General features: G+C 51.6%; 52 protein-coding genes and 1 tRNA gene (2 of these 53 cut by a window edge). 33 read left to right on the plus strand and 20 right to left on the minus strand.

The window, feature by feature from the left end:
- Positions 1-712, plus strand: the final stretch of a protein-coding gene (gene bioC / locus FIU95_RS01695; protein ID WP_152450918.1) for a malonyl-ACP O-methyltransferase BioC. The gene continues 848 nt to the left of window position 1, outside the view; 712 of the gene's 1,560 nt are visible here — the last part of the coding sequence; its start codon lies beyond the left edge, outside the window; its stop codon occupies positions 710-712.
- Here the strand turns inward: bioC and FIU95_RS01700 are convergent.
- Positions 703-1,191 (minus strand): murein L,D-transpeptidase family protein, encoded by a 489-nt coding sequence (locus FIU95_RS01700; protein WP_152450920.1) that lies wholly within the window; start codon positions 1,189-1,191, stop codon positions 703-705. The two genes, bioC and FIU95_RS01700, sit on opposite strands and share 10 nt — an antisense overlap.
- 228 nt (positions 1,192-1,419) lie before the next feature.
- Between FIU95_RS01700 and bioD the strand changes: the two genes are divergently transcribed.
- The 7 genes from bioD (at position 1,420) to creD (ending at position 8,678) form a co-directional block, all read left to right on the plus strand.
- Positions 1,420-2,112 carry a dethiobiotin synthase gene (bioD, locus tag FIU95_RS01705; RefSeq protein WP_152450922.1) on the plus strand — a complete coding sequence of 231 codons (693 nt, stop codon included), beginning with the start codon at positions 1,420-1,422 and terminating at the stop codon, positions 2,110-2,112.
- A 118-nt stretch (positions 2,113-2,230) separates the two neighbouring features.
- Entirely contained in the window at positions 2,231-4,012 is a 1,782-nt protein-coding gene (locus FIU95_RS01710) for an acyl-CoA dehydrogenase C-terminal domain-containing protein (RefSeq protein ID WP_152450925.1), read from the plus strand.
- Between the two features lie 126 nt (positions 4,013-4,138).
- A complete protein-coding gene (locus FIU95_RS01715; protein WP_152450928.1) occupies positions 4,139-4,330 on the plus strand; it encodes a DUF3094 family protein in 192 nt (63 codons plus the stop codon).
- Positions 4,331-4,340: 10 nt separating this feature from the next.
- Entirely contained in the window at positions 4,341-5,009 is a 669-nt protein-coding gene (locus tag FIU95_RS01720) for a nitroreductase family protein (RefSeq protein WP_152450931.1), read from the plus strand.
- Between the two features lie 59 nt (positions 5,010-5,068).
- Complete coding sequence (gene creB, locus FIU95_RS01725; protein WP_152450933.1) at positions 5,069-5,755, plus strand: two-component system response regulator CreB; 687 nt, start codon at positions 5,069-5,071, stop codon at positions 5,753-5,755.
- Position 5,756: 1 nt separating this feature from the next.
- Positions 5,757-7,181, plus strand: a complete 1,425-nt coding sequence (creC, locus tag FIU95_RS01730) for a two-component system sensor histidine kinase CreC (protein ID WP_152450935.1) — start codon at positions 5,757-5,759, stop codon at positions 7,179-7,181.
- 123 nt (positions 7,182-7,304) lie between these two features.
- Positions 7,305-8,678 carry a cell envelope integrity protein CreD gene (gene creD / locus FIU95_RS01735; protein WP_152450938.1) on the plus strand — a complete coding sequence of 458 codons (1,374 nt, stop codon included), beginning with the start codon at positions 7,305-7,307 and terminating at the stop codon, positions 8,676-8,678.
- A 47-nt stretch (positions 8,679-8,725) separates the two neighbouring features.
- Here the strand turns inward: creD and FIU95_RS01740 are convergent, their stop codons facing one another.
- Positions 8,726-9,184 (minus strand): EVE domain-containing protein, encoded by a 459-nt coding sequence (locus tag FIU95_RS01740; RefSeq protein WP_152450940.1) that lies wholly within the window; start codon positions 9,182-9,184, stop codon positions 8,726-8,728.
- A 120-nt stretch (positions 9,185-9,304) separates the two neighbouring features.
- Between FIU95_RS01740 and FIU95_RS01745 the strand changes: the two genes are divergently transcribed.
- The 10 genes from FIU95_RS01745 to FIU95_RS01785 all read left to right on the plus strand — a co-directional run bounded on the left by FIU95_RS01745 (position 9,305) and on the right by FIU95_RS01785 (position 21,413).
- A complete protein-coding gene (locus tag FIU95_RS01745; protein WP_152450942.1) occupies positions 9,305-10,393 on the plus strand; it encodes a sensor histidine kinase in 1,089 nt (362 codons plus the stop codon).
- Between the two features lie 4 nt (positions 10,394-10,397).
- The gene (locus FIU95_RS01750; RefSeq protein ID WP_152450944.1) at positions 10,398-11,213 is read left to right on the plus strand and encodes a LytTR family DNA-binding domain-containing protein; all 816 of its coding nucleotides are present in this window, start codon (positions 10,398-10,400) and stop codon (positions 11,211-11,213) included.
- Between the two features lie 374 nt (positions 11,214-11,587).
- Positions 11,588-14,683 (plus strand): efflux RND transporter permease subunit, encoded by a 3,096-nt coding sequence (locus FIU95_RS01755; RefSeq protein WP_152450946.1) that lies wholly within the window; start codon positions 11,588-11,590, stop codon positions 14,681-14,683.
- Complete coding sequence (locus tag FIU95_RS01760) at positions 14,680-15,804, plus strand: efflux RND transporter periplasmic adaptor subunit (protein WP_152450948.1); 1,125 nt, start codon at positions 14,680-14,682, stop codon at positions 15,802-15,804. Before FIU95_RS01755 ends, FIU95_RS01760 begins: the two co-directional genes overlap by 4 nt.
- 96 nt (positions 15,805-15,900) lie before the next feature.
- The gene (locus FIU95_RS01765) at positions 15,901-16,590 is read left to right on the plus strand and encodes a DUF6515 family protein (protein WP_152450950.1); all 690 of its coding nucleotides are present in this window, start codon (positions 15,901-15,903) and stop codon (positions 16,588-16,590) included.
- 117 nt (positions 16,591-16,707) lie between these two features.
- Positions 16,708-18,909, plus strand: coding sequence for a mechanosensitive ion channel domain-containing protein (locus FIU95_RS01770; protein ID WP_152456046.1), 2,202 nt, complete (start codon positions 16,708-16,710; stop codon positions 18,907-18,909).
- Positions 18,910-19,057: 148 nt separating this feature from the next.
- Positions 19,058-20,470, plus strand: coding sequence for a rhomboid family intramembrane serine protease (locus FIU95_RS01775; RefSeq protein ID WP_152450952.1), 1,413 nt, complete (start codon positions 19,058-19,060; stop codon positions 20,468-20,470).
- Between the two features lie 86 nt (positions 20,471-20,556).
- Entirely contained in the window at positions 20,557-20,721 is a 165-nt protein-coding gene (locus FIU95_RS21395; protein WP_253869155.1) for a hypothetical protein, read from the plus strand.
- The gene (locus FIU95_RS01780) at positions 20,699-21,025 is read left to right on the plus strand and encodes a cupin domain-containing protein (protein WP_371416958.1); all 327 of its coding nucleotides are present in this window, start codon (positions 20,699-20,701) and stop codon (positions 21,023-21,025) included. Before FIU95_RS21395 ends, FIU95_RS01780 begins: the two co-directional genes overlap by 23 nt.
- Positions 21,026-21,047: 22 nt before the next feature.
- On the plus strand, positions 21,048-21,413 hold the full coding sequence (locus FIU95_RS01785) for a DUF393 domain-containing protein (RefSeq protein ID WP_152450954.1): 366 nt from the start codon (positions 21,048-21,050) through the stop codon (positions 21,411-21,413).
- A gap of 110 nt (positions 21,414-21,523) precedes the next feature.
- On the opposite strand, the gene FIU95_RS01790 is transcribed toward FIU95_RS01785, so the two are convergent.
- Entirely contained in the window at positions 21,524-22,936 is a 1,413-nt protein-coding gene (locus FIU95_RS01790) for a hypothetical protein (RefSeq protein ID WP_152450956.1), read from the minus strand.
- 165 nt (positions 22,937-23,101) lie between these two features.
- Between FIU95_RS01790 and pepB the strand changes: the two genes are divergently transcribed.
- The 4 genes from pepB (at position 23,102) to FIU95_RS01810 (ending at position 28,263) form a co-directional block, all read left to right on the plus strand.
- Complete coding sequence (gene pepB, locus FIU95_RS01795; protein ID WP_152450958.1) at positions 23,102-24,391, plus strand: aminopeptidase PepB; 1,290 nt, start codon at positions 23,102-23,104, stop codon at positions 24,389-24,391.
- 240 nt (positions 24,392-24,631) lie between these two features.
- Complete coding sequence (locus tag FIU95_RS01800) at positions 24,632-25,786, plus strand: DUF3667 domain-containing protein (RefSeq protein ID WP_152450960.1); 1,155 nt, start codon at positions 24,632-24,634, stop codon at positions 25,784-25,786.
- Between the two features lie 188 nt (positions 25,787-25,974).
- On the plus strand, positions 25,975-27,117 hold the full coding sequence (locus tag FIU95_RS01805) for a DUF3667 domain-containing protein (RefSeq protein WP_152450962.1): 1,143 nt from the start codon (positions 25,975-25,977) through the stop codon (positions 27,115-27,117).
- 78 nt (positions 27,118-27,195) lie between these two features.
- Positions 27,196-28,263: a DUF3667 domain-containing protein gene (locus FIU95_RS01810; protein ID WP_152450964.1), complete on the plus strand. Its 1,068-nt coding sequence runs from the start codon at positions 27,196-27,198 to the stop codon at positions 28,261-28,263.
- 158 nt (positions 28,264-28,421) lie between these two features.
- Here FIU95_RS01810 and FIU95_RS01815 read toward each other — a convergent pair whose 3' ends face one another.
- A complete protein-coding gene (locus FIU95_RS01815; RefSeq protein ID WP_152450966.1) occupies positions 28,422-28,697 on the minus strand; it encodes a hypothetical protein in 276 nt (91 codons plus the stop codon).
- Positions 28,698-29,177: 480 nt separating this feature from the next.
- Between FIU95_RS01815 and FIU95_RS01820 the strand changes: the two genes are divergently transcribed.
- Together FIU95_RS01820 and FIU95_RS01825 are read left to right on the plus strand one after the other, a co-directional pair.
- Positions 29,178-30,125 (plus strand): GlxA family transcriptional regulator, encoded by a 948-nt coding sequence (locus tag FIU95_RS01820; protein ID WP_152450968.1) that lies wholly within the window; start codon positions 29,178-29,180, stop codon positions 30,123-30,125.
- 203 nt (positions 30,126-30,328) lie between these two features.
- Positions 30,329-31,384: a peptidase S41 gene (locus FIU95_RS01825; RefSeq protein ID WP_152450970.1), complete on the plus strand. Its 1,056-nt coding sequence runs from the start codon at positions 30,329-30,331 to the stop codon at positions 31,382-31,384.
- A 149-nt stretch (positions 31,385-31,533) separates the two neighbouring features.
- On the opposite strand, the gene FIU95_RS01830 is transcribed toward FIU95_RS01825, so the two are convergent.
- Positions 31,534-32,547: an NAD(P)-dependent alcohol dehydrogenase gene (locus FIU95_RS01830; RefSeq protein ID WP_152450972.1), complete on the minus strand. Its 1,014-nt coding sequence runs from the start codon at positions 32,545-32,547 to the stop codon at positions 31,534-31,536.
- Positions 32,548-32,966: 419 nt separating this feature from the next.
- Between FIU95_RS01830 and FIU95_RS01835 the strand changes: the two genes are divergently transcribed.
- From FIU95_RS01835 to FIU95_RS01845, 3 genes are all read left to right on the plus strand, one after another.
- On the plus strand, positions 32,967-33,914 hold the full coding sequence (locus FIU95_RS01835) for an IS30 family transposase (RefSeq protein WP_152450975.1): 948 nt from the start codon (positions 32,967-32,969) through the stop codon (positions 33,912-33,914).
- A gap of 37 nt (positions 33,915-33,951) precedes the next feature.
- Complete coding sequence (locus tag FIU95_RS01840) at positions 33,952-34,455, plus strand: hypothetical protein (protein ID WP_216646293.1); 504 nt, start codon at positions 33,952-33,954, stop codon at positions 34,453-34,455.
- A 396-nt stretch (positions 34,456-34,851) separates the two neighbouring features.
- A complete protein-coding gene (locus FIU95_RS01845; protein WP_152450977.1) occupies positions 34,852-35,412 on the plus strand; it encodes a hypothetical protein in 561 nt (186 codons plus the stop codon).
- Positions 35,413-35,951: 539 nt separating this feature from the next.
- On the opposite strand, the gene FIU95_RS01850 is transcribed toward FIU95_RS01845, so the two are convergent.
- The 6 genes from FIU95_RS01850 to rpsU form a co-directional block, all read right to left on the minus strand.
- A tRNA-Ile gene (locus FIU95_RS01850) sits at positions 35,952-36,028 on the minus strand.
- Between the two features lie 307 nt (positions 36,029-36,335).
- Entirely contained in the window at positions 36,336-36,755 is a 420-nt protein-coding gene (locus tag FIU95_RS01855; protein WP_152450979.1) for a diacylglycerol kinase, read from the minus strand.
- A 90-nt stretch (positions 36,756-36,845) separates the two neighbouring features.
- On the minus strand, positions 36,846-38,723 hold the full coding sequence (rpoD, locus tag FIU95_RS01860) for an RNA polymerase sigma factor RpoD (protein ID WP_152450981.1): 1,878 nt from the start codon (positions 38,721-38,723) through the stop codon (positions 36,846-36,848).
- Positions 38,724-38,918: 195 nt separating this feature from the next.
- A complete protein-coding gene (gene dnaG / locus FIU95_RS01865) occupies positions 38,919-40,892 on the minus strand; it encodes a DNA primase (RefSeq protein WP_152450983.1) in 1,974 nt (657 codons plus the stop codon).
- Positions 40,893-40,916: 24 nt separating this feature from the next.
- A complete protein-coding gene (locus FIU95_RS01870; RefSeq protein WP_152450985.1) occupies positions 40,917-41,363 on the minus strand; it encodes a GatB/YqeY domain-containing protein in 447 nt (148 codons plus the stop codon).
- 200 nt (positions 41,364-41,563) lie between these two features.
- Positions 41,564-41,779, minus strand: a complete 216-nt coding sequence (rpsU, locus tag FIU95_RS01875) for a 30S ribosomal protein S21 (protein ID WP_020411530.1) — start codon at positions 41,777-41,779, stop codon at positions 41,564-41,566.
- 173 nt (positions 41,780-41,952) lie between these two features.
- Here rpsU and tsaD point away from each other — a divergent pair, with 173 nt between their 5' ends.
- Genes tsaD through folK form a run of 3 tightly spaced genes read left to right on the plus strand, consistent with a single transcriptional unit; the run spans position 41,953 to position 43,914 of the window.
- Complete coding sequence (gene tsaD, locus FIU95_RS01880) at positions 41,953-42,987, plus strand: tRNA (adenosine(37)-N6)-threonylcarbamoyltransferase complex transferase subunit TsaD (protein ID WP_152450987.1); 1,035 nt, start codon at positions 41,953-41,955, stop codon at positions 42,985-42,987.
- 43 nt (positions 42,988-43,030) lie between these two features.
- A complete protein-coding gene (gene folB, locus FIU95_RS01885; RefSeq protein WP_152450989.1) occupies positions 43,031-43,420 on the plus strand; it encodes a dihydroneopterin aldolase in 390 nt (129 codons plus the stop codon).
- A gap of 2 nt (positions 43,421-43,422) precedes the next feature.
- Positions 43,423-43,914: a 2-amino-4-hydroxy-6-hydroxymethyldihydropteridine diphosphokinase gene (gene folK, locus FIU95_RS01890; protein ID WP_152450991.1), complete on the plus strand. Its 492-nt coding sequence runs from the start codon at positions 43,423-43,425 to the stop codon at positions 43,912-43,914.
- Positions 43,915-43,982: 68 nt separating this feature from the next.
- Here folK and FIU95_RS01895 read toward each other — a convergent pair whose 3' ends face one another.
- Positions 43,983-45,095: an NADH:flavin oxidoreductase gene (locus tag FIU95_RS01895; RefSeq protein WP_152450993.1), complete on the minus strand. Its 1,113-nt coding sequence runs from the start codon at positions 45,093-45,095 to the stop codon at positions 43,983-43,985.
- A 148-nt stretch (positions 45,096-45,243) separates the two neighbouring features.
- On the opposite strand from FIU95_RS01895, the gene FIU95_RS01900 reads away from it, so the two are divergent.
- Positions 45,244-45,705 carry a helix-turn-helix domain-containing protein gene (locus FIU95_RS01900; RefSeq protein WP_152450995.1) on the plus strand — a complete coding sequence of 154 codons (462 nt, stop codon included), beginning with the start codon at positions 45,244-45,246 and terminating at the stop codon, positions 45,703-45,705.
- Between the two features lie 20 nt (positions 45,706-45,725).
- Here the strand turns inward: FIU95_RS01900 and FIU95_RS01905 are convergent, their stop codons facing one another.
- The 5 genes from FIU95_RS01905 to FIU95_RS01925 form a co-directional block, all read right to left on the minus strand.
- Positions 45,726-46,784: a type 1 glutamine amidotransferase domain-containing protein gene (locus tag FIU95_RS01905; RefSeq protein ID WP_152450997.1), complete on the minus strand. Its 1,059-nt coding sequence runs from the start codon at positions 46,782-46,784 to the stop codon at positions 45,726-45,728.
- Positions 46,785-46,986: 202 nt separating this feature from the next.
- Positions 46,987-48,234, minus strand: coding sequence for a sensor histidine kinase KdpD (locus FIU95_RS01910; RefSeq protein ID WP_152450999.1), 1,248 nt, complete (start codon positions 48,232-48,234; stop codon positions 46,987-46,989).
- The gene (locus FIU95_RS01915) at positions 48,218-48,913 is read right to left on the minus strand and encodes a response regulator transcription factor (protein WP_152451001.1); all 696 of its coding nucleotides are present in this window, start codon (positions 48,911-48,913) and stop codon (positions 48,218-48,220) included. Before FIU95_RS01915 ends, FIU95_RS01910 begins: the two co-directional genes overlap by 17 nt.
- Before the next feature lie 76 nt (positions 48,914-48,989).
- A complete protein-coding gene (locus FIU95_RS01920) occupies positions 48,990-49,727 on the minus strand; it encodes a pteridine reductase (protein WP_172975298.1) in 738 nt (245 codons plus the stop codon).
- Positions 49,711-50,931 (minus strand): multifunctional CCA addition/repair protein, encoded by a 1,221-nt coding sequence (locus FIU95_RS01925; protein WP_152451003.1) that lies wholly within the window; start codon positions 50,929-50,931, stop codon positions 49,711-49,713. The genes FIU95_RS01920 and FIU95_RS01925 overlap by 17 nt, the downstream gene beginning before the upstream one ends.
- Positions 50,932-51,462: 531 nt before the next feature.
- Between FIU95_RS01925 and FIU95_RS01930 the strand changes: the two genes are divergently transcribed.
- Positions 51,463-52,035, plus strand: coding sequence for a helix-turn-helix domain-containing protein (locus FIU95_RS01930; RefSeq protein WP_152451005.1), 573 nt, complete (start codon positions 51,463-51,465; stop codon positions 52,033-52,035).
- An 81-nt stretch (positions 52,036-52,116) separates the two neighbouring features.
- On the opposite strand, the gene FIU95_RS01935 is transcribed toward FIU95_RS01930, so the two are convergent.
- From FIU95_RS01935 to FIU95_RS01945, 3 genes are all read right to left on the minus strand, one after another.
- Positions 52,117-53,706 carry a SpoVR family protein gene (locus FIU95_RS01935; protein ID WP_152451007.1) on the minus strand — a complete coding sequence of 530 codons (1,590 nt, stop codon included), beginning with the start codon at positions 53,704-53,706 and terminating at the stop codon, positions 52,117-52,119.
- Positions 53,700-54,983 carry a YeaH/YhbH family protein gene (locus FIU95_RS01940; RefSeq protein ID WP_152451009.1) on the minus strand — a complete coding sequence of 428 codons (1,284 nt, stop codon included), beginning with the start codon at positions 54,981-54,983 and terminating at the stop codon, positions 53,700-53,702. The genes FIU95_RS01935 and FIU95_RS01940 overlap by 7 nt, the downstream gene beginning before the upstream one ends.
- A gap of 188 nt (positions 54,984-55,171) precedes the next feature.
- Positions 55,172-57,094 (minus strand): PrkA family serine protein kinase, encoded by a 1,923-nt coding sequence (locus tag FIU95_RS01945; RefSeq protein WP_152451011.1) that lies wholly within the window; start codon positions 57,092-57,094, stop codon positions 55,172-55,174.
- 354 nt (positions 57,095-57,448) lie between these two features.
- Here FIU95_RS01945 and galE point away from each other — a divergent pair, with 354 nt between their 5' ends.
- A protein-coding gene (gene galE / locus FIU95_RS01950; RefSeq protein ID WP_152451013.1) for a UDP-glucose 4-epimerase GalE crosses the window boundary here: on the plus strand, positions 57,449-57,671 show its 5' portion. It continues 806 nt past the right edge of the window; only the first 223 of its 1,029 coding nucleotides appear in the window; its start codon is at positions 57,449-57,451; its stop codon lies beyond the right edge, outside the window.

Raw genomic sequence — 57,671 nt, forward strand, 5'->3', positions numbered from 1 at the left:
GAGAGCGGTGTGTCGGCAGCTGATGAAAATGGCGGATCGCCACTGGGCACCGCGCACTATTCTCGATCTGGGCAGCGGCACCGGTTTTGGCAGTGAGTTACTGCGCCAGCATTTTCCCGAGGCGCGGATTATCGCCCTGGATCTGGCGGAAGATATGTTGCGCTACGCCCGCACAGAGCGCCCCGAGGCAGATGATTATATTGCCGCAGATGCGGAACAGCTGCCCCTGACAGACGACAGCGTGGATCTGGTGTTCTCTAGCATGGCGCTGCAGTGGTGCTATCGCTTACCGCAGCTGTTTGCCGAGTTGCGCCGGGTACTTTCCCCGAAGGGGCACTGTCTGGTGGCGACGCTGGGACCGGGTACCCTGGCAGAGCTGCGCAGCAGCTGGGCCCAGTTGGATGGCGATGTGCACGTCAATCGTTTCCTACCGCTGGCCAAGTGGCGAGAGGCGGCGGCGCAATCACAGTTAAATGGTGATGTACTCGACGAGCGGCGTCTGTTCTATTTCAATAGCCTGCGCCAGCTGATGAAGGAATTAAAAGGCGTGGGGGCACACAATATTAATCGCGCCGCCAAGCGGGGGATGACCGGGCGCGCCAGGTTACAGCAACTGGCCGAAGCCTATGAAAACCTCAGACAGCCCGAAGGGCTGCCTGTGAGTTATGAAGTCATCTATATGAAGCTGGCCCGTGCACCCGATCAGGGGTAGATATCGATAGGGATTGGGGTTTTCACCAGCGCCCAGATCTCGTCCATCTCCCGGTTGGAGGCCACCGCGATACAGCCATCGGTCCAGTTGTTGCGGCGCAGGTGTCTTTCCATATAGGACCACTCGGGTTTGATGCCGTGGATCATGATATCGCCGCCGGGGCTGACCCCCATTTTGGCTGCCCGCGCACGGTCCTGTTTATTTGGATAGGACACATGAATAGAGCGGTAGAAACGGCTGTTGGGGTTTTTCCAGTCGAGGGTGTAGCGCCCTTCGGGGGTGCGTTCATCTCCCTCGCGGACCTTGTGTCCTCTGGGATTATCGCCGAAGGAGACGGTGTAGCTTTTCACTACCCGGCCGTCGCGAATCAGCTGCATCAGCTTCTTCGACTTGTACACAACAACATGATCGACAGGAGTTACTTTTGCTGAGGCGAACAGAGGCATCGCCAGCAACAGGGCAAGAGTCAGGTATCGCATGGTCTCTAAGCTGCTTGAATGTTTTCAGTTATTTCGAGATTTCCCGCGTCCCTGCAGAGCAGTTTCCCCTTTTGAGGGAATTATTTTGTGAGCGCGGCCCCGTGCCTTTGTTATCAGTGCTTGGCTTGATTTGTTCAAAATCTGCGCTACACGGCTAAATTATCATCAAGTGGCTGGCGTGAAAAGTCACCACAAGAAAAAATTTGAACTTTTTGAATAGGGGAGGCCTTGGCCTTGGGCAGAAGTTATTTTGTAACCGGTACCGATACCGAAGTGGGCAAGACCTTTGTCAGCGCTGCCCTACTCACAGCAGCCGCTAACGTGGGAGTGCAAACCGCAGCGGTAAAACCGGTGGCCTCCGGCTGTGAGCAAACTGAACACGGACTGCGCAATGAGGATGCCCTGCTATTACAGGAGGCGATGACCTTGCAGCTGCCTTACCAGCAGGTGAACCCCTTCGCTTTGGAGCCGGCAATTGCCCCCCATATCGCCGCCATAGAAGCGGGCAAGCAGCTCAATGTATCGCGCATGGCAGGCGTCTGCCGCGGTGTGATGTGTGCCGGTGCCGATCTGGTGTTGATCGAGGGCGCCGGCGGCTGGCGCACGCCCCTGGGTCCGAGGGCCTTTTTGTCGCAACTGCCGCGGGAGTTGAACACCCCGGTGATTCTGGTGGTGGGTATGCAGCTGGGTTGTATCAACCACGCATTACTGACCGCCGAGGCCATCCGCCAAGATGGTCTGCCTCTGGCGGGTTGGGTGGCCAACTTCGTCCGTCCGGGCATGGCGCGGGCCGAGGAAAACCTGGCCACCCTTGAGGCCCTGCTGCCGGCGCCACTGCTCGGTGTGGTGCCCCACAGCGAGTCGCGGGATTACCGCGAAGCGGCACAACACCTGGATATCCGCCCGCTGCTGCCCGCTTAAAGCACCCGCACAAGCCTTTTGCAACCGGGCCCCGTGAGGGCCCAAACCAGTTGACTTTGTACGCCTTCGGCCCTAGATTCAAACAAGCGTTTGAAAGATCTGAATGAGGACCGGGAGCATGGCCGACTACAAGGCGCCACTGCGGGAGATGAACTTCCTGCTGCACGAAGTATTTGCTGCGGAAAAACTCTGGGCGGAACTGCCCGGATTGGCCGGAGCTGTGGATCGCGAAACCGCAGATGCGATTCTCGAAGAGATGGCCAAGTTGGCTTCCAACACCCTGGACCCGATCAACCGCAGCGGTGACGAAGAGGGTTGCCATTGGAACGAAGGCGTTGTGACCACCCCCACGGGCTTCAAAGAAGCCTACGCCACTTTCTGTGAGGGCGGCTGGGGCGCGCTGTTGGGCAACCCGGAGTACGGCGGCATGGGTATGCCGAAGATGCTGGGTGCCCAGGTTGAGGAAATGATCAACGCCTCCAATATCTCCTTCGCGCTCTACCCGGTACTGACCAACGGTGCCTGCCTGGCAATCGATGCCCATGCCAGTGAAGAACTGAAGCAGAAATTCCTGCCCAAGATGTACGAGGGCACCTGGGCCGGTGCTATGGACCTGACCGAGCCTCACGCCGGCACCGATCTGGGTATTATCCGCACCAAGGCCGAGCCCCGCGAAGATGGCAGTTACAGCATTAGCGGCAGCAAGATCTTTATCACCGGTGGTGACCAGGACTTGTCCGAAAATATTATTCACCTGGTACTGGCCAAGCTGCCGGACGCACCCAAGGGCCCTAAAGGCATCTCCCTGTTCCTGGTGCCGAAGTACAAGGTGAACGAAGACGGCAGCGTCGGTGAGAGCAATAACGTTAATTGCGGTTCCATCGAGCACAAGATGGGCATTAAAGCCTCCGCTACTTGTGCGATGAATTTCGACGGTGCCCAGGGTTGGCTGGTGGGTGAGGAGAACAAGGGCCTCGCCGCTATGTTTACCATGATGAACTACGAGCGCCTGGGTGTGGGTATCCAGGGCCTCGGCGCCTCTGATCGCTCCTACCAGAACGCCCTGGAATACGCCCGTGATCGTATCCAGAGCCGTTCCCCTGCCGGTGCCCAGCAGCCCGAAAAAGCGGCTGACCCGATTATCGTGCACCCCGATGTGCGCCGTATGCTGCTCACCCAGAAAGCGCTGGTCGGCGGCGGTCGCGCCCTATCCACCTACGTGGCACAGTGGCTGGATATCTCCAAGTTCGGCGAAGGTGAAGAGAAGAAAAACGCCGAGGCTATGGTGGCGTTGCTGACTCCCGTGGCCAAAGCCTTCACCACCGATATGGGCCTCGACTGCACCGTAATCGGCCAGCAGGTCTTCGGCGGCCACGGCTATATCCGCGAGTGGGGCCAGGAGCAGCTGGTGCGCGATGTGCGTATCACCCAGATTTACGAGGGCACCAACGGTATTCAGGCATTGGACCTGGTGGGCCGCAAGACCGTCGCCAGCGGTGGCGCTCTGTTCGAGCTGTTTGCCGCGGACGTACAGAAGTTTATCGAAAGCCAGGTTGATCGCGAGGCGATGGCGGAGTTTGTACAGCCGCTGGCAGTCGAGTTGCAGCGCCTGCGCGAGGCCACCGAGAAGATGATCGCAGCCACCAAGGAAGACCCCCACGCGCCGGGTGCAGCTTCGGTGGAATACCTGCATCTATTTGGCTATGTGGCCTACGCATTTATGTGGGCCAAGGTGGTTGCAGTAGCGCTGGACAAGCAGGAGGCGGACAGCTTCTACAAGGGCCAGGTGAAAACTGCACGCTTCTACTTTGCGCGCTTACTGCCGCGCACCCAGGCACTGGCCGGCAGCGTAAACGCCGGCAGCGCCACGCTGATGGACCTGGAGGAGGAACTGTTTTAACAGCCCTTTCACCGGACTTTAAAAAAGCCCCGCATCGCGGGGCTTTTTTTATGGAGTCGTTTTTCGCTTTCTCCTACACTCGGGTCATAACTATTCAGGGAATAACAATAAAGAGCGAAACAGCCAATGACCGATATCTCTCAAAAGAAACTCTCCGAGGAAGACCAGGCCCGGGTCGATCAGTATCTGCAAAGCGGTGTGAATCAGGTGGAGCGCAAACCCTTCCGCCCCTGGTTGCTGTTTGTCATGTTACTGGTGGTGCTAACCCTGCTGTCATTAATTAGCGTATTGGTCGCACAGACCAAAGGCGTGGTTTAAAGGGCTTACTATGGTGCCCGATAAAACTTTCCAGCCCCTGAACTTTACCTACCTTGGCGATGATGAGATGCGCCGTCGCGCAGGGGACTTTTTCCGCCTGATGCGCCGGCGCCGCTCGGTACGGGAATTCTCGGAGAAACCGGTGCCCCGCGAGGTTATCGAAGACGCCGTGCGTGCAGCCGGTAGTGCTCCCAGCGGGGCCAATAGGCAGCCGTGGCATTTTGTCGTCGTTGAAAATACTGAGATTAAACGCCGTATCCGCCTGGCGGCGGAAGAGGAGGAGCGCGAGTTTTACCAGCGCCGCGCCTCGGAGGAGTGGCTCAACGCACTGGAACCCCTGGGAACCGATGCGCACAAGCCCTTCCTGGAAACCGCCCCTTACCTGATCGCAATTTTTCTGAAGAAGTTTTCCAATGCGGAAAATGGTGAACGATTAAAAAACTATTACACCGCGGAATCGGTGGGTATCGCCACGGGCATGTTGATTGCCGCCCTGCACAATGCTGGAGTGGCGACCCTGACTCACACCCCCAGCCCAATGAAATTTCTCAATGAAATTCTCGGTCGCCCCGTGCAGGAAAAGCCCTATATGATTCTGGTGGCTGGGCTGCCCGCCGAGGGTGCTCAGGTGCCGGCTATCGGCAGAAAACCCTTGGATGAAATTGTGGATTTTATTTGAGTGAGCACTTCCCGAGCGGCAAAAATAGATACACTGGTGGAATTTGAGCTTAGGGTTCCATGCCAAGAATATTGATCGTCGAGGACGAAGGCGCAATAGCCGATACCCTGATTTACGCGCTGCAAGCCGAGGGCTTTACCACCCATTGGGTTACGCTTGCCGGCGAGGCGTTGGCACTACTCGAAGGTGGGCCTTTCGACTTGGTGATTCTGGATGTGGGGCTGCCGGATATCAGTGGCTTCGAAGCCTGCAAACAGTTGCGACGCTTTTCCGAAGTGCCGGTGATATTCCTCACCGCGCGCAACGGGGAAATAGACCGAGTCGTGGGGCTCGAAATTGGCGCCGACGATTATGTGGTGAAACCTTTCAGCCCGCGGGAAGTGGCGGCGCGGGTAAAAGCGATCCTCAAACGGATGGCGCCGCGCGCTGACAGAGCTGAGCTGCCGGAGCCCAAAGGCCCATTCCGTATCGATCCGGCGAGTTACCAAATTCACTTCCATGAAAAGTTATTGCCCCTGACCCACCACGAATATTGCCTTTTGGAAACTTTACTGGCCCAGCCCGGACGGGTGTTTTCCCGCGCACAATTGCTCGATGCTTTGGGGGTGGCTTTGGAAGTGGGGTATGAACGCAATATCGACAGCCATATCAAAGGGCTGCGGGCAAAAATACGCGAGATAGCACCGGAGTCCAAACCAATCCAGACCCACCGCGGCTTGGGATACAGCTGCTGCCCGGAGCAATAATATGCCGCTTTGGGTGCGCATTTTTGCCGTCTACTTTTTGTTTGTCGGGTTGGCCGGCTGGTTTGTATTGAGCACGGTGATGGATGAGATCCGCCCCGGCGTGCGTCAGTCCACCGAGGAGACTCTGGTGGATACCGCCAACCTGCTGGCGGAAATTCTGCGCGACCCAGTCATCGCCGGTAACCTGGCCCAGAGCCACTTACCCGAAGTGCTCGAAGCCTACGGTCGCCGCCGGCCCGAGGCGAGTATCTGGGGGCATACCAAGAGCCAAGTCAATCACCGCATCTATGTCACCGATGCCAGCGGCACAGTACTGCTCGACTCCAGTGGCCTCGCGGTGGGGCGGGATTACTCCCGTTGGAACGATGTTTACCTGACACTGCGCGGCGATTACGGCGCCCGATCCACCCGCGAAGACCCCAATAACCCTGATTCTTCTGTCATGTATGTGGCGGCACCAATCCGTGACGGCGAGCGGATTATTGGTGTGGTTTCGGTGGCCAAGCCCAATCAAACCCTGCAGCCCTATATCGAGCGCTCGCAGCGGCGCTTGATTTGGTTGGGATCTGGGCTGGTTGTACTCGGTTTACTGGTGGGCGCACTGCTGTCCTGGTGGCTCAGCCGCTCTCTGGGGAAATTGACCGATTATGCCCAGGCCGCCAGTGCGGGCCAGAGGGTAAAACCACCGCGGTTGCCCAGTGGCGAATTGGGGCAGTTAGCCGTGGCGGTGGAGCAGATGCGCAGCGAACTTGAGGGTAGGGACTATGTGGAGCGCTATGTGCACACCCTGACCCATGAATTAAAGAGCCCCTTGGCGGCCATTCGCGGTGCCGCCGAACTGCTCGATAGCAATATGCCTGCCGAACAGCATCAGCGTTTTGTGGACAATATCCAGCGGGAGGCCGCGCGTTTACAACAGTTAAGCGAGCGGCTACTGCACCTGGCTCAGGTGGAGCAGCGCCAGGGGCTGGAGGAGCGAGTGTCGATAGCGCTGGCACCGCTCGTTGAGGAGCTGATCGAGGCTCAGCGAGCGCGAATTGACGCCGCCCAGCTGTGTGTGGAGCAAGAGCTGGCACCGGCACTGCAGCTGTACGGCGAACGCTTTCTGCTGCGGCAGGCCCTGGCCAACCTACTGGACAACGCGCTGGATTTCACTCCAGAGGGTGGCCTGATTCGCATCAACGCCGAGCGCTGTGGTGAATGGATCACTGTGCGCCTGTTCAATCAGGGCGAGGCGATCCCGGAGTATGCCTTAACGCGCCTTACCGAACGTTTTTATTCGCTGCCACGTCCTGGTGGCGGGCGTAAGAGTACTGGGCTGGGACTCAATTTTGTTGAGGAAGTGGCGGAATTACACGGCGGTACTCTGTCGATCCGCAATGTGTCGGGTGGCGTTGAGGTCAGTCTGAATTTGCCCGCTGCCTGATGGGTAAGGTTACTTTCCACTGGCCCCACACAATCTCCCCAGACTTTCCATATTGCCTCCATCGGCAATCCATATTCGCAGCTCAGACTGAGGTTATCGAAATTGGATACCGAGGTCTGAACCATGAACCGAGCCCTGGCTTTTAAATTGGGCGCTATTGCCATTTTGATTCTGCTGCTATTGATTCCATTGACCATGATCGATGGCCTGATTAATGAGAGAAAGCGTTATCAGGATGGGGTGATAAACGATATCGCCCGCAGCTCCAGCTTCAACCAGCAAATTACCGGGCCCATTTTGGTGGTGCCCTACGTGAAGAAATACTGGAAGTGGATGACCAATGAAAAAACCGGTGAGAGGCACAAGGAGCAGCGGGAAGAGCGCGGCCATTTGTATTTCCTTCCCGAGCGCTTCGTCTTCAACTCCGACCTGACCACCGAGCGGCGTGCACGGGGCATCTACGAAGCGCTCCTTTACCACAGTGACAGCAAGGTGAGTGGTCTGTTCAAAGTGCCGGACAAAATGGGGCTGGGGGCCAATCTTGACCAGTACCGTTTCAGCACGCCTTATTTATCGGTAGGTATCAACGATATTCGCGGTATCCGCAATGACCTGAAGTTGCGTCTGAACAACCAGACATTGGAGTTTGCCCCGGGCAGTCGCGCACCGATTCTTGGTGATGGTGTGCACGCTATGCTGCCAATGTTGGACTCAGAGGGGGGCCAAACCCTGGAGTTTGCCTTCGATCTCAAATTACAGGGCACCGAGCGCTTCAGCCTGGTGCCGGTGGGCCGTGACAGCCGCGTAGTGATGAGGGCCGATTGGCCGCATCCGAGCTTTTTTGGCAACTTCCTGCCCAGTAGTAGAGATTTAAACGATCAAGGATTTACTGCGGAATGGCAGACCAGCTTTTTCGCCACTAATTTGGAGGAGATACTGCAGCGCTGTCATGGGGAAGATCACTGTAACAACCTGACTAATCGCCGCTTTGGTGTGAGCTTCCTCGACCCGGTGGATCAATACCTAAAAACAGATCGCGCGATCAAATATGCGTTGCTGTTTATCACCCTGACCTTTGCCACCTTCTTCCTATTTGAAATACTCAAGCGCCTGGCGGTGCACCCGGTACAGTATGCCCTGGTAGGTTTGGCGCTGGCGTTGTTCTACCTGCTGCTGTTGTCACTGTCAGAGCATATCGCCTTCGTCAAAGCCTATATGATTTCCGCCGCGGCTTGCGTGGGGTTGATCGGTTTTTATACCAGTGCGGTATTGCGCAGCTGGCAGCGAGGACTGGGCTTCGCCGGGCTGTTGGCTGCCTTATATGCACTCCTGTATGGCCTACTGAGCGCTGAGGACTACGCCCTGTTGATGGGATCGCTGTTAGTGTTCGGAGTGCTCGGTTGCACCATGGTGCTGACCCGCAAACTGGACTGGTACAACGTGGGGCGCAGCCCTACCCAGCGGAGCGGCGAGCCCGGTGGGGACGCACAACCGTAAGCTGGATAAATCACTTCGGGGCGGCATCTTGCCGCCCCGTTCTAGTTTTACCCGCCCAATTTCACGATGTAATCCCACTCCTCCTGGCGCACGGGTTGTATCGACAGGCGCCCCTGCTTGACCAGTACCATCTCCGCCAGCTGTGGATCTTGCTTGATTTCTGCCAGGGGCACAGGACGCTTAAATTCGCTGCGCCAGGTCAGGTCCACACAGAACCAGCGCGGATTATCGGGGCTGGCCTTGGGGTCGAAGTACTTGCTCTCGGGGTCGAATTGCGCCGGGTCCGCATAGGCGGCGCGCACTACTTCGGCGGTGCCCACTACCGCCGGCACCTTGCAGGCGCTGTGATAGAACAGCACCCCATCGCCTACGGCGACCTGATCGCGCAGAAAGTTGCGCGCTTGATAGTTTCGAATACCATCCCAGCGGCCGCTGCCACTGGTTTCGGCGGCGAGGTCTTGCAGGCTGTATTCATCGGGTTCGGATTTGAATAACCAGTGTGTCATGCGGCAGTTTGTCCCTGTGCTGCGCCGGTTGGTGTTTCGCCGGCGATCGGCGCCATTTAGTATGAAGCCATACAAAAGTGTCAAATCGGCGTTATTTTTTCACGCCTCTAGCGGGAGATTATGGGAAACAAAGCATTTCAGTGGCTCTCACAACACCTGTCGAGTCACAGGTCCCAATACTGGGCCCTGCAACTCAGCGGTTGGGCCGGCTACACCCTGCTGACTTTTGTCGGCAGTTTTTTCTGGGTGAAGGACCACTGGATCCACTCGGGTTATATCGCTGTGGCCACCGTCGCCGGGATATTCCTCAGTGAGGTCATGCGTTTCGGCTTCCAGCGCCTATGGAACAAGCCACCGGCCACCCGCTTCTTCGGCTCACTATTGTTGGTACTTTCCGCCGCTGCCGTGTGGGCGGCAATCAAGTTTGGTGGTTCCCTGTGGCTCTATGGCAAGGAGAGCGATGAGCACCCGGCGGTGCTGGCCATGTATTGGTTTTCCTATTCCTTCCTGATTCTCACCACCTGGGCGGCGCTTTATTACGGCATCAAGTACTACCAGTCTTCACAGACCCAGAGGGCCAAGGCTCTGCGTGCAGAATCCATGGCACACCAGGCTCAACTGAAAATGCTGCGCTACCAGCTGAATCCCCATTTCCTCTTCAATACGCTCAATGCCATCTCCACGCTGATTCTGGATAACGACGGGCGCACCGCCAACAATATGGTCACGCGCCTGTCTCAGTTCCTGCGTCACTCCCTCGATAACGACCCCATGCAGAAGGTCACGCTGGCCAAAGAGGTGGAGGCGCTGATGCTGTACCTGGATATCGAGAAAGTGCGCTTTGCCGATCGCCTCGGCGTGCGCCTGGATTTGCAGGGAGAGTCGCCCCAGGCGTTGGTACCCAGTTTGCTACTGCAACCCCTGGTGGAAAATGCGATTAAATACGGCATCTCCCAATTGGAAAGCGGTGGAGAGATCAATATCAAGGCGCGGGTGTTCGCGGGGGAGCTATTGCTCGAAGTGAACGACAATGGTCCGGGTATGCCGGAAGAGGAGCTGCGTCTGGTAGGCAAGGGTTACGGTGTTGGTATTCGCAATACCTGTGAGCGCCTGCGGGCTCTGTACGGCGATGATCAGAGAGTGCGTTTCCGCAACCGCCCTGAGGGCGGGTTATCGGTGAATGTTCGCATTCCCTATGAACAGGAATAACGAGATGAGTGCAGTTGAGAACCTGACCGCAGTAATTGTCGATGACGAACCTCTGGCGCGCCGCGGCCTACGCCTGCGGCTGGAGCAAATGCCCGGTGTCGATGTGGTCGCCGAGTGCGGTAACGGCCGCGAGGCCCTGGAAATTATCCTGAGGCTAAACCCGGATGTAGCGTTTGTGGATATCCAGATGCCGGGGGTTAACGGCCTGCAATTAGTGCAACAGATCCCCCTGGAAAAACTGCCTCAGGTAGTGTTCGTGACGGCCTATGACCAGTACGCGGTGGAGGCCTTTGAAGTCAACGCGGTGGATTACGTTTTGAAGCCCATCGAAGAGGAGCGACTGCAGTTGGCTCTGACTCGTGCGCGGGAAAAAATGGCCACTGCGGATATCGCCATGCAGCGCGAGCAACTGCTGGAGGCGGTGGCGGATCTGACGAAAGAATCCCCGGAGGCGCTGGAGCAGAAACTGGTCAGTGGCCAGTTTGCCGGCAGCGCCTACCCGGACAAAATTGCGGTGAAGGATTCGGGAAAGATTACCCTGGTGCCGGCACGGGAAATCGATTGGATCGATGCCGCCGGGGACTACATGTGTGTGCACGCCCAGGGGGAAACCCATGTGATGCGCATTACCATGAAGGAATTGGAGCAGCAGCTAGATCCTAAATTATTCCAGCGTATTCACCGCTCGACTATCGTGAATTTAAGCCGTGTGCGGGAAATTCGCGCGCATATTAATGGCGAGTATCACTTGGTGCTGGATAGTGGCGAGTGTCTGAAAATGAGCCGTAGCTATAAGAGTAAAGTGCAGCATTTTCTCTGAGACATTTTCGGCTCCTGCGGGGGTAAAAATTCCCTTCATGGCCTGATCGAAAATTCCCGACACTTTGTCGCAACGCCCTTGTTTGCGATTCCTATTGCATTAGTCTTCCTTCACCTCCCGCCGGTCTCCACCGGTGGGCAGATCGTACGCACAGGAGAGTGCGGCTGTTGGCTCAGGGCTTGAATGACAGAAATACGCAGTTTTTTCACAAAAATTTTGCGCTTTTCAGTGAGAATAAAACTGGGCACGGGTCGGCGGAGTAGCAGCAGATTTATGACTCTGCGCCAGTATTTTCCCGGAGACAGTGAAATAGATAAGGACTCGTCTATGTCATTGCCAGCTTAATCGTAAAAAACAAAATAAGGGCCTATGGAATGGCGCTGACAAAAGCCGCTATTAAAAATCCTGCCGCCGCTGGTGTGGCAGTGGTATTCGCCGTTTTATTGGGAACATTTCTCGCCAGTCGCCTACCGGTACAGCTTTTCCCCGATATTGAAAACCCGCGTATTGCCATCCAGGCCGGCTGGCGTGCTGCTGCGCCAAAAGAGGTGGAAGCGGAAATTGTCGAGCCGATCGAATCGGTGCTCCAGGGCCTCACTGGCCTGGAAACCATGGAGGTCAATGCCGGCAGGGGAGGCGCCTGGGTGAATCTCGAATTCACTATGGGCACCGATATGAACAAGGTGCTAATTGATGTAATCAGCCGCATGAGTAGTCTGCCGCCTCTGCCCCGGGATGCGGAGCCGCCGCGGGTGATGCTTGGCGGTTGGGGCGGTGATGCCACTGCACTCACCTATTTCTTTTTGCAGAAGCTACCTGGAAATCCGAACCACCTGGATGATTACGCAGGTCTGATCGAGGATGTGTTGCGGCCTGAACTGGAGTCCGTACCCGGTGTTTCCAGTGTGGAGGCCCAGTCTGGTCGTGCTGCGCAAGAAGAATTACAGGTTATTTTTGATCCCTGGAAGGCGGCCGACCTGGGCATTCAGTTACCGGCGATCAGTCGCCAGCTGGCCTCAGCGCGGGATGTTTCCGGGGGTTTTACCGATGTAGGACGCCGTAGATACACATTGCGTTTCGTTGGTGAATACAAGCCGGCAGATCTGTCTGAGCTGGTGTTGGAGTGGCGCGATGGCCAGCCGGTACGACTCGGCGATATTGCCGAGGTGCGTGTGGGGCCATCTGATTCCCGTGGGGTAACCACGCAGAACGGTAATCCTGCGGTATCCATGCGCATTAACCGCACCAACGATGCCAATATGCTCGCCACTCTGGAGTTGGTAAAGCAGAAGGTCGCGGAGCTGAATGCGACAAAACTGAAAAACGAACAGCTGGTGTTGGTACAGTCTTTCGATGCCTCGGTGTTTGTTTACCGCGCTCTAAATCTTTTAGGCGGCAACCTGATATTGGGCATACTGCTGGCGGTGGGGGTGCTCTGGTGGTTTATGCGGCGTATGCGTGCGACATTAATCGTTGCTGCAGCTATTCCCATCTCTCTGCTTTCCACTTTCGTCGTTTTGTCCGCGGCCGGGCGCAGTGTGAATGTGATATCCCTCGCGGGGCTGGCTTTCGCCACTGGTATGGTGCTGGATGCGGCGATTGTGGTGCTGGAAAATATTGTGCGCCTGCGGGAAAAAGGTCTCGCTCCCGAGGAAGCCTCGGAGCAGGGTGCCGGGCAGGTTTGGGGCGCATTGCTGGCGAGTACTGCCACCACCGTGGCGATCTTCCTGCCGGTATTTTTCCTCAACAGTGTCGAGGGGCAAGTCTTTGGTGATCTGGCCCTGACCATTGCCGTAGCGGTGGTGTTTTCCCTACTAGCCGCCATTGCCATAGTGCCGCTGGCGGCAAAACTATGGCTGCCGCCAATTTCCAGTGAGGACCGACTGGCTCATGTGTGGGAAAAAATAACCACACGGGTTATGGCACTGACTAGCACCCGTGCACGCCGTTGGCAGGTGATCGGTGGTTTTCTGCTGGTGCCCATCGCTGCGACTTATTTCCTATTACCCAATCTCGATTATTTACCGCCGGTAAAACGCGATGCGGTGGATGTGTGGATGAATTTCCCCTCGTCGACTAATACCAAAACCATTGAAAAGGATATCGTCAACGAGCTGGACCGGCGTATGGCACCCTATATGAGTGGTGAGCGCGATCCGGCCCTGAAGAACTACTACATCATTACCTGGCCCCACGGTGGCACTATGGGCGTGCGCGTTGAGGACATGGATCAGGCCAAGGAGATGGAAAGGTTGTTGCGAGAGGAAATCTTGGTGGATATTCCAGATTTTCAGGGTTTCGCCGCGCGTGGAAATTTATTTGGCCAATTCGGTGGTGATCGCCGCATCGCCCTGCACCTGCAGTCCCGCGACGCCGATGGTCTGATGCGCGCTGCCGCCCGCGGTGTGGAAGTAATGGAGGAGGTGATGCCGGGTACGCCGGTACAGACCAATCCGGGCCTGTCACTTTCGGAACCCGAGCTGACGGTGCGACCCAACGACCGCGCCATGCTGGAGCAGGGTTGGAATCGTCAGGATATGGGCGGCCTGATTCGTACCCTCGGCAACGGTCTCTACGTGGGGGAATACTTCGATGGCGAAAAACGCCTGGATGTAATTTTCAGGGCTCAGCCCTGGAGCACACCGGAGCAGTTGCAGAATACGCCGTTGGTCACCCCGCGCGGTGAGGTGGTGCCGTTGAGCCAGTTGGCGAGTGTGGAGCGTACCGTGGGCCCTGGCAATCTGCGCCGGGTGGATGGTCGCCGCACCATCACTCTAAATATTGTGCCGCCGGACGATATCTCTCTAGAGGAAGTGCGTGCCCAGCTAGAGGAGGATGTGTTGCCAAAGATCCGTGAGGCTCTGCCCGATGATGGCAGTATCCTGGTGGGGGGGAACGCCAGCGATTTGGATAAGGCCCTGATTTCTCTATCGCAAAACTTCTTATTGGCCTTGTTGATCTTGTTCCTGCTGATGAGCGCCCTGTTCCGCTCACTGCGCGATGCCGGCCTGGTACTGTTAACGGTGCCGCTGGCTACCGTCGGTGGGGTCTTGGCACTGCAGCTGCTGAACTTGATCAGCTTCCAGCCCCTCGACCTGCTTACCATGATCGGCTTCGTTATCCTGCTGGGGCTGGTAGTGAATAACGCCATTCTGCTGGTGCATCAGACCCGCGCAGCGGAAGGCGCTGGTGCCAGCCGAGTAGAAGCGGTGGAGCAGGCACTTCGACTGCGTTTAAGACCGATCTTTATGAGTACCTTGACCAGCGTATTCGGCATGTTGCCCCTACTGGTGGCGCCGGGGGAAGGCAGTGTGATTTACCGCGGTCTGGCCGCCGTAATCGTCGGTGGTATGGCGGTTAGTACCCTGTTTACTTTGATTTTGTTGCCGGCGCTGTTACAGACCGGTCATCTGCCCCTGCCGCAATTCAGCCGGCTGCGCCATAAACTGGCCCTGAGGAGTTCCCAATGAAGAAGTTACTAGCCGGTGTTGCCCTGTCCATCGCCTTTGTGGGGCCGACGCTGGCCCAGAATGGCACGGTAGCGGTAACCGTAGATCGGGCCGAGACCCGCCAGATGGCGCCGAGCCAGTGGTCCGCCGGGCAGGTGGTGAGCCGCCGCGATATTCGCATTTCCTCGGAGCTGGATGGCGCGCTGGAGTTTGTCGCCGAGCCCGGCAGTCTGGTAAAGAAAGGGGAACGCCTGGCACAGCTGGATGGGACCCACTGGCGCCTACAGTTGCGCAATAGCGAGAGCCGCATTGCCCAGTTACAGGCGCGTCTCACCTATCTGGATGCGCAGCTGCAGCGTTTGAGCAAGCTGGCGGAAAGCAATAGCACTTCGCGCGCGGCGCTGGAGGAGCAGCAAGCCGAACGCGAGGCTATGGCACAGGATCTCTTGGCTGCACAAATTGAGCGGGACAGACGTGCCTACGAGCTTGGTAAAACTACCATCGATGCTCCCTTTGACACCCTGGTGGTGAGCCGCGAATTACAGGCGGGGGAGTATGTACGCACTGGCTCCGAGTTGCTGCGTGCCCTGGATATGTCTCAACTGGAAGTGGAAGCGGATATCCCTCTGGCCGCATTGCCCCTGATCGACGCCGGAGACAGCATTGCAGTGCGCAGTGATGCGGTATCCCTATCCGAGGACGAGAGCGTCAGTGCTCGGATCATCAACGGCCAGGTGCGCCAGTTTGTCCCCGTAGCCAGTGACAATTCGCGCAGGGTCAAGCTGATGGTGCAGTTGCCTCGTAACAGCACGCAACAGTGGGACTGGATCGTGGGGATGCCGGTACAAGTGGCTGTGCCTCTCTCTGAAGTTAGCGCCACCATGGCGGTACCACGGGATGCCTTGGTGCTGCGCAATGGTGAAACCTTCGTTTACCGTATAGATAAAGAAGACAAAGCTGAGCGACTCACCGTTCGTGTTGGCAGCGGCGATGGAGAATGGATTGCTGTTTACGGCGACCTCGATAGTGGTGACCGGGTTGTTGTGCGCGGCGCCGAGCGTCTGCAGTCGGGGCAGGACGTGAAGATACTCTCGGAAGTGGTGCGCGATGAGGATGGCACCAATATTGTGAGCGGAACCTGACCGACCTATCGGTTGCAGTCCCCATAAATTAAATTGGGGAACAAAGTTCCATGACAATACACTTCTGCGACATTTACTTGCTCGCCGAGGTGTCTTATGCGTTTCCTGTTCGCGCTGCTGTTACTGACAATGACCTCAGCACCTCTAGCGGAGACGCAGATGGTGCGCCTTCCAGACGGGGCGCGCCTTATCGAAGCCAATAATGAGATCTATTTCTACGTAGACGGAAACTTCTACCGGCAGGGGCCAGATGGCTATACCCGCGTGGAGCCGCCACTGGGAGCCAAAGTACCGGAAGTTCCTATGGGGACTTCATTCTACCTCGATGGCAAGGACTATCGACGGGCTGGCAATGGCACCTTCTTCGAATTTGACCCAAAGGACAATCAATTTGTGGTGGTGACACCGCCGGCTAACTGGCGCAATTACAGCCGCAACCCCCTAGAGTCCGGGGAGAGAATTTACTCACGGGCCTATCCTTCTCAGCGTACCTATCCTTCACAGCGTACCTATCCGTCAGAACGCACTTACCCACCTCAATACGAGACTTCCCGAGCTTACCCTCCTAAGTATGAATCCTCCCGTAACGTCAGCCAGCTACGGCATTCACGCGGTGTACGCCGCTCCGGCCGCAATCTCGGCCGTCGGGAAGTCTTTTGTCAAACCAGGGCTGCCAATTTGGTGAGAAGTACGCACCAACTCGGCAGAGCGTCGGTGACCAGTACGCGAGCCTACCGAAGGCAGTACCTCAATTGTATGCGTGGCTATGGGCGCAGACGTTATTGAGTTTTCTTTGAGCTCTTGGGGCGGGAGCCAGGCGGCTCTCGGCTACACTCAAGGAATATGCCCTTAAGGGCAGGCTTTCCCCTCGCAGATACTGCTTCACGGACAGATGTGTACTCTATGCTGGGCGCTGGTGGTTACTCTTATTATTTTGAAAAGCATAAGACTCGCTCCGAGCACCGATTACCCCACTTTTTTTCGCTCGCTCTCTGCCTGATTTTTCTCGCCCTGTTTTCCCTGGCGGCCAGCGCCCAGCTGCCGGGCTCCAAACCCAAGGAATTCAAACCGGTAGTTCCCGAGTTCGCCGACCCCTCTGCAGACTGGTGGACCGGTTGGACCAGCGCATCACCGGAACAGCGGCGGGAGTGGCTGCTGGCCTTAAAGAAAGGCTGGGAGGAGTGGCAGCAGGAAGTGCCGAAAGATGACGAAGCGCTGCAAAAAGGTGCCAAGAAAATCACCCAGAGCCTGGAGGGGGTGGAGGTCACCTGGAATAAGCGCCAGGAGTACTTAAAAGTTGAGCTGATGCCGGATGTGAAGTTTCCGGAAAAGCCTACCGTACTCGACTGGGCCCGTGCCGATGCTGCTATCAGCCGGGGTCAGCGCCGTTTAAGTGGAGTGCAGTTGGAGGCGCGCCAGCTACGGGAAAGTCGCGCACAATCCCTGGCGCAGCTGCGCAAGCAGGTCATTGTGCTGCGCGATGCCAAAGGGGATGAAGAGGACGAGGCGGCGCAAGCGCTGTTGCTGGCTCAGATTAATCACCTGAATATTATTGAGCAGCTGGAAACGGTGAATGAGTTCCTCGGCACCTGGCAGGAGAAAATTGATCTGGCGGAAACCAAGTTGCGGGGCATGCTCGAAGACCTGCATTTCAGTGAAAAAGACGCCGAGAAACTGAAAAAATCTATCACCGATAGCGAGAAAAAAATCGAGCGCATTGCCACTACCCGCACCAGTATTCAGAGCTCCACCGAGCCCTCCACCGATCCCGACGTCAATATGAAAAAGGATCTCACCCTGATGCAGCTGGAGGTGGATCTGCTGGAGGAGCATCTGGGCAAGCGCAAGAGTGAGCTGCTGCAGTCCATCAACCGCGTATTGAATCCCAAGAATGAAGAGGAGACGCTGGTTGTCAGCCGTGAGCTGCTGGAGAACGCCAATGCGGTGATTGAGAGTACTTCGCGGGAACTGGCCATTCGACAGCGGCAGGTAGTGGCCTGGCGCGATGAGGAGGAAAACGCCGACCTGAGCCGTTGGTGGGCTTACTTTGAGCGGATTGGCAGCGGTTTGGCCCGGGCCAACGACCTGGAGCAGGATATCCAGCGCTACGAAAAAGCCCAGCTGGAAGTCTACCGCGAACGCCAGGGCTGGTGGGCCACGGTGCGTGAGCGCCTGGCCCTGACAGGCCGCCAGGTATACAAGCGCTGGCGTACTTTGGCGGACTACCAGCTGTTTACCATCGCGCAAAATCCGATCACGCTACGCCTGATTGCCAAGATGGTGTTTGTGCTGGTCTGTGCATGGTTGCTATCGATGCTGACTCGCGCCTTCCTGCATCGACTCGTGCGCAGGGAGCACGCCAGCGAATCCTCCATGTACAACCTGAGCCGGGTACTGCATTACACCTATATCGGTGTCGCCCTGATCATAGTATTGAGCATGCTCGGCCTGGACACCTCCAAGCTGGCACTGGTGGCCGGTGCTTTATCGGTGGGGCTTGGTTTTGGTTTGCAGGCGATCTTCTCCAATTTTATCTCGGGGGTGATCTTGCTGTTTGAGCGACCGCTCAAGGTGGGCGACCTGGTGGAGTTGGAGTCCGGTGTCTTTGGCCGTATCCGCGATATCAATGTACGCTCCACACGCATCACCACCCGCGACAATGTGGATATCCTGGTGCCGAATACGGAGTTTGTGGCGGGGCGGGTGATTAACCATACCCTGGATGACCCGGTGCGCCGTATCCATGTGTCCTTTGGGGTTTCCTATTCCTCCGACCCGGATTTGGTGCGCGAGGCTGCACTGGAAGCCGCCTCGCGGGTCAATATCACCCATACCGACTGGAAGCGTAAAACTGAGGTATGGCTGATGGGGTTTGGCGACAGTGCCTTGAACTTCAAACTGGTGGTATGGGTGAACAGCAATATGGTCACCTCCCTGGGGGACTCCTATGCACTCTACAATCTGGAGTTGTTGCGGGAGTTCCGTGAAAAGGGTATCGAGGTGCCTTTCCCGCAACGAGACCTGCACCTGCGCAGTTGGGATGCGCCGGTGCTGATCGCCCACTCCGAGAGAAATGAGAAAAACGAGAAAAGCGAGAAGAAGTAGTGCCTCTCGGGCTGCACTGGACTTGAGTTGCCGCAAACAGGCGTAGTATTTTCCAAATAGCCGACGAGAATGTTGGCTTCATCCCTGTCATTTTTTATTGCTGCGTTTTGCTATCGGGCGCTCGTGCAATATCTATAAGGAAACGCCGGTGCTGATAATCCCGATCCAAAATAAACCAGACTGGCGCCGCCCTCCACTGATGTGCTTCGCGCTGATCCTCGCCAACCTGTTGATATTTGTATTTTACCAGGGGGGAGATGAGGCCCGCTGGCAACAGGCGGAAGAGTATTATTTTGACAGTGACCTGCCAGACCTGGAAGAGCAGCGCTTTCTGGTTTACGTCAACGAGGAGCACCCAGAGTGGCGCCTGCAGATGGATGTGGAGGGAGAGGAGTTCGTCTACCGGGAACTGTTGTGGAATACGGAGTTTCACCAGTGGTTGCTGCCCAAGCTGAAACAGGAAGGGCAGAGCCAGTGGCTGCAACAGCGCCTGCATTTTGCCGGGCTGCGCAACCAAGTCAGCAGCATGGCCTTGGGCCTGATCCCGGCGGAGCCCAGCGTGGCCGGCATGCTCGGCCATATGTTCCTACATGGCAGCTGGGATCATTTGATCGGCAATATGGTGTTTTTGTTGTTGTTTGGCTTGTCGGTGGAGTTGGCTCTGGGCGGACTCTGGTTTATCGCCCTCTATTTACTCGGTGGCCTGGCCGCGGCTGGTTTGCATATGCTGGTGGAGTCTGGCAGTAATGTACCCATGGTCGGTGCTTCCGGTGCCGTGTCAGCGATAATGGGTATGTTCGTTGCTATCTACGGCGTGCGGCGTTTGCGATTCTTCTACACCGTTGGATTTATGTTTGGCGAGTTCAGCGCACCAGCTTTAATGGTGCTGCCTCTGTGGCTGGGCAAGGAAATCTTCGGTTACTTTTACGGGGATGCGGGTATTGCCTATTGGGCCCACACCGGCGGTTTGTTGGCCGGATTTGTCCTGGCCTTGATGCTGATTTACTGGCGCCCACCGTTAAAGGAGATGCCGGTGGAGGAAGAGGAATTACCCTCGCCACAACAGAGCGCGCTGACGCGTATCGACCGATTCCAGGAAGAGGGCAAGTTGATTGAGGCCGCTGAAGCTGCGGCCGCGGCAGTGCGTCAGTATCCCGATCATTTGGCTCTGATTCAGCGCTATATCGAATTGACCGCGATTAATCCCGATAGTGAGGCGTATCACCGCGCCAATCTGGCGCTCTTCGCCCAGGCTGCCAACCCGGCCATCGATGCCCGTATTCTTGAGGCTGGTTATCGAAACTATCGACAAGCTACGCAGACACCGCGCGCCCTCACCGCCAAAGCCTGCCTGCTTATGGCGCGCCGTGCCGCCGAAGTGAAAAACTGGTCCTGGCTGGAAGAGCTTTTAAACAGGCTAATTGCGCAGCGGGTGCAACATCCACTGATACCCAAGTTGGGCATGGCTCTGGTGAATTATTACCGACGCCTGGGGGAGGAAGGGCGTGCGCGAGAGATGAAAGCGCTAACCCAGGGGATGGAAATATCTGGTCAGCCCTAGAAGGCAGCGGTCTATATATTGGAATACGTTGGCAACTGGACAATCGTCAGTGAGTATCAATAAGATCAAATTGGCAGGGGAGCCAAATGAATAAATCTATTATTAAAAACAAAGAAATCCTGGAAATGGAAGGGGAGCACAAGGTGCACTTCCTAAACCCGAATGCTGTGCGTCGTAATAAATCCCTGGGGGGATATTACCGGGATAAGCGGTTTTGGTTTTCATATCATCGAAATAGAGCCTGGGTATGAATCCACTGAATATCACTGCCATAAATTCGAAGATGAGTGTGTCTATATCCTGCAAGGACAGGCGTCAGTGCAAATTGGTGAAGATACCCATACGGTGAGTGAAGGGGACTTTATTGGTTACCCGGCCAATGGTCTCCCCCACGTGATGAAAAATACCGGCGAGGGTACTCTACGCTGTATCGTGGTAGGCCAACGCCTGGATCACGATGTGGCCGATTACCCAAATAAAAATAAGAGGATTTACCGCAACAAAGGCTTGCCCTGGGAGCTGGTGGATCACGCAGATATTGAGCATCCCCGCTAATTGCAAACGCTGAGTTTCCTTTATGTCCACGAAAATTCGTGTTTTCTACAATTCTGCCTGTCCGGTATGCGATGCGGGAATTCGTGCACAGAAGAAAAAAAACACCACATGTGGTGTGGACTGGGAAGATGTGCACCTTGATAACGCCAAAGCACAACAGCTCAGTGTCGATCTGGAGTTTGTGCGGGAACGCCTACATGTGATTGATACACAGGGGCATCTGCGGGTGGGCTATGAAGCATTTATAGCCATCTGGGAGAATTCTCCCAGTGAGCAGTGGAAAGCAAGATTGTCAAAAATACCGGGTCTGCGTTGGTGCCTTAACAAAATCTACAATGGCTTTGCCCGCTGCCTGTATGTATGGAACAGGGCTTTGAAGCACTGGTAAGAGTGGTTCTGATATTTTACGAGGTGAAAACTGGTCACCGAAGCGCGCTACTTTTTACTCGAAACGCGCTGTTGGCCCATACTTCCTGTTTGCGGACTCTTGTGAATAAATCAGTGTGTACTTTCTGAACTGTTTAATACTTTCCACAAAGCGTCTATCTGATTGGCCAGAGGGGTGTTCGGGAATTTCTTCCTGATAAACTGTAGCAATTTCCTGGCTAGATCTTCTCGGCTCAATCCGTCCATATACACCTGCGCGAGCAGCAAGTAGGCGGCATCCAATTGTGGATAATTTTCCTTGTGCAGATTGTTCAGCAATTGCGCGGCCTGCTGATATTTATGCTGTTGATAGAGCACTTTGGCCAGGGCGTGGCGAAGTTCGGGTTTAGTGATCGGCGGCGTGGGCTCAGTAGCCAGGTAGAGTTCTGCAGCTTTGTGTGGCCGGTTGATTTGTACAAACTTATCCAGCAGGTGCGGACCCAGTTCCCGCAGGGCTTTTTGGTCCTGGGTTGCCAGAAGTAAGCGGTAGTAGCGCTCGTTGAGTGCTTCGTCATTGGGGTGGCGTCGAAGTCCATCTACCAGGGCCTGGCGTGCGGCTGGCAGATTCGACTCGCGCATTAATATTTGTGCATCCGCCAGGGCACGTGCGCGGTTAAATTCCTCCTCGTCCATATAGGTGCTTTCATCATCCAGCTCGGCCTGGATGCCCAGTTTCTGTTGCCGAGACAGGCAGATATAACCCATCATCGCGCTGGTCACGATATAGAAGTAGGTGGTAGTGGCCGCGATCACCGGAGCCAGGGACCAGGGTGGTAACTTCTCAATGGCAATGGCCATTAGTAAATTGGGCGCGGCGGAAACTGCAGTGGTAGTAATCCACAGCAGCCAGTAGGGCCAACCGATAATCAAAGTAAATTGTAGTAACTTGAGAGGATTGATTGCCGCACGCAGGCTGTGCTCAAGGGCCAGTACAATCATCGCCGCTGGCGCAAACAGGAAGAGGGCGAAGGCATAAACCTGCACGGCACCCATGCCCAAGGCTAATAGCTTGTAGCCGACAAAACCAGCAACCAGGGTCATCGCAATGACTTTTAGAAACAACGGCGCGCTATTGCCGTCCAGGGCATCACCAATTTCCGGAGCTTCCAGCTGCCCACTGGCGAGCCGCTCGATAACCAGTAGGTTGTAGCGACTCACCAGGGCAACGATTCCCACCATGACTACGATGGCTAAAGGTCCCAGGCTCGAGATTAATAAACTGGCCGCAGCCGCCAGAGCCACAATCGCCAGGGGCCCGGGTTTCAGGGCATAGAGAAAGTAAAAAATGCCCATCTGCCAAAAAGGCTTGGCGCTGTTACTGGCGCCGATATACTCCACTGGGTCTCGGCACAGTGGGCACTCAGGACCGAGGCCCTGATAATTGGCGCTGGAGCCCGGAATGCATTCGCTACAGTATTTGCGCTGACAGGGTTGGCACTGCCAGGATGCATCGGCACTGGAATGGTAGTGGCAGGATTCAGCCATGTATTTTCCCTAAGATCTTTTCTTCCTGAAGGTTTATTGTGTTTCTGCTGACAGTTTATCTGTCGTGATCGTGGCGGCGCAATCGTCGAGTATTTTTGATGTACTGTTAGAATGCAGCGTGAATCCCAATAAAATTGGCACACAAGTTTCAAAAAAAGGTGTTGTATGGCAAAGGTTATGCGCGTTCATTTGATTGAAGGCACTGCAGAGGAACCCTGGGGTGAGGCGGCGCTGCTCAGTTTTAATGGCTTTGAAGCCCATATCCATATCGGTGCAGCGAAAGGCGATGCACTGGTAGCGGCCCAACGCGCGGCGCGACGCCTCGATGGTATGGGGGTAACTGAAGTTGCGCTTAGTGGTGAGGGCTGGGATATCGAAAGCCGCTGGGCTTTCTGGGCTGGTTATTTTAATCCGCGCGTCAGCAATAAAATCGACTGGGCTACAGAGGATGCCGGGGAGTTAAAAGAGCTGGCCGCACGTGAGAATGCCGCTCGCTGGGTTCGCGAGATTACCAATGGTACGCCGGATGATGTCTCGCCTAGAGTGTTGGCGGAGAGCGCTGCGGAAATGTTGCAAACGCTTGCCCCAGAAGCGGTTAGCTATCGCATAGTAGCGGGGGATGATCTGCTGCGCGATGGTTTTGTCGGTATCCACAATGTGGGCCGCGGCAGTGTACGCGAGCCGGTCATGCTACAGCTCGACTACAACCCCACGGGCGATGCGGATGCGGCAGTAGATACCTGCCTGGTGGGCAAGGGCATCACCTTCGATTCTGGTGGTTACAGCATTAAACCCTCCAATAACATGGCCACCATGAAATCCGATATGGGCGGCGCCGCTATGGTAACTGGAGGTCTCGCCCTGGCGATTGCTCGCGGCCTGGGAAAAAGGGTGAAACTGTACCTCTGCTGTGCGGAAAACCTGGTTTCCGGCCATGCCTTTAAACTGGGCGACATTATTGAGTACAGGAATGGTGTTACCGTCGAAGTATTGAATACTGATGCGGAAGGACGCCTGGTATTGGCAGACGGCCTACTCGCCGCAGGGGAAGATAAGCCGCGCTGTCTTTTGGATGCCGCCACTCTTACGGGGGCCGCCAAAATGGCTGTGGGACGCGATTTTAATTCTGTCTTCAGTTTCGAAGATAAAATGGCTCAAAAAGTGCTGAATGCGGCTGCACAGGAAAGTGAGAGAGCTTGGCGTTTACCGCTGGAGCCTTTCCACCTGGAGCAAATACCCTCTAACTTTGCCGATATCTCCAATATTGGCCTGGAAGGCACACCCGGTGCTTCAACTGCGGCTGCATTCCTTGCCCGGTTTGTACCGGAATATGGGAGAAACTGGGTACATATGGATCTCTCCGGCTCTTACCAGCCTAGCGCCAATGACCTTTGGGCCGCTGGTGCCAAGGGGCATGGTCTGCGAACTATCGCTCGCTTCCTGCTGGATAACTGATACCCAGCAATTACTGCCAAAAGTCTTGCAAAACGCGCCTTAAGATAGGCGCGTTTCTTTTTTTTCCTCCCTGGATCCTGTAAATCAACAAATAAATTCTTATTCGAATTGAAAATCTGGATAATTAGCAGGCTTCTACTAACTGAGGAAATTCTATTTTGACTCGTTAATTAATACTTGGGCGCGAGGGTATGTTCTGAGTCAATCAGATAATTTTTTTATGTCGAGGGGTAATAGGTAATGAGTAGTACGGCATCTGCAAATCATACAGCTCAAAAGTTAAATCATTGTGCCAACTGTGAAACTGAGCTTTTAGGCCCTCACTGTCATGCATGTGGTCAGCCAGTCAAAGGCATGGTACGTCATTTTTCTTCTATTATTGGAGACTTGTTTGACACTCTATTGGCATTTGACTCGCGTACATGGAAGACAGTGCCCTCTCTGTTCTTTCGACCGGGCTTCTTAACTGCCGAGTATTTCTCTGGTCGCCGAGTGCGCTATGTAAGCCCCGTGCGGTTGTTTATATTCCTTTGTATTACCAGTTTTTTTGTCACTCAAATTAATAGTGATTGGGCTATTAATTTTAACAACACGGAAGTTGTAGCTGTGGATGTTGAGTCTGCTGGAAAGGGTTATGATGATGCCGTAGAAAATATTCGGAAACTTAAGCAAGAGCATGCAAATGACAACATCTTAGTTGTCAATCTGGAAGAGCTCGAATCTGATCTTGTCAAAGAACAAGTTGAACTTAAAACAGACCTAAATGAGCTTAATAATAACCTGAGTGGTAACAAAGGGGATTCAGTTGATTCCGGTAACTTCACAAAAGATAAAATTACCTCGGGGCTAAATGAAACCATTACAGAACTAGATAAAGAATTTTTACAAGTTAAATGGCTTCCTGGCTCTGTGGAAGAGTGGATTAACAAGAAGGTTGAGAGCGCCCATAAAAATGTAGAGAGGGTGACTGAAGACCCAAATCGATTTAAGAAAGCATTTCTGGGAGCACTACCTTCCACATTAATCATCATGCTGCCATTTTTTGCCATGATGCTGTGGGTGCTATATATTTTTAAACGCAGGCTTTATATGGAGCACTTGATTGTAGCGCTGCATAGCCATGCTTTTATCTGCTTAAGTATATTGATTGCCAATCTATTTTACGGTATGGGTGAGCAATTTGCTGGATATAGTGCGATTGCTTCATTTGTCGATGGTCTTTTGATCGTTCTAGTTGTTTGGATACCTATTTACCTGTTTTGTATGCAAAAGCGTGTCTATCGACAGGGCTGGCTAATAACCCTATGTAAATATTCTTTTTTAGGGTTGGCCTATTTGAGTTTGCTGTCTGTGGGAGCCGTTTTAACGATATTGTGGAGTCTGGCAGAGTTATAGTTAACTAGAAATAGATAGTTACATATTTTTTTTAATTTAATGTTGTATAACATAACCGGAAAGTCCTCTGCATCACATATTGAGATTGTTAATTAATGAATAAACCCTACTGGTAATTGAATTCAATAATGTTGGATTTTTTAATGCTGGTGAAGTAACACATAATAAAATGTCTAGGGAAGTAGGTTTTGAGTAGTACGACATTAACGACCGGTTTTAAATGTAAAGATAATGAGTGTGCTAACTGCTCTACAAAGTTACTAGGCTCTCATTGCTATGCTTGTGGTCAGCCAGTGAAAGGGATGGTAAGGCATTTTTCATCTGTTGTTGGTGATTTTTTAGATACCCTATTAGCGCTTGACTCAAGGAAATGGAAAACCTTGCCTGCTTTATTTTTCCGGCCAGGATTCCTAACTGTGGAATATTTTTCTGGCCGCCGGGTACGTTATGTAAGTCCTGTGAGACTCTTTATCTTTCTCTGCATTACTAGCCTTTTTATTGCTCGTCTGAGTGGTGATTGGTCAATGACATTTTCTAATACTGATACACCAAGGGAAGCCCCGGAGTCAGGAAGTTCAGATCTCGGTCAGACTGTGCAGGGAGATCAGTCGCTTCAAATTGAAAGCCTCAGACGTAAGGGTTTACTAGGAGAACTTGACGAGAGCGAGAAAGTTTTAATTGAGGCTAGAGAAGAGATTATAAACGAAATAAAAAAAGGGCATGATAAAAGGCATATAACCTCAAAAGACAATCTGCAATTTGCAGGGCAATCAATAGTAAATGATAGTTCTGGCAATCAAGATAATAAATTGATTCGAATGGATATAGAGGGGTTGCCAAAAACAATGAAAGAATGGATAGATGATAAAGTTGAAAATGCTAATCAAAATATTAAGGAGGTTGCTAAAAATCCAAGTCGTTTAAGAAAAGCATTCCTTAACACTATTCCTTATGTCATGGTAATAATGTTGCCAATATTTTCCATGATTTTGTGGCTGCTCTATGTTTTTAAGCGTCGGCTATATATGGAGCATTTGATTGTAGCCTTGCATAGCCATGCTTTCATATTTTTAAGCATCCTGGTTGCCAATTTCTTATATTTTGTGAGCAGTAAATTACTTATTTCGCCATTTATGTCTTCAATTTATAAATATCTTATGATGGGGTTAACTATTTGGGTGCTTATCTATCTATTTTTGATGCAGAAATGTATCTATCAGCAGAGTTGGTTTATGACCCTGTGTAAATACTCCTTTGTCGGATTAGCCTATCTTTGTTTGCTGTCTATGGGTGTGGTAGTCACTTTAGTCTGGAGTTTGGCTGAGCTATAGTGGCGGCTGAGTATACTCCTTACGATATAAATAAGTTTGATGTTTAAAAAGCATAGCTGGCTCTAAAAGGTATATGCCATGGATGTTAGGCGCTCAAAGATATCTTCAGCAGAAAGAAGTGATTATTGCGCAAACTGCAATACGATTCTCTTAGGGCCTTTCTGTCATGGCTGTGGACAGCCGGTAAAAGGCATTGTAAGAAACTTTTATAGTGTGGTTTATGATTTTCTGAATACACTTGTAGCATTTGATGCACGCATTTGGAGGACTCTTCCGGCTTTATTATTGTCTCCGGGATTTCTAACTAAAGAGTATCTATCCGGGAAACGAGCTCAATATGTCAGTCCGGCAAAGTTGTTTATTTTTCTTTGTTTAAGCGCCTTTTTCTTGATTCGTATTAGTAGTGACTGGAGTATTTCCAGTGAATACACTTCCTCTCCTAATGGGGATAACACTTTTGTTAAATCAGGAATAAATATAAACGATTCTAATAGAGAATCAGTCAGTAATGATAAGCAGTTTGATTGGCATTTGCCCGGGGGTAGGACGCTAACAGTCCTTGGTGCAGATAACAAACAAGAGGTATGGTCGATAACTTTTAATAGTATCCTCTCAGCTTTCGAAGCTAGGATCACTGGTGTAAGATTTTTGCCAAATTCGTGGTACTTGTGGCTTGATTTAGAGTTTGATAAGGCAAGGAAGAATATTGATAGAGTGTCAGAAAATCCAACTATTTTTGCCAAGGCATTTTTCGGGTCCTTACCCACCATGCTTCTATTGATGCTTCCAATATATTCAGCAATTTTGAGTTTGCTTTATTTTAATAGAAAACATCTATATATGGAGCACGTCATAGTGGCTCTTCATGGTCATGCTTATGTATGTCTGACACTATTATTGGAAACCATAATTTTTCTTGTGCAGGAGTCTATTGAACCCTTATTCTGGGCCGAAATAATATGTTACGGAATAATGCTGCTTCTATTTCTTTGGGTGCCGATAAACCTTTTTATGATGCAAAGGCGTATGTATTCTGAGAGCTGGCTGCTAGCCTGTATAAAATACATTGTTTTAACTCTGGTTTATTTGCCCTTGATTATGCTGGGAACGATGTTGGCCGCATTTTTTAGTTTGGCAGAGTTGTAAGTAAATTATTGAAATATTCAATTTCTTCGAAGTTTTTTACTGTTTATGATCTTAATGTGTGGCGTTAACAGCTTTTAAATGTTGTTAGGATGACATGGTGTATTGAAAGCAGGATTAGATCTTCCGTTTATTAATGGCAGGCAACTAGGTGTATTGAGTTAGCGAGCCAGGTGAACATTAATTACTTCACAATTCTCTTTGTTTACTGTGGCCGTTGGCATACCACCGCTGTTAGGGTTGGTGTCGGGATTCTTGGGTACAATGATGTACATACGATGGTAGTTCCGCAGTAAATAGTCTTTCTTATCTACGCTTAACCAAGGGTATTCCCTCGCAATAGCGGCTACACCTCTTGCCAGAGCAATGCCATCGGTACAGTTGTTTAGTGTGGTGGTGGCCATAACTATGGCGAGCAGTGCAGGTGAGAAGATCATAAATCCTGTTCTTTGGCCGTAGTAAGAACTGATCGGCGGTACTAAGTTGTTATAGGAGGAGTATAACTAACTCAGAGCCTTAGCTGTAGCGGTCCTAATCAGCATTATCTATGCCCCACTCTCCCTTGTAGAGTGATCTTCTCAGTTCAGTCACTCTACTAAAGTGATGCCTTTCTTCTATATAGCTCATCAAGTAAGCCCCTTTATTGTATTTTGGGCGCTATCTCTATTTGAATATCCACTTTAATAGTCCCAACTGAAACCACAAAAATAAGATCTATCCAGGAGAATGAACTCCCAATGCTTCACTACTGAGCGTAAACCCTTTAATCACAAAAAAGGGGATAGGGCGGTTTGCAACTGTTAGCGGTTGATAACAATAGACCCGCTCATATTGGTAGTCTATATGTCTGTATTTGTCGTAATTGTGTCTCATAAGACACCTCCTAAGCTGTAGAATGGATTTATGGAGGAGACACTATGAGTAGGAAGATTGGTTTTTTTATTGCCGATGGATTTCAGGCCCTAGATCTTTTCGGCCCCCTGGATGCCTTTATGGAAGCCAACAGTTTTGTCAGTGAGGCTTATTCTTGCTGCTTGCTCGGTCTTTCTACTGGAACAGTTAATACAGTTTATGGTCAGTCACTCTCGGTAGACTGCGATATTTTTGAGGCTCCCATAATCGATTACCTGGTAATTTGTGGTGGCACTGGGATGCGGCAGCTGGAATTGAATTCAAAGCAGCTCAATGCCTTGAGGTTGATCGCAAAAAATGCCACAAGAGTGGTGAGTATTTGTACCGGTGCTTTTGTTCTAGCAAAGGTATTTCCAGAGCAAAGTCATAGAGTTACTACACATTGGCGACATTGCCGCCAATTGGCACAGCAGGCAGTAAATTATCAAGTGGAAGAGGATCCCCTGTTTATTGAAAGTGAGGGAATCTGGTCTTCTGCCGGTGTTTTATCCGGTGTAGACCTAGCCTTAGAGATTATTCGCAGGGACCACGGCAACACTATTGCTGCCAGTGTTGCTAAGGAGCTGGTGGTCTATTTACAGCGTCGCGGGGGACAGGCGCAGTACTCAGACCTATTACAAGTGCAGTCTGGCGATAGTATGCGTCTCAACCCCCTGCTGGAGTGGTTGGCTGAAGACTACCAAAAATCTATTAGTGTCTCCGATATGGCTGAGAGAATAGCTATTAGTGAACGTCAGTTGACTCGCTTATTCAAACGTCATTTACATAGCACGCCCAGCCAGTATTTAAATCAAATTCGTCTCAACCGGGCGCGTGACTTGATTACCTGCGAGTCCCTGAGTTTGGAGCAAGTGGCTCTACGGGTAGGGTTTTCCAGTTATGATAGTTTTCGTCGGGCATTTCACCTTCAGTTTGGAGTATCTCCCTCTTCTTTCAGCCGGAATCCAGTATGAAACAAAAATTATTTTTGATTACCTATTTATTATTTTTCTCATGCCAAGCCTACACGCTTGAAGCTGAAGAGGTGGACCTATGGAAGGAAGATATACAGTAATTACACAGCTTAATTGAGGCACGTCACATTGATCCGTTTGTTAATATTGAGAAATATGAATTCGATGAGCAAATTGATAAGCTGCTTGAAAGTTTGCCCAATATGAATGAAGCGGAAGTAGAAGTGGGAGTAATGCGCATAATGCGTAGTATTGGAGATGCTCACACCTCCTATAATATAATGTCTGGTCCTCATAAACATTACCCATTTCGATTTAAATGCTTTGGCGATAAGCTTAAAGTGGTAGATTCTGTAGAGAAATACAGTTTTTTGCGGGGGGCTGATCTAACTGCGATCAATGGTTATACCATACCTAAATTAGAGCAGTATCTGGCACCTTTTGTAAATTATGTTGAGAACCCATATAGTTTTAAATTTTCCTTAAGCTTCCATGTCACTTTAGCTAAGTTTCTCTATGGCGTTGGCATTACTGATGGGCAAGGTGAGGTAACTTATCAGTTTTCAAAAGATGGTAAACCTATCTCTATAAAAGTGAACTCTGTTTCTATGGGGGAATTCGGTAGATTGAGTACACAGTATCCGGTTTTGGTGCCTGATATTAACTACTATAATATAGATTTGCCTGGTATCCGTCTGGCCTTCCTGAGTAAGTACGATACAATTTACTTGAATTTTGATAATTATCCGGAGTTGATTGAGCTTCAAAAGCAGTGTGAAAATATTATCGATGTCATGCGTGCTAGCAGAGCACGTAATCTTGTTATCGATTTTCGAGATAATCATGGTGGAAACTTTTACGTAGGTTTGGCTCTCTCCTCATGTATTCAAAGACTGGATCAGTTCGACTGGCGCAACGGCATATTTGTAATGATTGATGAAGGTACTCAATCAGCAGCGATGAGTAATGCCGCCCAGTATCAGCAAATTCTTAATGCCACCTTGGTGGGGGCTCCGACAGGTGCTGATCCAAATATAGCTGCTGAGACTAACCGTTTCAGGCTTAAAAATTCGAATAGAGAAGTAAGTATTTCTAAGCGTTATTATCGTTTTATTCAATCACCTGCTGATGCGCTTTATCCAGATTTTCCGGCGATGACTAGCTGGCGTGACTACAAGCAGGGTAAAGACGGAGCACTATTGCAGTTACTTAACCATATTCAAGATACAAATCGTGAAAGGCAGATCAAGTCATCGTAAATATCATCTTTCGCCTTGGAATTAAAACACTGCTCTCGGAGTTCTATAAAATAGATATGCCGATAGCGAGCTCCGATGGCTTATCTACAGTTAACGCCGAAAGCAGTGTGTTATTTTTTTCTTATGCAGTAGAGCTTAAAAACAAATAATTACCACTCCACACAAATCTTACCAAAATGTGATCCGCTGGTTTGGTATTCAAAAGCTTTCTCTAGTTCAGAAAATGGGAATGTCTTGTCGATAACCGGATGTACTGCATTACTTTCCAGTGCTGCAACATAATCCTGCTGTTCACAGCGATTTCCCACAACCAGCCCCTGTAGACGAGCCTGTTTTCCCATCAATAGAGCTGTTGGGACTTCTCCCTCTCTGCCGGTTAACACCCCAATCAGAGATATATGGCCCCCGACCCTAACTGACTGAATGGATTGTTCCAAAGTTGCGGGACCACCCAGCTCGATAATGTGATCGACCCCTGTGCCATGGGTTAACTCCAACACTTTTTCTGACCACTGTGTATGAGTCTTATAGTTAATACCATGTGTTGCCCCCAATTTCATGGCTCGTTCCAGTTTCTCATCGGAGGATGAGGTCACAATCACTCGGGCACCCAACATATTAGCAATTTGAATTACGGCAATGGATACGCCACCAGTGCCCAGAGTTAATATGGTATCTCCAGGTTTTACTTTGCCATCGCTCACCAGGGCCCTCCAGGCCGTGAGGCCTGCTGTGGTAATGGTGGCGGATTCAGTGTGGCTCCAGCCTTTGGGTGCGAGGGTAAATGCAGTGGCATCACGTACTACATACTGGGCAGCCATTCCATCAATGCCATCTCCTGGCGTATTGGCAAAGCCCCAAACATTGTGACACGCGGGCCCGGCTTGCCATTGGGGAAAAAAGCAGGAAACTACGGAATCGCCTACCTTAAATTCAGTGATTCCCTCGCCAACGGCCTCTACGGTGCCTGCGCCATCTGACATCAATATACGACCATTCTCTGTGGATATACTGCCGTCGGCGACCAGTAAATCATGGAAGTTGAGTGAGGATGCGCCAATAGCAACCCGAATCTGCCCTGGTCCCGGTTTGCCGGGGTCATCAATTTCACTCAGAGAAATGTTCTCCAAGCCTCCAGGCGCTTTAAGCGTCAATGCTTTCATAATACTCACCTTTTTGTTGAATAACGCGGTCACATGCTTGTATTTAACTCAACCGACGATGATCTGTGATCATGGGGTTAAAACTGGCAGTTCTCAAGTAGCATGAGGCGAGACTTCGGAAGCCTAGATCGAGTCCAGATACTACAAAGGAGTACCAGAGAAGTATTCCGCTGCTGACGACCCCATTGTATTTTTATGAAAATGGCTTAAATAGGTGGAGCATTAAGCTCGTTAGGACAGTTTTTATTAAGCGAAGCAATCTTTGAAAACACTATATTTCATAAGCATATAAAATTTGCTTGCTTACATATCTAACTTAATTTCCTAGATTCTCACAATAACCGACACACTTGGCGATAGCGAAGGAGGCCAGCTGGTTGTAGGCTAGTAAGCTTCCACACAAACAAGCCAGGAACCTCATGGGAACCCGTACCAACCAGCTGACCTTGAAAGAACGATACCAGATTGAGGTCCTTAATGGGCAGAACTATTCAGCCCGAGCCATTGGACTACGCCTCAATAGATCCAATAAGACCATCTCTCGTGAGCTTGGTCGTTACAGCCCTTACTGTGCCGAGAGTGCCCACCGTCAGGCACTGCAACGACGGCACGGAGCTATTAAACATACCAAGCTCGACTTTGCCATGCAGGTACAAATCGACCACCAGCTGAAAAATGCAAGTCCTGAACAAATCGCTGGGCGAATGCAGCTTGAGAGGTGTGCGAAAACGGTTAGTTGTTCAACAATTTACCGCTGGGTCAGTCGACTTAACTGGAGGTCACGTCTGCCAAGGAAAGCCAAACCTTATCAGAAACGGGCAGGTTCCGAGGCAGGCGTAAAGCTTATTCCAGAGCGCATAGATATTGATCAAAGACCTGCGATTGTCGATGAAAACACTGAGATCGGTCACTGGGAAGGCGATACAGTTTATGGTCAAGATGGCTATCTGGTGACACTGGTTGAACGAGTTTCCAAATTATTGCTCACTCGCAGAGTCCCAAATAAGAGCAAGAAAACAGTGAGCCGGGCGATCAAGCAGATGTTGAAGCCATATCAGGCCATCTGTAAAACCATCACCTTCGATAATGGAGGAGAATTTGCAGGTCATCAATCGATTGCGCAGAAGCTAGGATGCAGAATATATTTTGCGAAACCTTACCACTCTTGGGAACGCGGGCTGAACGAAAACACTAATGGCCTTTTGAGGCGCTTCTTCCCAAAAGGAGTGGAAATTGGCAAGATACCAAAAAGCCGTATTGATGACGCAGTGTTTCGAATCAATACTCGACCTAGGAAAGTACTAAATTACTTGAGCCCGCTGGAATTTTTGGCGGGTAAACGTGTGTCACTTATGTTGGCAATCTAGGTTTTATGTTCCCATGCAGAATATGGAGTTAATCGAGATGGGTAGAGTTATGAGGAAGTATATAAGGCTTTATATTTGGATTTTAGTCTTTTTGTCTGTGGTTACACTCGTAGTTTCTAAAGTATTGGCGGAAGAGTGGTCTTATAAGGATGATAGATCCTCCCCTGAAGCACTGATAGAAAGCTACTACTATGCAATTAATCACCGTTATTATGCTCAAGCCTACAGCTACTTAATTAATCCTCCGGCAGATTTTAACCAATGGAAAGAAGGCTACGGCGATACTAAATCTGTAAAAGTAAAATTTGGAGCGACCAGTCCAGATCCTGGGGCAGGACAAATTTATTGGGCCTTGCCAGTGGCATTGTTAGCTAAGAAAACGGATGGAAAAACGGTAGTGTATTCTGGATGCTATGTCATTCATATGATAAACCCTGGGATGCAGGGCGACCCTCCTTATAAGCATATGGGGATTTTCAGAGTCTCTTTAAAGGAAACGAATCAGCCCTTTGAGGAGGCTGTTCCGAAATTATGCAAATAATATACTCATATGAATTCTAAGGTAATGTATATTAAAACTTTACTCCTCCTGACCTTTTCAGTTGAGATATGCAAATGTAATAAAAGGTCATAACGCGAGTACGTTAGTTTTCCCAAAGAGTGCCCACTTTGTTGATTTAGCAGATATATAAATCCAATTTTTCATGGCTAAGTTAAATAGTAGTCAAAAAACAGAAAAGGTGGAGACTTACTGAGCTTGTTGTCCGTGAGGGAGAGAGATAATCATGTTTCTAGCATATTCTGATTATCGTTATTTATCGGACGCATCCTTGATAGAGACTGAAGTATCTAACCATTTATCAAAAAAATTATAGTAGAATAGACACCCTGCAATTGGTATTATTTTTGTTTAAAAAACACACAGGCTGGAGCTTCAATGAGATTACTTAAAGCATTGTCTATAATTTATACCACTCTTTATATGGTTGGTTGTGGCTACGTAACCGCTAACTACGGCGCTACTCCAGAAAATGTAAATGCTATTAAGGCTGCTGGTGAGGGTCGAGTATCTGTTAATAAGTTTTCATCTGTTTCAGGTAAGGAGCATACATCCATAGGTTGCCGTGCCGCTGGCCCAATTAAAAATCAAAATGATCAAACTTTTGAATCGTATATTCATAATGCATTCATCAATGAATTAAAGATGGCTGATGCTTATGATGAGAGTTCAGAAGTATCTATTCGAGGAGAGATTACAGAGTTGGACTTCAACTCAAACATTGGCGCAGGTAAATGGAAGCTTTCAGCAACTATTTCTTCTTCATCCAATAAAGGTTATAAAGTCGAATCTATATATCCTTTCTCCACGAACTGGGTTGCAGATAAGGCCTGCCAGCAAGTCGCTCAGGCTTTCCAACCTGCAGTATCCGACCTCATTAATAAAATCGTTACACATCCAGAGTTTTCTTCTTTGGTGAAAGGCGATCACTCTAATTAAGTGGAAAATAGGAGTGGGTAAATCTGAAAATATTTATCTACTCCTTTCATCTAGAAAACTCACTATAAAGATTAAATATCACTACTAGCCGTTTCTAGAGGTTGAGGTCTTGCTTATCTACCTCAGGTTTCTCACTTTAACCGATCGGTTCTGAAAAAATTGGTGCGGTCTCATAGCACTTTGCTTGTTTGTTTTTTCAGTGGCTACTCGGTTCGATACCATCCAGCAGTAGCTGGCGGGTATCATCTCGCTTCAGTCGTGTCGCTTAAGGCAGATTTTTGGATGCGCACCGGGGGTCAACAGCTTGTGTGGGGTGGCGATACCTGAAACTCTGTCAGCGCTGTCGGGCTATCCCTGTGGTGGCGGGACTACGGCCGAACCTTTGGGGGGATCTAAACTAATAGTTTTAAAAGTTACCCTCGAACTTACTTTCTTAGCTCCAAAGTTTGGGAGGATGTATTAAGCCGTGCTGGGCTAAAGAATAACGCGGAAAGCTAAGCGTGTCGCAGGATTAACTGGGGTTTTTAGGGGTAGCGAAATGGTGGGCCCTCCGGGACTTGAACCCAGGACCTGCCGATTATGAGTCGGATGCTCTAACCAACTGAGCTAAGGGCCCACACTATGCTTGCGGGTATCGTTGCAAGCGGTTGGGCAAAGTACAAGATTTTTCCTTTTAAATCAATGCCTTTGTGGCAGAGATTTCTTCCCATCGAGTTTTCGAAACAACGTCAATCCCAGTGGCTATTATTTGATCGAATCTTTCTGTTGAGTTTGCTGACCTAGATAACAAGGGTTGAGCGCCACTATTTTAATTGTTGGTACGCTTGTTTGGTTTGTTAGCTCAAGTTGGTACGGTTGTTCAAATATTAAAAAGGGAGGCTAAGCCTCCCTTTTTAATATTTAATACTTTTTAATTAGCACGGCTAAATCGGCAGTTTGGGGATCACGATACAACCCCAGACGATAAACCACATTAATAGGGCCACTGCCACGGCGGCAGAGCCGGTGTCTTTGGCGATCTTGGCCAGTGGGTGCTTCTCGGCTCCTATACGGTCCACAGTGGCCTCAATAGCGCTGTTGATCAGCTCCAAAGGCAATACCACCAGGCTAACAGCTATCAATACGGCGCGTTCAGCAGGGGTGTCTCCAACCCAGAGGGCAAAAGGGACAAAGAAGATAGCGAGGATCACTTCAATACGAAAGGCTTCCTCATTACGCCAGGCGGCGGTGAGACCTTCACTTGAATATTTGGCGGCGGCAATCAGGCGGGCAATGCCTTTTTTACCTGGCTTGTTGGCGACTTCTTCAGACTCTTCCGGTTTATTGGCGACTTCTTTTTGCATGCTGCTCTCCTGCCATCCGTAGGCCCTTGCGGGCGGTCATGATTGTGTCACATAAAAAAGCCCGGTCGAACCGGGCTTTTTCGTGGGGGCTTACTCGTCGAGGAAGCTCCGCAGGTGCTCCGATCGGGATGGGTGCCTCAGCTTGCGCAGGGCCTTGGCCTCGATCTGGCGGATACGTTCACGGGTTACATCGAACTGCTTACCCACCTCTTCCAGGGTGTGGTCGGTATTCATGTCGATACCGAAGCGCATACGCAGTACCTTGGCTTCACGCGCGGTCAGGCCGGACAGCACGGAGCGGGTGGCGTCGTGCAGGCCGGTCTGGGTGGCGGTGTCCACCGGAGAGGACTGGTTCTGGTCTTCGATAAAGTCACCCAGGTGCGAGTCTTCATCGTCACCGATAGGAGTCTCCATGGAAATGGGCTCCTTGGCGATCTTGAGGACTTTACGCACCTTGTCTTCCGGCATTTCCATACGCTCGCCCAGCTCTTCTGGAGTGGGCTCGCGACCCATCTCCTGCAACATCTGGCGGCTGATACGGTTGAGCTTGTTGATAGTCTCAATCATATGCACCGGAATGCGGATGGTGCGCGCTTGGTCTGCGATGGAGCGGGTGATGGCCTGACGAATCCACCAGGTGGCGTAGGTGGAGAACTTGTAGCCGCGGCGGTATTCAAACTTGTCTACCGCCTTCATCAGGCCGATATTGCCCTCCTGAATCAGGTCCAGGAACTGTAAGCCACGGTTGGTGTACTTTTTGGCGATAGAGATCACCAGGCGCAGGTTAGCTTCCACCATTTCCTTTTTGGCGCGGCGGGAGCGGGCTTCGCCGATGGACATGCGGCGGTTGATCTCTTTGATCTGGCCTACGTCTAGGCCGGAGCGCTCCTGGCACTGGGCCAGCTTACGCTGCGCGCGGACGATATCGTCTACCACATGGCGCAATGCGTCAGAGTAGTCGCGCTTCTTTTTGATGATCGCGGGGATCCAATCTTCATTGGTCTCGTTGCCGGGAAATTCCTTGATAAAGGTCTTGCGCGGCATGCGAGCACGCTTGATGCACAAATTCATAGTGACGCGCTCTTGCCTGCGCACACTATCGAGAATGTCGCGAACTTCGCCGTAGAGCGGATCGAACTGGCGTGGTGCCAACTTGAAGTAGCGGAACAGATCGGCGACGGCTTCCAGAGCAGCACCGGCTTCCTTGGAGTCACGACCGTGGGTGGCGATAGCCTCATCGGCGGCTTTCTGCGCGGCGATCAGCGCATTCATGCGCTCGGCCAGCTCTTCTGGATCGAGACCGCCGGCGTTTTCCTCTTCTTCCTCACTGGAGGAGTCGTCGGCGTCATCCGAGTCATCGTCCTCCTCGCCTTCAGAAGACTCGCTGCTGCTGTTGCTGCTTACTTCGGCAGCCTGGCCGGCTTGGGCTCCAGGTGGTACGTCTTCGGCGGGGTCGAGCCAGCCGGAAATTACGTCTGGGATACGGCGCTCTTCCTTCTCGATCAGTGCGTACTCATCGATGATTTGCTTTACTGCGCCAGGCCAGTAGGCGAGGGCTGCCATCAGCTCGCGCAGGCCCTCTTCGATACGCTTGGCAATGGCGATTTCGCCCTCGCGCGTGAGCAGCTCTACGGTGCCCATTTCGCGCATATACATACGTACCGGATCGGTGGTGCGGCCTACATCAGACTCAACTGCAGCCAGTGCGGCGGCAGCTTCGGCAGCGGCGATTTCATCGGCGGAACTGTCGCCCTCGGCCATCAACAACTCTTCGGCATCAGGGGCGCTTTCAAACACCTTGATGCCCATGTCGTTGATCATGCCAATAATGTCTTCCACCTGATCCGGATCGGAAATATCTTCCGGGAGGTGGTCATTTACCTCGGCATAGGTGAGATAGCCCTGCTCTTTACCGCGGGCGATCAACTCCTTAATGCGGGAGGTCTGTTGCTGGGTTTTGTCGGTCATGCACAACCCTGAATTCTGGGGATGAAAATACGGGACAAAGACGCGGGATTATAGCGTATTTGCACTAGCAATAACCACTCTAGCTGTCAAGTAACGGCTCTGGTGCGAAGTTTAGGGTGCTGGGGTTCCCGATCCCGCCCGGCGGGGTGAGTGAATATAGTGCTGAGGCCGCAGTTTTCAAGGGGTTATTGCAGATTAATTGTCTTTTTTGCGCCAATTGGCCAATAAAGCCAGTTGTTCTTCCTGGCTGAGCTGGGCACCGGCTTTTAACTGAGCTAAAAGATTGCGATTGCGCTGTTTGGCATCGGACTTTTCCAGGTGGCGCAGGCAGTCGCTGAACTCAGCCAGAGGGTCGTATTCCAGGTTGCTGTCTCCCTGGGCCAGGTGGCGAACCCCGGATACCAGGGGGGATATGGCCAGTTTTGCCAGTATATCGCTGGATTCAGCGCCGTGATGGGCGCGCCAGTGGCCGATCAACTGGCGGAAATTAAGCTGTGGACGACTTTTGAAAAGTTCTACCAGTTGTGCAAATAGCGCCAGGTCTGGGTTGCCGGTGCTGTGGAACTGTTGCAAGTCTTCAATCTGTGCGGCCAACTCCGGGTGGTGCAGTATCAATGCCACCAACATACGCTCAGGGGGCAGGCGGTACTGGCCTGTGCGGCGCGGGCTGTCTGCGAGAGCTGGGGAGTATTCTGGATGAGCCTCGCCTTCGCGGGGCCAGGGTTCTGGTGGGGTGCGGTGCTGGAGCTCCTCACTCAGGTCGGCAGAGGGGTTTGGGGCTGGATTGGCGGTTGCCGGTTGTGCCTGTGCCCGCTGTATCTGGGCGTTACGGCTTTTCTCCGCGCGAATCACCTCCTGTAGGGTCTCCTTGTCGAGACCGGTACGCGAGGCGAGCTGCTGGAACATCAGTTGGCGGTAAACGCCTTCTGGCAGCAAATCTAGCAGGGGAGCAGAAAGCTTGGACAGGCGTGCGCGGCCGTCCATGGTCTGCAAGTTGATATCTTCGCTGAGCAGATCAAAGAGGAAGTCCTCCAGGGGACGTGCCTGCTCTTCTATTAGCTGTTGGAATCGTTCGCCGCCCAATTGGCGAACCAGGGTGTCTGGGTCTTCTCCTTCCGGTAGCAACAAAAAACGCAGACTGCGGCCGTCCTGCATATGGGGCAGGGCAGACTCCAGTGCGCGGCGCGCTGCGGCGCGGCCGGCACGGTCACCATCAAAGCAAAAAAGCAACTCACTGGTATGGCGGAAGGCCAGCTGGATATGCTCCTCGCCGCAGGCGGTGCCGAGGGTGGCTACGGCGCAGCGAATACCGAACTGAGCCAGGGCTACCACATCCATGTAGCCCTCTACCACGATCAGGCGTTCCAGGTTGCGATTGGCCTGGCGCGCTTCCCACAGGCCGTAGAGTTCGCGGCTCTTGTGGAAGATCGGGGTTTCCGGGGAGTTAAGGTACTTGGGCTTTTCGTCCCCCAGCACCCGCCCACCGAAGGCAATAGTGCGGCCGCGCTGGTCGCGGATAGGGAAGATAATGCGGTTGCGGAAGCGGTCGTAATGGTGGCGCCCGCCGGGTTTGCTGTTGCCATCGCTGTCCTGGCGGCGGATAACGAGCCCGGCCAGCTCCAGCTGGTCGGCTTTCTCTGCGTTGTCTGCTAGGGCATTGAGCAAATTATCCCAGCCGGGAGGGGCCAGGCCGATATCAAAATCTCGTGCGATTTCCCCGGATAGGCCGCGATTGCGCAGATAGGCAACGGCGCTGCCAGCAGCGGGGTGGCTGCGCAGCTGCTCCCGGTAGAACTCCGCAGCTTTTTCCGCGAGCTGGTAGAGGCTCTGGCTTTCCCGCTGGCGTTTCTCCTGCCCTGGGGCGAGCTGTTCTCGAGGAACTTCCAGGCCACGGGTGGCCGCCAGTTTCTCTACGGCTTCGGGAAATGGCAGGCGATCGTACTCCATCAAGAAGCCGATCGCGTTGCCGTTGGCGCCGCAGCCGAAGCAGTAGTAGAACTGCTTGTCCGGGCTCACGGTAAAAGAGGGAGTCTTTTCGTCGTGGAAGGGGCAGCAGGCGGAGTAGTTTTTTCCCGTCTTGCGCAGCTTAACCCGGCTGTCCACCAGCTCGACGATATCTGCGCGGGCGAGCAGATCGTCGATAAAGTGCTGGGGGATTTTACTGGGCATAGTGTTCCGTAATCGGCTTGGAGGTTAGGCCAGCTGAGCCTTAACCAGTTTGCTCACGGCACCCATATCTGCACGGCCCTGTACCTGGGGCTTCACCTGGGCAATCACTTTACCCATGTCCGCCATGCCGCTGGCTCCGGTACTCTGCACTGCTGAGGTGACAATCTCGCTGATTTCTGCTTCGGTCAACTGCTTGGGCAGGAACTCCTGGATAACCTCGATCTCGGCTTGTTCCACCGCTGCCAACTCGGCGCGGCCGGCCTTTTCGTACTGGGTGATGGAATCGCGGCGCTGCTTGGTCATCTTGTCCAGCAGGGCGAGGATACGCGCGTCATCCAGATCGATGCGCTCATCCACTTCAACCCGCTTGATCTCAGCATTGATCAGACGCAGGGTGGCCAGGCGCTCTTTGTCGCGCGCTTTCATTGCGTCTTTAGTGGCTTGAGTCAGGGTGTCCTTGAGAGTGCTCATAGTGAGTGTTCCGGGATTGGCATTGATTGTGGTTTAGGGAGTTGAGCGCTAAGGATAGCGCGTCTGCCGTGCTTGGAGAATGCGGTTGGCAGAACGAAAAACGGCGCGCGAGTAGGGCTCGCACGCCGTTTTGAATACCGCTACGGGGCTGAGCCCGTCTGGCTGCCTCGCTGCGACAGGCTTAATGCTGCCTGCGGCTCTTAGTAGAGGCGCTGGAACTTGCGGTTTTCGCGCTGCAGCTTCTTGGCGTGACGCTTAACTGCGGCAGCAGCTTTGCGCTTGCGTACTGCGGTCGGCTTCTCGTAGAACTCGCGACGACGTACTTCAGACAGTACGCCTGCTTTTTCACAGGAGCGCTTAAAACGGCGCAGAGCGATATCGAAAGGTTCGTTGTCTTTGATTCGTACAGAGGGCATTAGGATACCTGTTAAAATTCGTTTCTCTCGGCCATTCCGGCAATGCTCTCGCAGTTGCATCCGGTGGCCGGTTCACAGCGAGGGCGCAAATTCTAAACACTCCCATACGGGATCGCAACCCTATTTTCCAGTATGATAAGCACCCCTCGAAGTAGTCACGAGAATGAAATCAAGTGCGCGTCCTCGGTATAGAAACCTCCTGCGACGAAACTGGCGTTGCAATCTACGATTCGGAGTCCGGTCTGCTCGGCCACGCCCTGTTTAGTCAAGTTGACTTGCACGCCGATTACGGTGGTGTAGTGCCTGAGCTGGCGAGCCGCGACCATGTGCGCAAACTCTTGCCGCTGGTGCGCCAGCTAATGGCTAAAACCAATACCCGGCCCTCCGACCTGGATGGCGTAGCTTATACCGCCGGTCCAGGCTTGGTTGGCGCACTGATGGTGGGCGCCTGTGCCGGCCGCGCCCTGGCGTATGGCTGGGGGGTGCCCGCTGTGGCGGTGCATCATATGGAGGGGCATTTATTAGCTCCGATGCTGGAGGACAATCCACCGGCTTTTCCTTTTGTGGCCTTGCTGGTCTCTGGTGGTCATACCCAATTAGTAGAAGTGCGCGGTCTTGGCGACTACGAACTGATGGGGGAATCCTTGGACGATGCCGCTGGTGAAGCTTTTGACAAGGCCGCCAAGATGCTCGATCTGGACTACCCCGGTGGTCCGCGTTTGGCAGCCTTGGCTGAGGAAGGTGATCCCAAGCGCTTTACCTTCCCTCGCCCTATGACTGACCGACCGGGGCTGGATTTCAGCTTTTCGGGCTTAAAAACCTTCACCCTGACCACTGTGCGTCAGCACGCCCTCGAAGATGGCCTGCCGGATGAACAGACCTGTGCGGATATTGCGGCAGCCTTCCAAGAGGCGGTCGTGGATACTCTAGTGATTAAATGTCGTCGTGCAATTAAAGCCTCTGGTTATAAAACTCTGGTCATTGCCGGTGGGGTTTCCGCTAATAAATTGTTGCGTGAACGTTTGGAAACGAGCCTGCGCAAGGACGGTGCCAATGTCTACTATCCCCGCCATGAGTTTTGCACCGATAACGGCGCTATGATCGCCTATGCCGGTAGTTTGCGATTGAAAGCTGGGGAACAGACGAGCCTTGCAGTAGATGTACGCCCGCGTTGGCCTATGACTGAGCTGCCCAAAACTGAGCTTTAAAAACTCCAGGGTTAGCCTGGTAGTAAAAAGAAAAGAGCGATCAATGGATATTGTTTATATACGGGATTTAAAGGTGGATACCATTATTGGTATCTACGATTGGGAGCGGGAAGTACGCCAGACTGTTAGCCTTGATCTGGAAATGGCTTTCGATATCAGTGAAGCGGCACGCACAGACAATATTGAGTACACACTGAACTATAAAGCGGTGGCCAAGCGCCTGATCGCTTTTATTGAGAGCAGCGAATTCCTGTTGGTGGAAACCATGGCGGAACAGGCTGCGGCAATTGTCAGGGAAGAGTTTTCCGTAAGCTGGCTGCGACTGCGTTTGTCCAAGCCAGGCGCGGTCAGAGGGTCCAGGGATGTGGGTGTCATTATCGAGCGCGGCGAGAGGCCGGCAATAGGTGCAGCAGCGATGTCTGCGGGAGTATAAACGTGGCTCAGGTGTATCTCAGCCTCGGCAGTAATATCAATCGCGCGCAATATATTCGCGCAGCGCTGGATGCCCTGGCCGGGCGGTTTGGCGAATTACAGGTGTCCCGGATCTTCGAAAGTGAAGCGGTGGGCTTCCAGGGCGATAACTTTTACAACCTGGTGGTGGGGTTGCAAACTGACCTGCCGGTAGGGCAGCTGGCCCTGTGTCTACGTGGTATAGAAGATGCCAATGGCCGCCTGCGCTCCGGTCCCAAGTTCAGCGCGCGCACCCTGGATATTGATATTCTCACCTATGATCACCTGACCGGAACTGTCGACGGGGTAAAATTGCCTCGAGGTGAGATTGTAAAAAATGCCTTTGTTTTACAGCCTCTGGCAGAGATTGCACCTGAAGTACTGCATCCGGTCGAGCAGAAAACTTACCGTCAGCTGTGGAATGAGTACGACCAGGCTTCACAAAAATTGTGGCCGGTAGAATTTATTTGGCCGTGATTCCAATAATTTCTTAAAAAATGTATATAAAAAAGCAGCCCTTTGAGGCTGCTTTTTGTTAGGAATAATTAACTTAGGCTCATTAACGCTTCTTTGGTAAACGGCGTGATTTCCTCCGCGCGATCTTCACGTACCTTGGCGAACCAGTGTGGGTCTTGTAATAGCGCGCGGCCTACGGCAATTAAGTCGAACTCCTGGTTGTCCATACGGCGGGTCAATTCGCCTAAATCGGTAGGATTAGCGGTACCGCCCATGCCCTGGTTATTGCCACCGATAAAATCATCGTCAAGGCCGACACTGCCGACAGAAATTACCGGTTTTCCAGTCAGCTCCTTGGTCCAGCCTGCCAGGTTGAGATTAGAATCCTCAAATTCCGGCACCCAGAAGCGTCTTGTAGAGGCGTGGAAAATATCAACACCAGCTTCAACCAGCGGTGTCAGAAAGCGTTTCAGCTCTTCCGGGTTTTGCGCCAACTTGGCTTCGTAATCCTGCTGCTTCCACTGGGAGTAGCGCAGCACTATGGCGAAATCTTCGCCTACGGCTTCACGTACCGCCTTGATAATTTCCACTGCAAAGCGGGTGCGATTTTCGATGGAGCCACCGTACTCGTCATCGCGTTGGTTGGTACCTTCCCAGAAAAACTGGTCGATCAGGTAGCCGTGGGCGCCGTGAATCTCTACGCCGTCAAATCCAATTTCCTTGGCTGCTTTCGCCGCGTCCGCAAAAGCTTCTACAACTTCCTGGATGTCCTCTTTGCTCATCACCTGGCCATTGGGCTTGCCGGGTTTGAACAGGCCTGAGGGAGAGTAGCCGGGCACTGATTTATCCGGGCCTATGCCCTCTTTGCGCACGGAGCCTACGTGCCATAACTGCGGGATAATCTGGCCACCGGCAGCGTGTACTTCGTCTACCACTTTTTTCCAGCCGGCGAGAGCGGCTTCACCGTATATTGCTGGGACATTCTCGTAGCCGTTTGCGGCTTTATGATTAACGAAGGTACCTTCGGTAATAATCAGCCCCACTTCACCCTCGGCGCGGCGGCGGTAATAGCCGGCCACTTGGTCATTGGGGGCATAGCCCGGCGACATAGTGCGGGTCATAGGTGCCATTGCGACCCGGTTGCGAAGCTTTAGGGATTTATGCTCGAAAGGACGCAGTAGGTTGTCCAGGGAACCACTCATATTTCTCTCCTGAATGTCTCGATTCAACACTGGGACTCACTGGTCCCACTAGGTCACAATTAAAACGGTTGCGTTATAAGACCTTATTTTAAGGTTGAGTTCAATATCTGGTTTCGTATTGCAACTCTTTTACCGGTATACTAGGGGTATGTCACGTAAACGCTTTGATGATCTTGATTGCTCCCTGGCTTGCGCCCTAAATGAGGTGGGGGACTGGTGGTCCCTGTTGATAATTAAGCAGGCGATGCTGGGTACCCGCCGTTTTGTGGATTTCCAAAGAAACCTGGGAATTGCCAAAAATATCCTTGTGGATCGGTTATCCCGTTTGGTGGAAAACGAAGTGCTGGTGCGCTTTGATGCGGGTGAACACGGCACTCGCTATGAGTACCGCTTAACGGAAAAAGGCCGGGATCTGTTTACGGTGGTAATCGCCCTGCGTCAGTGGAACCTGCGTTGGAATGGCAATAAAGATGGGATGCATCTGGTCGATAAAATCAGTGGCGAACCAATCTCTGAAGTGGCTGTGCAGAATGTCCAGGGACAGAAACTCAGTATCCGCGATGTATTATTTGTGGATGAAAATGGCCAGCCCCTGGATCAGGCTGGCTAGCTGGCTTTTGAGGGGCTCTATCAATCCTGGCTCTTGGACAGCAGTCTGATTATGTCCAGAGCCCTGCCCGGCTCCCAACGCATTGCAGAGACAACGCCATGCATGGCCAGTAGGCGCTTGTCTATTTCCCCTTCCTCCTGAAGCTTATGCAATTTCTCTGTGGCCTCGGTAAAGCCGTGTTGCTCATAAGTGAGTAGTAATTTGACGGTCTGCTCCGCTGGAGTGACTTGGCGTGGAACAGGGGTATAGCCCATCGCGCTTACCATACTCTCAGCCGCCAGCCAGGTGGACCAGGGGTTTTGCCCGGTAATAAGCTGGCCATCCACACTGACTTGTTCCAGGTAAGTGGGCCCAGCCTGAAAAAACGCGCCCTGTTCACGTAAGCGATCCTCAAGCAGGAATGGAAATCGTTGCTCGGCGTCAGGGATAAGAAAAAGCTCCTCTTCGTTAGTAAAAGCACTGATCTGCCGATCGGCGATTAAGGGCTTGCCATTATCCAGGATGACATTGGCAAGGGCTGCTGGCCCGTGGCATACCGCTCCGATAATTTTGCCGCTGTTATAGATTTCCCGGACCAGGGACTGGATATGGGGATTGTCGGGGAAATCGAACATGGTGCCTTTACCGCCGACAAAAAATACGGCCTGGTAATCCTCTGCTGATACCTGATCGATAGGAATACTGTTGTTGACCTTTTGCTGTGCCTCCGGGTCATTGAGAAAGGCATAGTCGAAAGGCCCCAGATCATCTTTATCGATCACCGCAGGCGGTTTGCCACCTTTGGGACTGGCAATATCGACAATAAATCCGTTGGCTGAAAAGATGTAATAGGGGCGTGCCAGTTCCGTTAATTCATAACCAGTCGCCTTGCCACTATCCCCCATCGTTTCAGTACTGGTAGCAACAGCTAAGATTTTTCCTCGGCTTTCCCTGGGTAATTGTTGTAAATACGGCAGGTCACTGACTGTCGTAGTGGAAAAGTCCTGCTCTTGGAGTGGAATTAGGCCCTTAATCCAAATAATAAAACCAAAAAAGACGGACAAAGTCAGTGTCAGGGAAATAACAATTTTCTTAAACATATTAATCTCCAAAATTGTAGTAGCAGTCGGAAAATCTTCTAGTGAGTTCGTAGGAGAATAATGGATGGAAGGTGAAATTCAGGTGAGATTGCAGTTGCTATTTAGGAAGAAAGAAAAAGCTGCGCTCGAGATCGTATAAGGTATGGATGCCGATTCACTGTGCATCTCGAGCGCATACGGTAAAAATTTGAATCTTAGAACGCTACTGTGTAAAAGATAGAGAGCACTGATAAATATTTTTTTTACATTGGATAGAGATGGTCCAATTCAAGGCTTCACAGATTCTCTTGGCCAGGAAAAGGCCTTGACCAATGCCGTCACTGCCTTCCCTTTTTTGGCCGGGTAAGAGGGAGGTTTCTAGATCTAATTGGTTGTCTGTGGCGTTCTCAAAAGAGAGTGCGTCCCCCTTATAGGTAATAACCAATTCAGGGCTGGTAGCATGCTGTAATGCATTGCTGATCAAGTTGTCGAAGAGCAGACTTACCAGGTGTCGATTGGCCAGGACTCTGACTTTGTGCCCTAACTTTAAATCAACAAAAAAATGCTTTTGTACAATTAACTGGTGTTGAGCTAAAAGACGTTCCTCTAGTAAAGCGCGCAATGGGATATCTTCCGACTGTAGAGACTCAGAGCGGGCGAGGGCTAATAGTGTCTTAACGGTTTTTTCCATACCGGTAACAGTTTCTAATAGCTCATTTTTCTCAGCTAAAGTCATTTCCCGATTTTGACTGAGAGCCAGTGTGCTTTTCAGAATGGTTAGCCCGGTGCGCAACTCATGGCTTGTATCCCGGGTAAACTCAGTTTCCCGGCGCAATGTTAGCTTTAGCTGGTTAAGTGTATCTTGCAAGGTACTTGCGAGATAACCGATTTCATCTTGTTCATTGTTATAGGGCAGGGAAATTTGAGAATCGCAGTTTCTCTGCTGCTGAACTGCTTTAGCAAGGGTTACTACAGGCGCGATGGTTTTACGGGAAATACGAAAAGCACAATAGAGGGCTAAGAGTAGGGTCAAGATACAGGCGCTGGCAAAGAGCCAAAGAAGTTTTGAAGATTGTCGCGTAACAGTGAGCAATTCACTGACTTCAGCTACGAGAACGGCGGAATGGTTGTCCGGAAAATGTACTCTGCGTAAATGGAAGTGATGTTCAGTATCACTAAACCACTCAGCCTTTTCTGCATAGCTTGGTAGGGCAGTGCGCAGTTCGGCCGGAATTATTTTGCTTTCAGTGTATAGCGTTAAATAGGGTAGGCGTGGCTTTGGGGTCGCACTAGTCAGTCTTGCCTGCTGTTCGAGGTAGCGGACTTCTCCGGCCAATAAGTTATCGAGTAAATGATCTTCAACTACATAGGCCACCATCATACAAATGGCAAAAAACACCAAGCATAGCAGCAGGGTAAAACTGCCAAAAATAGCGAAGACCTTCCTCTGTAAATTACTGGTTTCGCGCATTGGGAGTTTCCAACTGATAACCGAGATTGGTGATGGTTTTTAACATAGGGGCCTGGAAAGGCTTATCCAGTGTTTGGCGAAGACTATAAATGTGGGATTTTAAGGCGTCTGTTTCTGGGGGGGCATCACCCCAAATATGGTGGATTATTGCCGAGCGGCTTACTGGTGCTGGCGACGCCTGGGCGAGCATAGTGAGAATGCGAAAACCGATAGTTGTCAGGGGCAGAGGTTGTTTATCCCGGTAGGCCGTTTGCTGGCGCTGGTTTATCTGTAAATCACCGACCTTAATTTCTTCACTGGTATGCAGCTGGTGTCTACGTGCCAGGGCGCGGCATCTCAATATCAGTTCCCTTGGTTCGAAGGGCTTACATAAGTAGTCATCGGCACCGATACCAAATCCGCGTTCTTTATCTGCGAGAGCATCTCGGGCAGTTAACATCAGAATGGGCATGTTAACCGGCGCTTGTATCTTGATCTTTTCGCAGACCTCTAAGCCGTCCATATCCGGCAGGCCCAGGTCGAGAATAATCAGGTCGAAGATTTGTTCCAGGGCCAGCTGTAAGCCCTGGCGACCCCGGTGGGCATAATCTATCTGCCAGCCCTCAGCATGAAGGAATTCGGCAAGCTGGCGGGCGATAGTGGGGTTATCTTCAATCAACAATATCTTTAGTGAGGGCACCGGCAAACCTCTTGTGGCAGAGAAAGTTGCCAAACATTCTGACAGAGTGCCGGTGAAATTGAAGTGAAGCGCCGCTCTAGATATTGAGGTTGCGGCCGCCGTCAACGGCAATAACCTGACCGTTGATATAGGGGGCATCACAGACAAGGAAGCGCACGGTCTTGGCGATATCGCTGGGGTCGCCGGTTCGGGCCAAAGGAATGCGCTGGGTGATTTGTGCTTTCTTGACTTCGTTAGTTGCCTCTTGCTCTGGCCAAAGAATGGCACCGGGTGCGACTGCATTGACCCGGACCTGGGGCGCTAACTCCAGCGCGAGGCTTTTTGTCAGCATTACCAACCCAGCCTTGGCGGCGCAGTAAATAGTGTGCTCGGGCATCGGGCGCTCGGCGTGGATATCTGCCATATTAACAACGCAGCCCTGTTGTTGGCTGAGTGTTTCTTTCAGGGCCTGAGTGAGAAAGAAGGGGGCTTTGAGGTTACTGCCTACCAGACGATCCCAATCCTCCTCGGTCGCCTTTCCCACAGGTGTGGGGTGAAATGCTGAGGCATTGTTGACCAGAACATCAATACGGCCCCAGGCCTCTTGCGCGCGCCGGGCCAGATTGGAACAGGCTTCGGCGCTATTCAATTCACTGTGTAAGGCTATGGCAGAGTTGGGGCGGAGCTGGTTCAGCTCGTTTGCCAGGGCTTTAGCTGCATCAGCCGAGTGGCGATAGTGAATAACAACTCTGTGGTCTCTATGTAGCTCTTCAGCAATAGCACGACCCAGGCGTGCAGCGGCACCGGTAATCAACACATTACGCAATGTAGTCATCCTTTACTTTGGCGATTGCCTTGATGCGCTCCCGGTCCAGTGCTTGCCCGAGTTTCGCACCCTGGTAGCCCTGTTTAATCAACTCCTCGGCAGTTACTGCCGCTGCCCCATCGCGAGCGGCGCGTAAAAAGTCCACCTGTGGATAATCTCGATTCTCCAGCCCCTCACGACCCCGGGCATCTGCCTCACAGGCGCGTAGAAAGTTTTCAAATCGCTCTGGACGTCGCAAGGCATCCAGGCTGCGGATCATTTTCATAATGGTCTGTGGGCGCAATTCGAAGGCCCTGTGGCAATGGAGGTGGTATTGGCAGACACCGATGGCCAGAGCAGTCAGTTCCTTTGGGGTGCGCCAGCGCTCACAGACAGCCTGCACCAGGGGAACTCCGGCGGACTCATGACCGGTATGACTGGGGAGGGTTTCATCGGGAGTGAGGCCTTTACCCAAGTCGTGTAGCAAGACGGCGAAGCGCACTGGCAGCTCGGCGGGGGCAGTATGGAGAGCCAATAAAACATGCTCGCCAGTATCTACCTCGGGGTGGTGTCTGGGAGGTTGGGGGACGCCGAATAGGTTTTCCAACTCAGGAAGCAGGATAGATAGGGCTCCGCACTCGCGTAGTATGCGGATAAAAATATCCGGGTCTGGTTCAGTTAAAGCACGGCTGACCTCTTTCCATACTCGCTCGGCCACCAAATATTCAATCTCGCCGGCCTCTACCATCTGCCGCATAAGGGCCATGGTTTCGTCGGCGACAGTAAACCCGAGGTGATGATAACGCGCCGCGAACCGGGCTACTCGCAATACACGCAAGGGGTCCTCGGCGAAGGCCGGGGATACGTGGCGTAACAGGCGGGCCTGCAGGTCTTCCTGACCTTTGTAGGGGTCGATTAGCTCCCCGTCTTCTGTCTCGGCCATGGCGTTGATGGTGAGGTCACGGCGCAGCAGGTCCTCTTCCAGAGTAATATCCGCTGTGGCATTGACTGTGAAACCGCCGTAGCCGTGCCCGCTTTTGCGTTCTGTACGGGCAAGGGCGTACTCCTCCCCGGTTTGTGGATGCAGAAAAACCGGGAAATCTTTCCCCACCGGGCTGTAGCCAAGGCTACGCATATGCTCAACATCGGTGCCCACCACCACCCAGTCGCGTTCTGTTACTGGGCGGTTGAGCAGTTTGTCACGAACCGCGCCGCCAACAAGGTAGGTCTTCAAGTGAAACTCTCCACTACTGGAGAAAGTGATTTTTTGGAAAGGGGTTGCACTGCCATAAATCCATTGGTTCCGGCACAGTCCACCAATTACTTGGAGGCAATATTAGGTGGGAAGTAAAGACTGGGATTTGGGCAAGATAAAAAAAAGGCCCCGAAAAAACAAGGGGGCCCAGGGTCTTAGGGTATTCGCTTAGCAAACATCTAATTGCCAATAGCGGGATAACTGACTTGCCGGCCATGCCCGCTGGAGAGGATCTGGCGACACAGATGTACCGCTAAATCTGGGGTCATTCTATGAGACCTGTCATACCTGTCAACTATATCTTTTAGTATTTTTTGAGGGGGTTGTTTCGCTGTTCGTTAACTAGATACATGGACCGAATTTCGGGCTGGTTTTGCAGCATTGAACAGCATAATTTATAGGGGCGATCCTGTTGGGCAGGATAATTTCGCGCCTGGCTTCGGGGGATGGAGTCGGGGCTCGTGAGGTTGACCTGGCCGTCAAGGACTGCAGTTGTTGGGGAGAATAAATATGAGCGAACTACATGTGCTAACCACCGGGGAAGCGGCTCGGTATTGTGGGGTCAATTTCCGAACGGTGATTCGCTGGATTGAGCGGGGGCAACTCAAGGCATACAAACTTCCGGGGCGGGGTGACCATCGTATTTGTGTAGAGGACTTCGTGGGCTTCCTACGGGATAACTCTATGCCGGTGCCGAATGACCTGGCGGTACCCAGTCGTAAAGTACTGTTGCTGACAACAGATCCAGAGCTGACCTCTTCAGGCTTGCAGGCGCTGAAAAATATTGGCTGTGAAATTGAGGTGGCTGGTGACAGCTTTTCCGCAGGCATTTTAATGGCTAATGCCAAGCCGGCGCTGTTGGTGGTTGATGCCGCCCTGGTGGGCGATGGGGGGTTCCAGGTACTGGATTACCTGAGATCGCGCAGTGAGTACAGCAATTTGCGTATCCTCGTTGTAGCCGCAGAAGAAGATCTGGATAAAGCGCGCTGGTTGGATGCGGGAGCGGATGCCCTACTGGCGCATCGAGAGGAGCGCGGTGAGCTGGCTGCTAAAGCCAGACTGTTATTAGAGGCCGATCACTAAGCCAAGCTTTTCTGCTTAGATTTATTCCTGGTCATTCGCCCCACTGTAAGGGAGCTTTATCAAAAAGCTCCCTTACAAAATTCAGATGGGTTTTGGAATGAGCATGGATTCTTCCTCCCCCTCCTGCCTGTCACGGCCCTGTTCAGGACAGTGGTAGCTCGCCGTAATCTCATCCCCGTTGAGACTGTTTAGATGAATATCAAAACCCCACAGTCTGTGCAGGTGCCGTAAAACTTCGGGTGTATCTTTGCCCAGTGGACGGCGGCGATGTTGGGTATGGTTTAGGGTGAGTGAGCGGTCTCCCCGGGTATCTACAGAGTAAACCTGGATATTAGGCTCCCGGTTACCTAAGTTATATTGGCCAGCAAGGTTTTCCCGCAACTGTCGATAGCCGCTGTCGTCATGGATTGCGCTGACAACAATTTCATTTTCCTGGTCGTTGTCACTGATACAAAAGAGTTTCATATCACGCATTACTTTTGGGGAGAGAAACTGCAGAATAAAGCTCTCGTCCTTGAAATCGCGCATGGCAAACTGCAGTGTTTCTCGCCAATTACTCCCAGCGATATCTGGAAACCAGCGACGGTCTTCATCGGTAGGGTCTTCACAGATACGCCTGAGATCACTGAATATGCTGAAACCCAGAGTGTATGGGTTGATGCCGTTGTAATAAGGGCTGTCAAAACTGGGTTGATAAATCACATTCGTATGGCTTTGTAAAAATTCCATCATAAAGCCTTCCGTGACACGACCACGCCGGTAGAGTTCTGTCAGCAGTGTGTAGTGCCAGAAAGTGGCCCAGCCTTCATTCATTACCTGAGTTTGACGCTGTGGGTAAAAATACTGGGCGAGCTTGCGTACGATACGCACTAACTCCCTTTGCCAGCCTTCGAGTAGGGGAGCATTTTTCTCAATAAAGTAGAGGATGTTTTCCTGGGGCTCTTCAGGAAAACGTTTTTCATTCGATTCTTCAGCGCCGTCCCCTAATTTTGGGATGGTTCGCCAGAGATCGTTTAGTTGTCGTTGTCGATACTCCTCACGCTCCTGTTGCTGGCGCTCTTCTTCGATAGCAGAGATGGGGTACGGTCGTTTATAGCGGTCAACGCCGTAATTCATCAAAGCGTGACAGGAATCCAGTACGGCCTCGACCTCATCAAGACCATGGCGCTCTTCGCAGCGGGAAATGTAATTTTTAGCGAAAATCAGGTAATCGATAATACTACTGGCATCGGTCCAGGAGCGAAAAAGGTAATTTCCCTTGAAGAAAGAATTGTGCCCGTAGGAGGCGTGAGCAATGACCAGGGCCTGCATCGTCATGGTATTTTCTTCCATGAGATAAGCGATACAGGGGTTGGAATTGATAACAATCTCGTAGGCGAGTCCCATTAGCCCGCGCTGATAATTATTTTCAACACTGATAAATTGCTTGCCGAATGACCAGTGGTTGTAGCCAACTGGCATACCTACCGATGAGTAGGCATCCATCATTTGCTCAGAGCTAATTACCTCAATTTGATTGGGATAAGTATCCAGGCCGAATTCGTCAGCCAGTTCGCCGATGGCGCGATCATATTCCTGGATTAACTCAAATGTCCACTCTGAAGTGGTAGAGATGGGGTTTACAGACTCTGGTTTTTGCGAGTCGTTGCCGCTGGCAAATGTGTCTAGCATCGAGCGGTCACCTTCTGGCTGAACAGTTGGCGGAATACAGGGTAGATATCCTGCACATCCACAATTTGCTCCATGGCGAAGTGATTTGGGAACAGTGTACGCACACTTTCATACTCTTCCCATAAGGCCTGGTGGTCTCTAGGGGTGATCTCCACATAGGAGTAGTACTGTACATGGGGCATGATGTCATCGATAAGAATGCGATGGCAGGTGCTGGAATCATCATTCCAATTATCGCCATCGGAAGCTTGAGCGCCATAAATATTCCATTCGCTGTCCGGGTAGCGCTCCTGCATAATTCGTCTCATTAGTTTTAAGGCGCTGGAAACAATGGTTCCTCCGGTCTCGCGGGAGTAGAAAAACTCCTCCTCATCCACTTCCTTTGCGCTGGTATGGTGACGGATAAATACGACTTCTGTGTATTCATAACTGCGTTGCAAGAATAGGTAGAGCAATAGGAAAAAGCGTTTGGCCATATCCTTGGTGGCTTGATTCATGGAGCCAGATACATCCATAAGGCAGAACATCACCGCTCGTGAACGTGGTTTCGGCTGCCGGATCAGCAGGTTATATTTCAGATCAAAATCATCGAGGAATGGCACCCGATCAACTCGCCTACGCAACTCGTTAATTTCACTTTTTAGGGCTTCTATCTTGCGTTGATCACGCAGAGCGGACTCTTTTTGCTCTTCGAGCTCCAGAGACTCTTCTAGATTGCGGATATGTCTTCTTTTACTACTGGTTAAGGCGATACGGCGCGCATGGGCGGCTCTGAGGGAGCGAATGACATTAAGACGACCAGGGGTGCCTTCGTTACTGATTCCCGCCCGGACCACTTGAAAGGACTCATTGCCAGCGAGTCGCCGTTTGATCATATTGGGCAGCTGTAACCCTTCGAACATAAAGTCCAGGAATTCTTCCTGGGAAATTTGGAAGACAAAGTCATCGACACCCTCACCGCTATCACTGGCACCGCCACCATTACCATCGCCACCTTTGGGGGGCTGGCGGGGTATACGATCTCCTGCGGTAAATTCTTTATTGCCGGGAAGAACGCGTTCAGTATGTCCGCCATTACCATGGGAAAATAGTGGTTCGCTGATATCTCGGGTGGGAATACTGATACGCTCGCCCTTATCCATATCCATTATGGAGCGGCTGTTCATTGCGTCGCCAACAGCTTTTTTAATATGGGCTTTATAACGCCTTAAAAAGCGCTGGCGATTAACAGTACTTTTCTTTTTCCCATTTAGGCGGCGGTCGATGATGTAGCTCATATTTCTGCCTTTAGTCTGAATAAAACCATCTGGCAAAGGCCACCAAGCAATCTATTCAGAAATACTCGTTCTGGCTATTGGGGCTCCGATAGGAGCCCTAAGTGGTTGAATTTTGTCGGCTCTACAGGGAGAGAAATAATCTCGCTTGTGTATTTGAAAGTCGCAGACAGTAAATTTAATAAACCCAGTTACTGTGATTTACGCACTCGCAGATACCACTCTGATAACAGTCGAACCTGTTTCTCTGTATAGCCACGTTCCACCATACGGGCAACAAAATCCGCATGCTTACGTTTGTCATCTGCCGAGGCCTTGGTGTTAAAGGAAATTACTGGTAGGAGGTCCTCTGTGTTGGAGAACATCTTTTTCTCAATAACGGCGCGCAGTTTTTCATAAGAGCGCCAATCTGGATTTTTGCCTTGATTGTTGGCGCGAGCACGTAGAACGAAATTGACAATTTCATTGCGGAAGTCTTTTGGATTGGATATGCCGGCAGGTTTTTCTGTTTTCTCCAGCTCCTCATTCAGTGCGCCTCTGTCGAGAATTTCTCCAGTCTCAGGGTCCCTGTATTCCTGGTCTTGAATCCAGAAATCGGCATAGGTGACGTACCGATCAAATAAGTTTTGCCCATATTCGGCGTAGGATTCAAGATAAGCCGTCTGGATTTCCTTGCCGATAAATTCTACATATCTAGGCGCTAGGTATTCCTTAATAAAGCCGAGATAATTTTCCTGGATTTCCGGAGGAAACTGCTCCTGTTCAATTTGTTGTTCAAGCACATAGAGTAAATGCACAGGATTGGCCGCCACTTCTGTGGCATCAAAGTTGAAAACTTTGGAAAGTATTTTAAAGGCGAAGCGGGTGGATAACCCATTCATGCCCTCATCAACACCGGCATTATCCCGGTATTCTTGGATGGTTTTTGCTTTTGGATCGGTATCTTTGAGATTTTCTCCGTCATAGATGCGCATTTTTGAGTAGAGACTGGAGTTCTCTGGATTTTTAACACGTGAGAGTACGGAAAACTGAGCCAGCATGCGTAGGGTATCCGGCGCGCAAGGGGCTTTTGATAGGGAGCTGTTTTCCAAAAGCTTTTGATAAATCCTGATCTCTTCATGAACCCGTACACAATAGGGTACTTTTACGATATAAATTCGATCAAGAAATGCTTCATTATTCCGGTTGTTACGGAAGGACTGCCACTCAGACTCATTGGAGTGCGCGAGAATAGTTCCATTAAATGGTATAGATCCGAGCCCTTCGGTGCTGTTGTAGTTACCCTCCTGGGTTGCGGTAAGCAGTGGATGGAGAACCTTAATTGGAGCCTTAAACATCTCCACAAACTCCATCAGTCCTTGGTTTGCACGGCAAAGGCTGCCAGAGAAACTGTAGGCATCTGGATCATTTTGAGGGTAATCCTCAAGCTTTCGAATATCAATTTTGCCAACTAGTGAGGAAATGTCCTGGTTGTTTTCATCACCGGGTTCAGTTTTAGAAATAGCAACTTGATCGAGGATCGACGGACGGATTTTCACTACTCTGAATTTACTGATGTCACCTTTGAATTCATGTAGGCGCTTAACCGCCCATGGAGACATGATGGTATTTACATAGCGTCTTGCAATTCCGTAGTCCTCCTCAAGGATGCGACCATCTTCACTCGGAGAGAACAAGCTAAGTGGCGACTCAAAAACCGGGGAGTCCTTGATCGCATATATGGGGACCTGCTCCATAAGCGCTTTAAGGCGCTCCGCCAGGGAGGACTTTCCGCCACCGACAGGCCCTAGTAAATAGAGAATTTGCTTTTTCTCCTCTAAACCCTGAGCAGCATGACGGAAGAATGAGACGATCTGCTCTATGGCCTCTTCCATGCCATAGAACTCACTGAAGGCTTTGTAACGCTTAATAACTTTGTTACAGAATATACGTGATAGACGGGCATCGCGGGAGGTGTCAATCAGTTCTGCCTCGCCAATAGCCATCAGCATCCTCTCAGCGGGAGAGGCGTAGGCGCTGCGGTCCGTCTTACAGAGTTCCAGGTATTCTTGGATACTGAGCTCTTCATCCTGGATTGACTCGTATCTTTCCAGGTAGTGATTAAAAATTGTCATAATATTTACCTCCCTGTAGCCTGGTGGGCAGAGTCCAGCGTCCTGCTTATCATTTGGAATCAGAGCACTGACTAGTTGTTTTGAAGACTGTATGTGCTGCTCGTTCCACAAAGTGAGTGGTTGGCGGTTATCCAGTCATTCCTTGCTAGAGAGTTGCCCGGCATAAAGCACTATTCATTATCGCCGTTGCTAACCTTGTTCTTCCCCGAGTCCGATGAAACAGTCCCGGCTTCTCCAGCATAGCTTTCTGGTTCAGCACGGCACTGGATTAGTGTCCGGAAAGGTTGAATTTAATGGCAGTTTTAGTTTTTACTTACGGCCAACGGGAAGTGTACAGATTTGAGAGGAGTTGAAATGACGATTTTAGTGACTGGCGGTGCTGGTTATATTGGTAGTCATACCTGCGTAGAGTTATTGTCGGCAGGTTTGCATCCAGTTGTCGTGGATAATCTGTCCAATAGCAACCGTGAGGCTTTGCAACGAGTAGAGTTGATCACCGATAAAGAGTTACCTTTCTTCGATCTGGATATTACTGATAAACATGGGCTTCGCCAAGTATTTGTAGATTTCAACATAG

Origin of the sequence: Microbulbifer sp. THAF38, from assembly GCF_009363535.1 — a bacterium.
GTDB lineage: Bacteria > Pseudomonadota > Gammaproteobacteria > Pseudomonadales > Cellvibrionaceae > Microbulbifer.

What these genes read in the sequence shown, in the direction of transcription:
- creB (WP_152450933.1), top strand. Translation starts at nt 5,069, where the DNA reads ATGCCAAGAATATTGATCGTCGAGGACGAAGGCGCAATAGCCGATACC.
- folB (WP_152450989.1), top strand. Translation starts at nt 43,031, where the DNA reads ATGGATATTGTTTATATACGGGATTTAAAGGTGGATACCATTATTGGT.
- FIU95_RS01800 (WP_152450960.1), top strand. Translation starts at nt 24,632, where the DNA reads ATGAGTAGTACGGCATCTGCAAATCATACAGCTCAAAAGTTAAATCAT.
- FIU95_RS01790 (WP_152450956.1), bottom strand. Translation starts at nt 22,936, where the DNA reads ATGGCTGAATCCTGCCACTACCATTCCAGTGCCGATGCATCCTGGCAG.
- FIU95_RS01710 (WP_152450925.1), top strand. Translation starts at nt 2,231, where the DNA reads ATGGCCGACTACAAGGCGCCACTGCGGGAGATGAACTTCCTGCTGCAC.
- FIU95_RS01815 (WP_152450966.1), bottom strand. Translation starts at nt 28,697, where the DNA reads ATGATCTTCTCACCTGCACTGCTCGCCATAGTTATGGCCACCACCACA.
- FIU95_RS01810 (WP_152450964.1), top strand. Translation starts at nt 27,196, where the DNA reads ATGGATGTTAGGCGCTCAAAGATATCTTCAGCAGAAAGAAGTGATTAT.
- creC (WP_152450935.1), top strand. Translation starts at nt 5,757, where the DNA reads ATGCCGCTTTGGGTGCGCATTTTTGCCGTCTACTTTTTGTTTGTCGGG.
- FIU95_RS01940 (WP_152451009.1), bottom strand. Translation starts at nt 54,983, where the DNA reads ATGAGCTACATCATCGACCGCCGCCTAAATGGGAAAAAGAAAAGTACT.
- FIU95_RS01835 (WP_152450975.1), top strand. Translation starts at nt 32,967, where the DNA reads ATGGGAACCCGTACCAACCAGCTGACCTTGAAAGAACGATACCAGATT.
- FIU95_RS01720 (WP_152450931.1), top strand. Translation starts at nt 4,341, where the DNA reads ATGGTGCCCGATAAAACTTTCCAGCCCCTGAACTTTACCTACCTTGGC.
- FIU95_RS01895 (WP_152450993.1), bottom strand. Translation starts at nt 45,095, where the DNA reads ATGAGTGGTTCCCTGGACAACCTACTGCGTCCTTTCGAGCATAAATCC.
- FIU95_RS01825 (WP_152450970.1), top strand. Translation starts at nt 30,329, where the DNA reads ATGAATGAAGCGGAAGTAGAAGTGGGAGTAATGCGCATAATGCGTAGT.
- FIU95_RS01845 (WP_152450977.1), top strand. Translation starts at nt 34,852, where the DNA reads ATGAGATTACTTAAAGCATTGTCTATAATTTATACCACTCTTTATATG.
- FIU95_RS01935 (WP_152451007.1), bottom strand. Translation starts at nt 53,706, where the DNA reads ATGCTAGACACATTTGCCAGCGGCAACGACTCGCAAAAACCAGAGTCT.
- FIU95_RS01900 (WP_152450995.1), top strand. Translation starts at nt 45,244, where the DNA reads ATGTCACGTAAACGCTTTGATGATCTTGATTGCTCCCTGGCTTGCGCC.
- rpoD (WP_152450981.1), bottom strand. Translation starts at nt 38,723, where the DNA reads ATGACCGACAAAACCCAGCAACAGACCTCCCGCATTAAGGAGTTGATC.
- rpsU (WP_020411530.1), bottom strand. Translation starts at nt 41,779, where the DNA reads ATGCCCTCTGTACGAATCAAAGACAACGAACCTTTCGATATCGCTCTG.
- FIU95_RS01770 (WP_152456046.1), top strand. Translation starts at nt 16,708, where the DNA reads ATGCTGGGCGCTGGTGGTTACTCTTATTATTTTGAAAAGCATAAGACT.
- FIU95_RS01820 (WP_152450968.1), top strand. Translation starts at nt 29,178, where the DNA reads ATGAGTAGGAAGATTGGTTTTTTTATTGCCGATGGATTTCAGGCCCTA.
- FIU95_RS01905 (WP_152450997.1), bottom strand. Translation starts at nt 46,784, where the DNA reads ATGTTTAAGAAAATTGTTATTTCCCTGACACTGACTTTGTCCGTCTTT.
- FIU95_RS01740 (WP_152450940.1), bottom strand. Translation starts at nt 9,184, where the DNA reads ATGACACACTGGTTATTCAAATCCGAACCCGATGAATACAGCCTGCAA.
- dnaG (WP_152450983.1), bottom strand. Translation starts at nt 40,892, where the DNA reads ATGCCCAGTAAAATCCCCCAGCACTTTATCGACGATCTGCTCGCCCGC.
- FIU95_RS01785 (WP_152450954.1), top strand. Translation starts at nt 21,048, where the DNA reads ATGTCCACGAAAATTCGTGTTTTCTACAATTCTGCCTGTCCGGTATGC.
- FIU95_RS01855 (WP_152450979.1), bottom strand. Translation starts at nt 36,755, where the DNA reads ATGCAAAAAGAAGTCGCCAATAAACCGGAAGAGTCTGAAGAAGTCGCC.
- FIU95_RS01830 (WP_152450972.1), bottom strand. Translation starts at nt 32,547, where the DNA reads ATGAAAGCATTGACGCTTAAAGCGCCTGGAGGCTTGGAGAACATTTCT.
- FIU95_RS01755 (WP_152450946.1), top strand. Translation starts at nt 11,588, where the DNA reads ATGGCGCTGACAAAAGCCGCTATTAAAAATCCTGCCGCCGCTGGTGTG.
- FIU95_RS01745 (WP_152450942.1), top strand. Translation starts at nt 9,305, where the DNA reads ATGGGAAACAAAGCATTTCAGTGGCTCTCACAACACCTGTCGAGTCAC.
- FIU95_RS01945 (WP_152451011.1), bottom strand. Translation starts at nt 57,094, where the DNA reads ATGACAATTTTTAATCACTACCTGGAAAGATACGAGTCAATCCAGGAT.
- FIU95_RS01910 (WP_152450999.1), bottom strand. Translation starts at nt 48,234, where the DNA reads ATGCGCGAAACCAGTAATTTACAGAGGAAGGTCTTCGCTATTTTTGGC.
- FIU95_RS01840 (WP_216646293.1), top strand. Translation starts at nt 33,952, where the DNA reads ATGGGTAGAGTTATGAGGAAGTATATAAGGCTTTATATTTGGATTTTA.
- creD (WP_152450938.1), top strand. Translation starts at nt 7,305, where the DNA reads ATGAACCGAGCCCTGGCTTTTAAATTGGGCGCTATTGCCATTTTGATT.
- FIU95_RS01920 (WP_172975298.1), bottom strand. Translation starts at nt 49,727, where the DNA reads ATGACTACATTGCGTAATGTGTTGATTACCGGTGCCGCTGCACGCCTG.
- FIU95_RS01760 (WP_152450948.1), top strand. Translation starts at nt 14,680, where the DNA reads ATGAAGAAGTTACTAGCCGGTGTTGCCCTGTCCATCGCCTTTGTGGGG.
- FIU95_RS01750 (WP_152450944.1), top strand. Translation starts at nt 10,398, where the DNA reads ATGAGTGCAGTTGAGAACCTGACCGCAGTAATTGTCGATGACGAACCT.
- pepB (WP_152450958.1), top strand. Translation starts at nt 23,102, where the DNA reads ATGGCAAAGGTTATGCGCGTTCATTTGATTGAAGGCACTGCAGAGGAA.
- FIU95_RS01930 (WP_152451005.1), top strand. Translation starts at nt 51,463, where the DNA reads ATGAGCGAACTACATGTGCTAACCACCGGGGAAGCGGCTCGGTATTGT.
- FIU95_RS01765 (WP_152450950.1), top strand. Translation starts at nt 15,901, where the DNA reads ATGCGTTTCCTGTTCGCGCTGCTGTTACTGACAATGACCTCAGCACCT.
- FIU95_RS21395 (WP_253869155.1), top strand. Translation starts at nt 20,557, where the DNA reads ATGAATAAATCTATTATTAAAAACAAAGAAATCCTGGAAATGGAAGGG.
- FIU95_RS01715 (WP_152450928.1), top strand. Translation starts at nt 4,139, where the DNA reads ATGACCGATATCTCTCAAAAGAAACTCTCCGAGGAAGACCAGGCCCGG.
- FIU95_RS01700 (WP_152450920.1), bottom strand. Translation starts at nt 1,191, where the DNA reads ATGCGATACCTGACTCTTGCCCTGTTGCTGGCGATGCCTCTGTTCGCC.
- FIU95_RS01870 (WP_152450985.1), bottom strand. Translation starts at nt 41,363, where the DNA reads ATGAGCACTCTCAAGGACACCCTGACTCAAGCCACTAAAGACGCAATG.